General features: G+C 35.7%; 52 protein-coding genes and 1 pseudogene (1 of these 53 running past the window's edge). 24 read left to right on the top strand and 29 right to left on the bottom strand.

Going from position 1 to position 57,671, the window contains the following annotated elements; translation table 11 throughout:
- From B9T31_RS10705 to B9T31_RS10690, 4 genes are all read left to right on the top strand, one after another.
- On the top strand, positions 1-845 hold the 3' portion of the coding sequence (locus B9T31_RS10705) for an RluA family pseudouridine synthase (protein ID WP_086181958.1). Its footprint begins 94 nt before the window's first position; the window shows 845 of its 939 coding nt (coding positions 95-939); its start codon lies off the left edge, out of view; its stop codon occupies positions 843-845.
- Positions 846-925: 80 nt separating this feature from the next.
- Positions 926-1,570 carry an HAD-IA family hydrolase gene (locus B9T31_RS10700; protein WP_086181957.1) on the top strand — a complete coding sequence of 215 codons (645 nt, stop codon included), beginning with the start codon at positions 926-928 and terminating at the stop codon, positions 1,568-1,570.
- A 33-nt stretch (positions 1,571-1,603) separates the two neighbouring features.
- On the top strand, positions 1,604-2,338 hold the full coding sequence (locus tag B9T31_RS10695) for a helix-turn-helix transcriptional regulator (RefSeq protein WP_086181956.1): 735 nt from the start codon (positions 1,604-1,606) through the stop codon (positions 2,336-2,338).
- Positions 2,339-2,367: 29 nt separating this feature from the next.
- Positions 2,368-2,973, top strand: coding sequence for a glutathione S-transferase family protein (locus B9T31_RS10690; RefSeq protein WP_086181955.1), 606 nt, complete (start codon positions 2,368-2,370; stop codon positions 2,971-2,973).
- 138 nt (positions 2,974-3,111) lie between these two features.
- On the opposite strand, the gene hcaR is transcribed toward B9T31_RS10690, so the two are convergent.
- Positions 3,112-4,008, bottom strand: a complete 897-nt coding sequence (gene hcaR / locus B9T31_RS10685) for a DNA-binding transcriptional regulator HcaR (protein WP_086181954.1) — start codon at positions 4,006-4,008, stop codon at positions 3,112-3,114.
- Positions 4,009-4,618: 610 nt separating this feature from the next.
- Between hcaR and B9T31_RS10680 the strand changes: the two genes are divergently transcribed.
- The 4 genes from B9T31_RS10680 to B9T31_RS10665 all read left to right on the top strand — a co-directional run bounded on the left by B9T31_RS10680 (position 4,619) and on the right by B9T31_RS10665 (position 9,363).
- The gene (locus B9T31_RS10680; protein WP_086181953.1) at positions 4,619-5,674 is read left to right on the top strand and encodes an MBL fold metallo-hydrolase; all 1,056 of its coding nucleotides are present in this window, start codon (positions 4,619-4,621) and stop codon (positions 5,672-5,674) included.
- Positions 5,675-6,064: 390 nt separating this feature from the next.
- Entirely contained in the window at positions 6,065-8,257 is a 2,193-nt protein-coding gene (gene katG / locus B9T31_RS10675) for a catalase/peroxidase HPI (protein WP_086181952.1), read from the top strand.
- A gap of 212 nt (positions 8,258-8,469) precedes the next feature.
- Positions 8,470-8,895, top strand: coding sequence for an Rrf2 family transcriptional regulator (locus B9T31_RS10670; RefSeq protein WP_086181951.1), 426 nt, complete (start codon positions 8,470-8,472; stop codon positions 8,893-8,895).
- Positions 8,896-8,979: 84 nt separating this feature from the next.
- The gene (locus B9T31_RS10665; RefSeq protein WP_228146026.1) at positions 8,980-9,363 is read left to right on the top strand and encodes a hypothetical protein; all 384 of its coding nucleotides are present in this window, start codon (positions 8,980-8,982) and stop codon (positions 9,361-9,363) included.
- 126 nt (positions 9,364-9,489) lie between these two features.
- Here the strand turns inward: B9T31_RS10665 and B9T31_RS10660 are convergent, their stop codons facing one another.
- Positions 9,490-10,101 carry a TetR/AcrR family transcriptional regulator gene (locus B9T31_RS10660; RefSeq protein WP_086181950.1) on the bottom strand — a complete coding sequence of 204 codons (612 nt, stop codon included), beginning with the start codon at positions 10,099-10,101 and terminating at the stop codon, positions 9,490-9,492.
- 80 nt (positions 10,102-10,181) lie between these two features.
- Here B9T31_RS10660 and B9T31_RS10655 point away from each other — a divergent pair, with 80 nt between their 5' ends.
- From B9T31_RS10655 to B9T31_RS10645, 3 genes are all read left to right on the top strand, one after another.
- Positions 10,182-11,837 (top strand): acyl-CoA dehydrogenase family protein, encoded by a 1,656-nt coding sequence (locus B9T31_RS10655; protein WP_086181949.1) that lies wholly within the window; start codon positions 10,182-10,184, stop codon positions 11,835-11,837.
- 432 nt (positions 11,838-12,269) lie between these two features.
- Positions 12,270-13,571: an alpha/beta hydrolase family protein gene (locus tag B9T31_RS10650; protein WP_228146025.1), complete on the top strand. Its 1,302-nt coding sequence runs from the start codon at positions 12,270-12,272 to the stop codon at positions 13,569-13,571.
- 186 nt (positions 13,572-13,757) lie between these two features.
- Positions 13,758-13,961, top strand: coding sequence for a hypothetical protein (locus B9T31_RS10645; protein WP_086182066.1), 204 nt, complete (start codon positions 13,758-13,760; stop codon positions 13,959-13,961).
- On the opposite strand, the gene ptsP is transcribed toward B9T31_RS10645, so the two are convergent.
- Both ptsP and B9T31_RS10635 read right to left on the bottom strand, forming a co-directional pair.
- Positions 13,951-16,248 carry a phosphoenolpyruvate--protein phosphotransferase gene (gene ptsP, locus B9T31_RS10640; protein ID WP_086181947.1) on the bottom strand — a complete coding sequence of 766 codons (2,298 nt, stop codon included), beginning with the start codon at positions 16,246-16,248 and terminating at the stop codon, positions 13,951-13,953. The genes B9T31_RS10645 and ptsP overlap by 11 nt on opposite strands.
- An 88-nt stretch (positions 16,249-16,336) precedes the next feature.
- On the bottom strand, positions 16,337-16,807 hold the full coding sequence (locus tag B9T31_RS10635) for an RNA pyrophosphohydrolase (RefSeq protein WP_086181946.1): 471 nt from the start codon (positions 16,805-16,807) through the stop codon (positions 16,337-16,339).
- Between the two features lie 183 nt (positions 16,808-16,990).
- Here B9T31_RS10635 and B9T31_RS10630 point away from each other — a divergent pair, with 183 nt between their 5' ends.
- The 4 genes from B9T31_RS10630 to B9T31_RS10615 all read left to right on the top strand — a co-directional run bounded on the left by B9T31_RS10630 (position 16,991) and on the right by B9T31_RS10615 (position 19,361).
- Positions 16,991-17,647 (top strand): HAD family hydrolase, encoded by a 657-nt coding sequence (locus tag B9T31_RS10630; protein WP_086181945.1) that lies wholly within the window; start codon positions 16,991-16,993, stop codon positions 17,645-17,647.
- A gap of 190 nt (positions 17,648-17,837) precedes the next feature.
- Entirely contained in the window at positions 17,838-18,080 is a 243-nt protein-coding gene (locus B9T31_RS10625; protein WP_086181944.1) for a DUF2789 family protein, read from the top strand.
- A gap of 88 nt (positions 18,081-18,168) precedes the next feature.
- Positions 18,169-18,699 carry a DUF2628 domain-containing protein gene (locus B9T31_RS10620; RefSeq protein WP_086181943.1) on the top strand — a complete coding sequence of 177 codons (531 nt, stop codon included), beginning with the start codon at positions 18,169-18,171 and terminating at the stop codon, positions 18,697-18,699.
- Positions 18,700-18,830: 131 nt separating this feature from the next.
- A complete protein-coding gene (locus B9T31_RS10615; RefSeq protein WP_086181942.1) occupies positions 18,831-19,361 on the top strand; it encodes a dihydrofolate reductase family protein in 531 nt (176 codons plus the stop codon).
- Between the two features lie 66 nt (positions 19,362-19,427).
- Here the strand turns inward: B9T31_RS10615 and B9T31_RS10610 are convergent, their stop codons facing one another.
- Together B9T31_RS10610 and B9T31_RS10605 are read right to left on the bottom strand one after the other, a co-directional pair.
- Positions 19,428-20,285, bottom strand: a complete 858-nt coding sequence (locus B9T31_RS10610) for a LysR family transcriptional regulator (protein WP_086181941.1) — start codon at positions 20,283-20,285, stop codon at positions 19,428-19,430.
- 172 nt (positions 20,286-20,457) lie between these two features.
- On the bottom strand, positions 20,458-20,685 hold the full coding sequence (locus B9T31_RS10605) for a DUF2061 domain-containing protein (RefSeq protein WP_086181940.1): 228 nt from the start codon (positions 20,683-20,685) through the stop codon (positions 20,458-20,460).
- Between the two features lie 382 nt (positions 20,686-21,067).
- Here B9T31_RS10605 and B9T31_RS10600 point away from each other — a divergent pair, with 382 nt between their 5' ends.
- The gene (locus B9T31_RS10600; RefSeq protein ID WP_086181939.1) at positions 21,068-21,601 is read left to right on the top strand and encodes a peptidoglycan amidohydrolase family protein; all 534 of its coding nucleotides are present in this window, start codon (positions 21,068-21,070) and stop codon (positions 21,599-21,601) included.
- Positions 21,602-21,974: 373 nt separating this feature from the next.
- On the opposite strand, the gene B9T31_RS10595 is transcribed toward B9T31_RS10600, so the two are convergent.
- Both B9T31_RS10595 and lgt read right to left on the bottom strand, forming a co-directional pair.
- On the bottom strand, positions 21,975-22,361 hold the full coding sequence (locus tag B9T31_RS10595) for a hypothetical protein (RefSeq protein ID WP_086181938.1): 387 nt from the start codon (positions 22,359-22,361) through the stop codon (positions 21,975-21,977).
- A gap of 105 nt (positions 22,362-22,466) precedes the next feature.
- A complete protein-coding gene (gene lgt / locus B9T31_RS10590) occupies positions 22,467-23,279 on the bottom strand; it encodes a prolipoprotein diacylglyceryl transferase (protein WP_086181937.1) in 813 nt (270 codons plus the stop codon).
- A 94-nt stretch (positions 23,280-23,373) separates the two neighbouring features.
- On the opposite strand from lgt, the gene B9T31_RS10585 reads away from it, so the two are divergent.
- Entirely contained in the window at positions 23,374-24,153 is a 780-nt protein-coding gene (locus tag B9T31_RS10585) for an NRDE family protein (RefSeq protein ID WP_086181936.1), read from the top strand.
- A 37-nt stretch (positions 24,154-24,190) separates the two neighbouring features.
- Here the strand turns inward: B9T31_RS10585 and B9T31_RS10580 are convergent, their stop codons facing one another.
- Together B9T31_RS10580 and B9T31_RS10575 are read right to left on the bottom strand one after the other, a co-directional pair.
- Positions 24,191-26,368: a PhoX family protein gene (locus B9T31_RS10580; protein WP_086181935.1), complete on the bottom strand. Its 2,178-nt coding sequence runs from the start codon at positions 26,366-26,368 to the stop codon at positions 24,191-24,193.
- 273 nt (positions 26,369-26,641) lie between these two features.
- The gene (locus tag B9T31_RS10575; protein ID WP_086181934.1) at positions 26,642-27,082 is read right to left on the bottom strand and encodes an Rrf2 family transcriptional regulator; all 441 of its coding nucleotides are present in this window, start codon (positions 27,080-27,082) and stop codon (positions 26,642-26,644) included.
- A gap of 75 nt (positions 27,083-27,157) precedes the next feature.
- On the opposite strand from B9T31_RS10575, the gene B9T31_RS10570 reads away from it, so the two are divergent.
- Complete coding sequence (locus B9T31_RS10570; RefSeq protein WP_086181933.1) at positions 27,158-28,150, top strand: alpha/beta fold hydrolase; 993 nt, start codon at positions 27,158-27,160, stop codon at positions 28,148-28,150.
- A gap of 207 nt (positions 28,151-28,357) precedes the next feature.
- Here the strand turns inward: B9T31_RS10570 and B9T31_RS10565 are convergent, their stop codons facing one another.
- From B9T31_RS10565 to tatA, 4 genes are all read right to left on the bottom strand, one after another.
- Positions 28,358-30,556 (bottom strand): TonB-dependent siderophore receptor, encoded by a 2,199-nt coding sequence (locus B9T31_RS10565; protein WP_086181932.1) that lies wholly within the window; start codon positions 30,554-30,556, stop codon positions 28,358-28,360.
- Positions 30,557-30,969: 413 nt separating this feature from the next.
- Positions 30,970-31,755: a twin-arginine translocase subunit TatC gene (gene tatC, locus B9T31_RS10560; RefSeq protein ID WP_086181931.1), complete on the bottom strand. Its 786-nt coding sequence runs from the start codon at positions 31,753-31,755 to the stop codon at positions 30,970-30,972.
- 43 nt (positions 31,756-31,798) lie between these two features.
- The gene (gene tatB / locus B9T31_RS10555; protein ID WP_086181930.1) at positions 31,799-32,203 is read right to left on the bottom strand and encodes a Sec-independent protein translocase protein TatB; all 405 of its coding nucleotides are present in this window, start codon (positions 32,201-32,203) and stop codon (positions 31,799-31,801) included.
- A 12-nt stretch (positions 32,204-32,215) separates the two neighbouring features.
- Positions 32,216-32,437 (bottom strand): twin-arginine translocase TatA/TatE family subunit, encoded by a 222-nt coding sequence (gene tatA / locus B9T31_RS10550; protein WP_086181929.1) that lies wholly within the window; start codon positions 32,435-32,437, stop codon positions 32,216-32,218.
- A gap of 144 nt (positions 32,438-32,581) precedes the next feature.
- On the opposite strand from tatA, the gene B9T31_RS10545 reads away from it, so the two are divergent.
- Entirely contained in the window at positions 32,582-33,463 is an 882-nt protein-coding gene (locus tag B9T31_RS10545) for a permease (RefSeq protein ID WP_086181928.1), read from the top strand.
- A gap of 82 nt (positions 33,464-33,545) precedes the next feature.
- On the opposite strand, the gene rdgB is transcribed toward B9T31_RS10545, so the two are convergent.
- The 10 genes from rdgB to B9T31_RS10495 all read right to left on the bottom strand — a co-directional run bounded on the left by rdgB (position 33,546) and on the right by B9T31_RS10495 (position 46,044).
- Positions 33,546-34,172, bottom strand: coding sequence for an RdgB/HAM1 family non-canonical purine NTP pyrophosphatase (rdgB, locus tag B9T31_RS10540; RefSeq protein WP_086181927.1), 627 nt, complete (start codon positions 34,170-34,172; stop codon positions 33,546-33,548).
- Between the two features lie 121 nt (positions 34,173-34,293).
- Positions 34,294-34,668 (bottom strand): DUF4180 domain-containing protein, encoded by a 375-nt coding sequence (locus tag B9T31_RS10535; RefSeq protein WP_086181926.1) that lies wholly within the window; start codon positions 34,666-34,668, stop codon positions 34,294-34,296.
- A 57-nt stretch (positions 34,669-34,725) separates the two neighbouring features.
- Complete coding sequence (locus B9T31_RS10530; RefSeq protein ID WP_086181925.1) at positions 34,726-35,313, bottom strand: tetratricopeptide repeat protein; 588 nt, start codon at positions 35,311-35,313, stop codon at positions 34,726-34,728.
- The gene (gene metW, locus B9T31_RS10525; RefSeq protein WP_086181924.1) at positions 35,310-35,903 is read right to left on the bottom strand and encodes a methionine biosynthesis protein MetW; all 594 of its coding nucleotides are present in this window, start codon (positions 35,901-35,903) and stop codon (positions 35,310-35,312) included. The genes B9T31_RS10530 and metW overlap by 4 nt, the downstream gene beginning before the upstream one ends.
- Positions 35,903-37,063, bottom strand: a complete 1,161-nt coding sequence (gene metX, locus B9T31_RS10520) for a homoserine O-succinyltransferase MetX (RefSeq protein WP_086181923.1) — start codon at positions 37,061-37,063, stop codon at positions 35,903-35,905. Before metX ends, metW begins: the two co-directional genes overlap by 1 nt.
- 103 nt (positions 37,064-37,166) lie before the next feature.
- On the bottom strand, positions 37,167-38,864 hold the full coding sequence (leuA, locus tag B9T31_RS10515) for a 2-isopropylmalate synthase (protein WP_086181922.1): 1,698 nt from the start codon (positions 38,862-38,864) through the stop codon (positions 37,167-37,169).
- 265 nt (positions 38,865-39,129) lie between these two features.
- Positions 39,130-40,233 (bottom strand): alpha-hydroxy acid oxidase, encoded by a 1,104-nt coding sequence (locus B9T31_RS10510; RefSeq protein WP_086181921.1) that lies wholly within the window; start codon positions 40,231-40,233, stop codon positions 39,130-39,132.
- Between the two features lie 46 nt (positions 40,234-40,279).
- Positions 40,280-40,963 carry a Fe2+-dependent dioxygenase gene (locus tag B9T31_RS10505; protein WP_086181920.1) on the bottom strand — a complete coding sequence of 228 codons (684 nt, stop codon included), beginning with the start codon at positions 40,961-40,963 and terminating at the stop codon, positions 40,280-40,282.
- A 129-nt stretch (positions 40,964-41,092) separates the two neighbouring features.
- The gene (locus B9T31_RS10500; RefSeq protein WP_086181919.1) at positions 41,093-43,294 is read right to left on the bottom strand and encodes a TonB-dependent receptor; all 2,202 of its coding nucleotides are present in this window, start codon (positions 43,292-43,294) and stop codon (positions 41,093-41,095) included.
- 554 nt (positions 43,295-43,848) lie between these two features.
- Positions 43,849-46,044, bottom strand: coding sequence for a TonB-dependent receptor domain-containing protein (locus B9T31_RS10495; RefSeq protein ID WP_086181918.1), 2,196 nt, complete (start codon positions 46,042-46,044; stop codon positions 43,849-43,851).
- A gap of 542 nt (positions 46,045-46,586) precedes the next feature.
- Here B9T31_RS10495 and tig point away from each other — a divergent pair.
- From tig to clpX, 3 genes are all read left to right on the top strand, one after another.
- Complete coding sequence (tig, locus tag B9T31_RS10490) at positions 46,587-47,918, top strand: trigger factor (protein ID WP_086181917.1); 1,332 nt, start codon at positions 46,587-46,589, stop codon at positions 47,916-47,918.
- 193 nt (positions 47,919-48,111) lie between these two features.
- On the top strand, positions 48,112-48,723 hold the full coding sequence (clpP, locus tag B9T31_RS10485) for an ATP-dependent Clp endopeptidase proteolytic subunit ClpP (protein WP_086181916.1): 612 nt from the start codon (positions 48,112-48,114) through the stop codon (positions 48,721-48,723).
- A gap of 21 nt (positions 48,724-48,744) precedes the next feature.
- Positions 48,745-50,055: an ATP-dependent Clp protease ATP-binding subunit ClpX gene (gene clpX, locus B9T31_RS10480; protein ID WP_086181915.1), complete on the top strand. Its 1,311-nt coding sequence runs from the start codon at positions 48,745-48,747 to the stop codon at positions 50,053-50,055.
- A 70-nt stretch (positions 50,056-50,125) separates the two neighbouring features.
- On the opposite strand, the gene B9T31_RS10475 is transcribed toward clpX, so the two are convergent.
- From B9T31_RS10475 to B9T31_RS10465, 3 genes are all read right to left on the bottom strand, one after another.
- Positions 50,126-50,647: a DUF2059 domain-containing protein gene (locus B9T31_RS10475; protein WP_171264739.1), complete on the bottom strand. Its 522-nt coding sequence runs from the start codon at positions 50,645-50,647 to the stop codon at positions 50,126-50,128.
- A gap of 69 nt (positions 50,648-50,716) precedes the next feature.
- Positions 50,717-52,240: a fumarate hydratase gene (locus B9T31_RS10470; protein WP_086181913.1), complete on the bottom strand. Its 1,524-nt coding sequence runs from the start codon at positions 52,238-52,240 to the stop codon at positions 50,717-50,719.
- Between the two features lie 573 nt (positions 52,241-52,813).
- Entirely contained in the window at positions 52,814-54,340 is a 1,527-nt protein-coding gene (locus B9T31_RS10465; protein WP_086181912.1) for an HAL/PAL/TAL family ammonia-lyase, read from the bottom strand.
- A gap of 350 nt (positions 54,341-54,690) precedes the next feature.
- On the opposite strand from B9T31_RS10465, the gene B9T31_RS10460 reads away from it, so the two are divergent.
- On the top strand, positions 54,691-55,323 hold the full coding sequence (locus B9T31_RS10460) for a LysE family translocator (RefSeq protein ID WP_086181911.1): 633 nt from the start codon (positions 54,691-54,693) through the stop codon (positions 55,321-55,323).
- A 38-nt stretch (positions 55,324-55,361) separates the two neighbouring features.
- The gene (locus B9T31_RS10455) at positions 55,362-55,982 is read left to right on the top strand and encodes a class I SAM-dependent methyltransferase (RefSeq protein ID WP_086181910.1); all 621 of its coding nucleotides are present in this window, start codon (positions 55,362-55,364) and stop codon (positions 55,980-55,982) included.
- 215 nt (positions 55,983-56,197) lie between these two features.
- On the opposite strand, the gene B9T31_RS10450 is transcribed toward B9T31_RS10455, so the two are convergent.
- Positions 56,198-57,046, bottom strand: coding sequence for an OmpA family protein (locus B9T31_RS10450; RefSeq protein ID WP_086181909.1), 849 nt, complete (start codon positions 57,044-57,046; stop codon positions 56,198-56,200).
- A 39-nt stretch (positions 57,047-57,085) separates the two neighbouring features.
- Positions 57,086-57,671 (bottom strand): annotated as a pseudogene (locus tag B9T31_RS10445) (YadA-like family protein); the annotation flags it as partial.

Here is a 57,671-nt window from a genome sequence, read left to right as displayed (position 1 = left end):
TCAAAGGAGTGCCGAAAAGTCGAATTTATCGTTTAATTCGTGAAGGACAAGTTCGCGTAAATAAAAAACGAATCAAAGCTGAAACGAAGTTATCAATTGGGGATCAAATTCGAGTTGCTCCTATACGTTATGAGCAGAAAGATGAATCTGCGGTACCTGTATCAGATAAAGTTGCTCAAAGTCTTTTAAGCCGTGTGATTTATGAAGATGAAGGATTGCTGGTAATTAATAAACCGTCGGGAATTGCTGTGCATGGCGGCAGTGGTGTGGCATATGGTTTGATTGAAGGTTTACGTGCTGCTACTGGGAAGAAATATTTAGAACTGATTCATCGTATAGACCGAGATACTTCTGGTTTGGTGATGGTTAGTAAAAAGCGCAGTACATTAAAAACCTTACAAGATATGTTACGTGAACATAAGATTAAGAAAACATATGCAGCTGTTGTTAAAGGGCAAGTTAGTTTAGATAAACAATTGATTGATGCACCTTTACATCGCTATGAATTGGCAAATGGTGAGCGACGCGTGTGTGTATCTAAAGAAGGAAAAGAATCTAAGACGCAATGGAATGTTGCAGAACGGTTTATGCATGCTACATTGATATATGCTTCACCGCTTTCTGGACGAACACATCAAATTCGTGTGCATGGTTTAAGCATTGGACACCCATTGGTGGGAGATGAGAAGTATGGACATGAAACTGCCTATAATGGACCAAAACCACGTCGTTTATGTTTACATGCAATGCGTTTAGACATTCCAGGTTACCCAACAATTGAAGCCCCTTTGCCAGAAGATATGCAAAGTTTGGTGGCACAGTTGAGAGCACAAAAGAAAGATTGATTAAAAAGTATTCCTTTTCAAAAAAGGAAAGGAATACCGATGAATGACATACCAAGAGCAAGCCAATCTTAGGATTTATTATGAAAAAGCCTGTAGAACTCATCATTTTTGATTGGGATGGAACTTTATTTGATTCAGTAGGACAAATTGTAGACAGCCTTCTATACGCTGCAAAAGAGTTTGGTCAACCATTAACACATGATGCTGCAAAAAGCATTATTGGATTAGGTTTGCCAGAAGTCGCTCAAGTCTTATTTCCAACTGTTCCAGAATTACATACAGGTATTTTAAAAAGCTATGGTGATCATTATGTCGAACATTCGAAAGATGATCAGTGGTTTACTGGGGTTTCAGAAATGCTACATGATTTGAAAAACCAAAATATCAAACTTGCAGTTGCGACTGGGAAAAGTCGTCGTGGTTTAGATCGAGTTTTAGCTCAGACGAATAGCGTACATTTATTTGAAATTACGCGTGCTGCGAGTGAAACGAAATCAAAACCAGATCCTTTAATGCTGAGTGAAATTTTATCTCAAACTGGTGTAAACGCTGAAAATGCAATTATGGTTGGGGATACATCTTATGATTTAGAAATGGCACACAAGATTCAAATGCCGCGTGTGGGGGTGAGCTATGGTGTACATTCAATTGATACTTTACAGCGATTCAACCCATTGATGATTGCGGACAATGTTCAAGGCTTGCATCAATTTTTGAGTCAATAAATTGAAATATTTAAATGATCAGAATTTTTTGATATGAGTCGTTCAATTCGATTACTAAATTTACTGCAATACCTGCGAGAGCAACGCTATCCTGTAACTGCACAATGCCTAGCACATTATTTTGAAATTAGTGTGCGTAGTGTTTATCGGGATATTGATAGTTTACGTGATCAAGGTGTAAATATAGAAGGAAGTACAGGCTTAGGATTTCAGTTAAAAGAAAACTTTTTATTACCGCCAATGAGCTTAAACGAAACAGAAGTTGAGGCAATATATTTGGCGCTACAATGGGCTAAATCTATTCCTGATCAAGCATTGCAGCAATCTTCACATTCAGTGTTGGCTAAATTAAAAGCAGTATTGCCACATAGAAAGCAAGTATTTTTAAATGATACATATCTAAAATCTATTCATTCATGGATAGAGGTTGATCCAAACGTTGTTGAACAAGTTCGAATGGCGATACGCTTACAAGTTAAAATTAAAATTGAATATCAGGATGAACAACAGCAATGTTCACAAAGACAATTGTGGCCATTTGCTATGGGATATTTTAACGACAAAATGTTATTAGCTGCATGGTGTGAACTCCGTGAAGATTTTCGAAATTTTCGGTTAGATCGAGTACAGACCTTAACTTTGACAGAGCAATTATACCCTCAATTTAAACACCACTTATTTCAAGCATGGTGTCAAAAAGAATTTCCGCATTTAGATGCCGTAAAAACACTACTGACAAAAACTGACATTCTCACACACTACGCTTAAAGAATAATGAATAAACAGAGTAGAAAACGATGGCTTTAACTTTATATACAAATTCACAATCGCGTGGTGTTGTGGTTGATTGGCTTCTTTTAGATTTAGGTATTGAATGTGAAAGAAAAGAAATTGCTTTTGAGACAGAGATGAAATCATCTGAATTTTTAGCAATGAATCCCTTTGGTAAAGTGCCAGTTTTGGTGGATGGTGACATTGTTGTTTATGAATTAAATGCAATTTGTGCTTATTTAGCGGACAAATATTTTGAAAGAGGACTTGCTCCTGCATTGAATGATCCGCAACGAGGTATGTATTATCGTTGGTTATTTTTTGGAGCGGGTCCGTTTGCGGCAGCAATTGATAATTTGCATTTAAATGTAGTGATTCAACCTAATCAAAAAATGTTTATGGGTTATGGGGATTATGATGACACTTATCAAGCTTTAGTTCAGGGCTTAGAATACGCAAGTCCATATTTATGCGGAACACAATTTACAGCGGCAGATATTTGTTTAGGTGCGATGATTATGTGGCAGTTAAAAATGAATATATTACAGCCACATCCCGTGATTGAGCGTTATATTAATACAATAAAACAACGTGAGAGTTTAAGTAAAATATCTGCATTGTTTGCAGCATAAACGGTGTAGTGTGATGATCGTTGAAAAATAATCATTATCGGGTAGCAATAAGCTCAATTAAGTTTTCTACTCAAACGATATCAGACACATTAGTACGGTCATTTAAGCAAAATGATCGTACTTTAATGAAGTAAAAAATTAATGATTAAAATCTAAATAAAATACTTTGGTGAGCAGCTCAATAAATTTTTGAACAGCAATTGATTTTTTGTCTTTACGATAACTCACATATAAATCGACTTGAGGCATTTCAATACTGAGCGGGCGAATCGTGGAATTATTCGTAGACATCGGTGCAATATAGCCTGGTAATATGGTACAGCCCAATCCCATACCGATTGCATTAATATTAAAGAAAACATTATCTGCTTTATGTACAATGTTGAATTCAATATGATTTTTTTTCGCAAACTCTAAGATTGTATGATGTAAAATTGGCGATTGCTCAATTGCAGGAATAATGAAATCAATACCATTTAAGGCTTGAACTGGAATTTTTTCATATTTTGCTAACGGATGATCTTTTGGTAAAATAAAGATCAAAGGTTCTCTAAGTACAAATTGACTATTCACTTCATCACTTTGTAGATTTTGACGTGTGAAGGTAAGATCTAATTCATTGCGTTTTAATGCTTTGATCTGCTCACTATCATTCATACTCAGCAGTTCAATTTTAAGATCAGGACTTTGAACACGTATATTGGGCAATACGTAAGGGAAAACTTTCATTTCCGCAACGGGAACAAAACCAATACGTAACATTTGTTGTTTAGACAATAAAACCTGTCGAGCCATAGTGACAGCTTTATCTGCTTGTGCAAGAGTTAAACGCGCTTGTTCTAAAAATACAGCACCTTCTTCAGTCAATTCTACTTTACGTTTGGTACGATACAATAGTTGTACACCGACATCCTCTTCTAAGTCTTTAATTTGTTGACTAAGGGAGGGTTGAGCCGTGTAAAGTTTTAACGCTGCTTTACTGAAGTTAAGCTCTTCAGCAACGGTAATGAAGTATCTTAAATGCCGTAATTCCATATTGCTATGTCCAAAGATCTATTCGCAAAAAGTCATAGAAAAGGGGGAGCTGAGTATAATCTATAATCAACTAATAAGTGGGGATTATTCTCATATTTAGAGACGAAATGAATGGTTGCAAAACATAGAGAAGAAATCTGAGTTCGATTCATAAAATCATCATTAAATGATATTAGATCTTTATTTTATGCAAAATGTATCACATTTTTAATTGTAAATGATAATTTAATTGTAAAAAAATAATTTAGGCAATGACGTTTATTATGTGTATGTTCCAATTTGGATATTACACATTTTGTATCATCAGCGTCTATATAAGTGATATGACGAGTGATTTCTATATTATGCACTTTTCAGAGGTTCACAGAATATCTGAACCGAATGATTTGGAGTAATTTCATTTGAGTAATATGAAAATTATATTATTTTGTATCATTTGTTTTGCGATTAATACAACTTCTAATTCCTTTTTTAAGTCGAAAGATTATATAAAAACAAATACATAAATTATCTTGAGATCTGATTTTAGCTATGATCAATTAGAACGTAGATCTGTTGTACGTTCACCTAAAAGATAAGACTATTTGAATCTAAGTTATTTGGAAGATTTATGAAAGATGTTGTAGAGAAGACCTCTCTTTTTTTACCCACACAGAAAAGTCTGTCACATATCTGGAAAAAACCTAAATTTAAATTTGGAGATTCACTACATTTTAAAGGGACAAAATTTATTAATGTTGAACCCTCATATGATAATCGTACACGGACAGATTTATTGAAATGGCTGCTCACCAGAAAGTCCTTTACTTGGAATACCAACATAGAAAAAGAATATGAGGCGTTTCTAAAACAGCCTAGAAAGCAACCAGAAGCTCGACCTCATGCAGATTTAAATGATTGGCAAATCTGGTTTGTGGGTCATGCTACAGTGTTGATTCAGATTGGACCTTATAATTTTTTAACCGATCCTGTTTGGTGTGATTATGTAAGTCCTCTGCGTGGCTTAGGGCCTAGAAGGGTTTGCCCTGCTGGCATTCGTTTAGAGGATTTACCCCCTATTGATGCAGTTTTGCTGAGTCATAATCATTATGATCACATGGATTTGGTGACCTTAAATTGGTTGCATGATCAATTTGGAATGATGATTTATACGGGCTTAGGAAATGCATGGTATTTACCGAAACATTTTCATGTTACAGAAATGGATTGGTGGCAATCTATTGATTTCCATCAGCTTAAAATTTTTTATACACCTGCACAGCATGGTTCTGGTCGGGGCTTAAGAGATCAAAATTGTGCATTATGGGGAGGTTTCTCGATTCTTCACCATCATGATCATTGCTTCTTTGCAGGCGATACGGGCTATTCGACACATTTTAAAGAAATTAAAAACCGCCTTGGAAAACCTCGTATTGCATTATTGCCGATAGGAGCCTATGAGCCTCGTCAATTAATGCGTTATATGCATATGAATCCTGAGGATGCTTTTCAAGCTCATAAAGACTTAGAGAGTCGTTCATCGCTTGCTATTCATTATAGAACGTTTCAATTAACAGACGAAGGGCGTGATGACCCTGAGAGAGAGTTACATTATGTTATGCAACATTCATCTAAATTAGTGAATCCATTTTATTGCATCCGAGAGGGTCAAAAAATTATCGTTTGAGAAGAGCATCTGCGATAAAGTTAATCTAACGTAGTAAATCAGGAGAGTTTAGTTGGATATAGCACTTGATCATTCGATAAATTTTGAGATGTTGCATAATAAATGTCATAAATAAATGGTAAATATTGAAAGGTATTAGGCTTAAATAATTAGTGCATAGATAAAATAAAATGTGAGCGTAATTTACATCTTGTATACGAATTTTATTTTATGTAGTTTTTTTGAAAAAATATTTATAATTTATTGAGTTAAAGTTAAAAACCGATCGTTCTTATTCATAAAATCTGCTTTCTTTTTTATCAAAAGCCCTTATATTCATTATGAAGATAATTAAAAGTTGTTGATGTAATTTTAGTGATTTCATCGTTATAAAATAATATGGAGAGTCTCATGTCTACGAATACGCAAGCTACATCAGGTAAATGTCCATTCCATCAGGAAGGTGCAGTCACCAATGCTGCCAGCTCAAATACAGATTGGTGGCCAAATGCTCTAAACTTAGATATCTTATCTCAACACGATAAAAAAACCGATCCAATGGATCCTCATTTTGATTATGCGAAAGCATTTAACTCTTTAGATTTAGAGGCTGTAAAAAAAGATATCCGAACATTAATTAATACTAGTCAAGATTGGTGGCCAGCAGATTGGGGAAGTTATATTGGTATGTTTGTACGTACCGCATGGCATTTAGCAGGGTCTTACCGAAAACAAGATGGTCGTGGTGGCGCCAATACAGGTAACCAACGTTTTGCACCTTTAAATAGCTGGCCAGATAATGTGAACACGGATAAAGGTCGTCGTTTGCTTTGGCCAATTAAGAAAAAATATGGCAATAAGTTATCTTGGGGAGATTTAATTGTTCTAGCAGGCACTGTAGCTTACGATGTCGCAGGATTAAAAACGTTCGGTTTTGCTGGTGGGCGATTAGATATCTGGGCACCTGAAAAAGATATCTATTGGGGAGAGGAACGCCAATGGTTAGCACCCACTGAAAACCGCTATGGCAATGATAGTGATCGTCAATCGTTAGAGAATCCACTTGCTGCGGTACAAATGGGTTTAATCTACGTCAATCCAGAAGGGGTTGATGGTCAACCCAATCCACTAAGAACAGCCCAAGATATGCGTGTAACTTTTGATCGCATGGGAATGGATGATGAAGAAACGGTGGCTTTAACTGCTGGTGGTCATACTGTAGGAAAGGCCCATGGAAATGGTAAAGCTGAGCTTTTAGGAAAAGATGTTGAAGGTGCAGATGTTGAATTCCAAGGGTTAGGGTGGCATAACCCGGAAGGGACTGGTAATGGTACAAATACCATGGTCAGTGGGCTTGAAGGCGCTTGGACGACGCATCCAACAGAATGGGATAATGAGTTTTTCTATTTATTATTCACTTATGATTGGGCTTTAACAAAGAGTCCGGCAGGGGCGAATCAGTGGGAACCTACGAATATTAAAGAAGAGGATATGCCAGTTGATGCGCACAATCCAAATATTCGCCGTAAACCGATGATGACTGATGCTGATATGGCATTAAAAATTGACCCAGAATATCGGAAAATTTCTGAACATTTTTATAAAGATCCTGCGCATTTTGCAGATGTTTTTGCACGAGCATGGTTTAAGTTAACGCATCGTGATATGGGACCAAAATCGCGTTATTTAGGTACTGATGTTCCTGCTGAGGATTTAATCTGGCAAGATCCGATACCAACCGTTGATTACACACTGTCTGAAACTGAAATTGATGAATTAAAAACTACACTTTTAAATAGTGGACTCAGCTCAGCTGAACTTATTTCAACTGCATGGGATAGTGCACGTACATACCGTGGTTCAGACTTCCGAGGTGGGGCAAATGGTGCACGTATCCGTTTAGCTCCGCAAAATAGTTGGGAAGGGAATGAGCCTGTACGCTTAGCAAAAGTACTTGAAAAATTAATTGAAATTCAAGCAGGCCTTACAAAAAAAGTCAGTATTGCAGATTTAATTGTACTGGGAGGCACAGCAGCAGTTGAACGAGCAGCACAAGCAGCGGGTGTGAATGTTAAAGTTCCATTTATTTCAGGGCGAGGAGATGCGATCCAGGCACAGACAGATGTATATTCATTTGAAGACTTAGAGCCTAAGCATGATGGTTTTCGCAATTGGGTTAAGGCTGACTATGTTGTCCAACCTGAGGAAATGTTATTGGATCGGGCACAATTATTAGGTCTAACAGCACCTGAAATGACGGTTTTAATTGGTGGAATGCGTGTATTAGGAACGAATTATGCAGGTACACCAGAAGGTGTTTTTACCGATCAAGTGGGGGTGCTAAGCAATGACTTTTTTGTCAACTTAACTGATATGAAGTATAGCTGGAAACCTGTTGCGAAAAATCGTTATGAAATTGTGGATCGTACTACAGGAATAACCAAATGGACTGCAACGCGTGTTGATTTAGTTTTTGGGTCAAACTCAATACTTCGGGCATATGCGGAGGTTTATGCGCAAGATGATAATAAAGAAAAATTTGTGAAAGACTTTATTGCGGCATGGACGAAGGTCATGAATGCAGACCGTTTTGATGTAAAGTAGTTATGATTTAAAAATGTTAAAACCGACGTTAATGTCGGTTTTTTCTTTCAGAAAATGAAGATTTTAAAGCTATTTGTTTTATTGATTAAGGTTAGATTTTTTCTTACTGATATTTTATACAGCATCATTTTAAAAATATTTAATGAAGAGTTTCTTGTAATCACCCACTGTTCTGCTTAAGCTTTATTCATATTATAACGTTGCAGGTTGAAATGAGAACGGATAGCCGCCTTTCTAGAATGTTACATGTTATTTTGCATCTTTCTCATGAAAAATCTCCTTTAACATCTGAACAAATTGCCCAGATGTTAGGAACAAATCCAGTGGTGATTAGAAGAACAATGGCAGGATTAAAAAAGCAGGGTTATGTAAGTTCTGAAAAAGGGCATCATGGAGGGTGGATATTAAGTTGTGATTTGACGAAAATAAGCCTTTTTGATATTTATCAATCAGTTGGTGAAGCAAATCTATTTACAATTGGTATAGATGAATCACATCCAAACTGTATTGTAGAACAAGTGGTTAATCATGCGGTTGTTGATATTTTGAAAGATGCTGAAATATTGATGATAAACCGACTTAAAAGCATTAAATTATCAGATCTTGCTGCTCAGTTTAATTCAAAACTTTACTCTTAAACGCTGTAAATTTTAAACAGCAATTGAAGCCGGTTTTAAAATGCCCCATCATGTAACAATGAAAGTTATATGATGAGGCATTTTATGATTTCATCTTTTCTTTATGCATTGATTATTTGCATGATCCTTGCAGTTGCTTCTGCCAGTATTTCAATGACACTGACACAAACAGAACTTTTTGCCCCGTTACGAAATTGGGCGAAGAGTACTGGTCATATGATTGGACATCTATTTCAGTGTTTTTATTGTATGAGTCATTGGGTTGTTATTTTAGGAATATTAATTTATCAATCAATATTGATACATAGTGGATATATATGGGTAGATTTGATTATTTCAGTATTTTTTACCATCACATTAACCACATTTATTTGTGGAATAATGTTTAAAGTCTTTTTAACAGGAATGAACAAGGCAGTGAAAGAACAAGAATTAAAAAAACATCATGTGAATGACACAATGAAGTAATACAAAAATCAGTATGTATCATACTGATTTTTGGTTGAGCTAAATCGGCAAGGTCTGCAATAATTTTGTAAAGTAAGTGGGTTAAGATGGAAGAAAAACACTTAAAAATTATACTGATATTTTATACTATGTGTTCGGAATTGCTTGTAAAATATCAGTTTCTAAAATTTCCCATTGTTGAAAATTTGGATTGATCAGTAAGGTTTGTGAGATAAAACCATAATAAATTCGTTGGATATTTAAACTTATATGTTGGCATTGTATTGAATCGAGGATAAAGGGACTTAATATACTTTCCCACATATGAACCATCATGTTGTAGCTTTTACAGTAGCTTTCAATATTAGAAATTTGGCGTTCTAATAGGAAAACTTGTGCCCATAAAAATTGCTGTATCTGAATTCGCTCTAATTGAAAGTGAATAATCTGTGCTAAATAATCTTTTATGCTGCTTACTGTGGATAAGTTAATCAGACTTTGTGCATAACTTTTTAGTGCCTCAGCATTGTTTTTAATGTGCATATGAATTGTTAAAGCGATTAAGTCTTCTTTTTTAGAAAAGTACTCATAAAAAGTACCTAATCCAACTCCGGCTAAATTTGTAATTTCACGAATGGTAATTTTATCTGCCGAATGTTCATGTAAAAGCCGAACAAAACTTTCTTGTAGTGCTTCTTGTGTGAGTTTTGCTCTGGATTGGTACGGTTTTCTGCGGACATGAACCTTGGGAGTTTTCATAGAATAAAGCCGAACACCTACTTGTGATTTATTGACTATACTGAAGGTATATCGAAAGAAGAACAAGTAGGTGTATTGAAATGGAAAATTCATGGGAAACACATCAAATATTTAATCAATATGATGAGTTGAATAATTATAATTTGTTCGAAAGCGATATGGTTTTAAAAGAAATTTTGCATCGTTATGGTAGTCAAGATCTAGAGACTTTTTCAACAATGGGAGAGGTCGTAGGTTCTAGTGAATATTACTTACATGCTGCTTTAGCAAATCGGCATAGTCCAATTTTACATAACTTTGATGCTAGAGGTCGTCGCATTGATTTTGTGGAGTTTCATCCATCTTGGCATAAATGGATGGCAATCAATCGTAAATATGCTACGCATGCTCACCCCTATCAAGCTGAAACAACCGCAAAATGGGTTGATTGGGCAACTCGTTTTTATCTTAGTGGACAAATTGAAAGCGGAAATTTATGTCCAAACTCCATGACACTAGGCAGTATTCCTTTAATTCAATGTGAGCCAGAGTTATGGGAGAAAATTGGAACGAAACTGCTATCAACAGAATATGATGAAAGAGATCTTCCGATTTCCCAAAAAAAATCGATATGGATTGGTATGGGAATGACTGAAAAACAGGGAGGTTCAGATGTACGAAGTAATGAAACATTGGCTGTTCCTGTTGCACAAAAGGGAAGAGGAAAAGCTTATTTACTCACTGGGCATAAATGGTTTTTTTCTGCACCGATGTGTGATGCACATTTGGTGGTTGCGAAAACGGAGCAAGATGGCTTAGTGTGTTTTTTTGTGCCACGATGGTTAGAAAATGGAACTAAAAACAATATTCATGTTCAACGTTTAAAAGATAAGGTTGGAAATAGAAGCAATTCCAGTACCGAAGTTGAGTTTAAAAATGCTTGGGGGATCATGATTGGTGAAGAAGGGCGTGGGATTCCAACAATTATTGAAATGGCAAACTATACACGCCTGACATGTTCTGTCGGCAGTACAGCAATGCTTAGGCAAGCATTGGTTCAGTGTTTAGCTTATACCCGACAGAGAAAAGCATTTGGAAAACCTTTAATTGAGCATGTCTTAATGAAATCAGTTTTAGTTGATCTGGCACTAGAAACTGAAGCAGCGATGCAACTGAGTTTCCATTTGGCACATTGTTATGCATTAAGTGATGATTTATCTTCTGTATGGAAGCGACTTTTAACCCCAGCAGCGAAATTTTGGATTTGCAAAAGAACAGTTGAGTTAACAGGTGAGATGATGGAGGTTTTTGGTGGAAATGGCTATGTAGATCAAGGTATTATGGCGCGTATATTTAAAGAGGCTCCAGTTAATACCATTTGGGAGGGCTCTGGTAATGTGATGTGTCTAGATGTACTTCGAGCAATTACACGTAGTCCAGAAACCTTAGAAATATTTTTCCAAGATTTGGCTTTAACCACTCAAAAACATGAAATTTTATATGCAGAAATGAGTGATTTATTGCTTTTATTTCAACAGTCTGCAGAAGATGTCATATTCATGGGGAGAAGCCTTGTTGGGCGTTTGGTTATTTTAACGCAAGCAGTATTATTACAACGTTATGCCCCTAAATTTGTTGCTGATGCATTTATTCAATCACGGTATTCAAAATTTCACGGAGGAGTTGTGGGAATGCTTGACTCGAACATTATGAACATTGATGACATTTTAAATAGAGCTTATCCAGCAAATGTTTAAAATTCATTTGCTGTACATGTTAGAGAAAAGATTCTTTCTTATTTATATTCCATAGATCATGAATTATATTTAATTTTTATACGACATTATATGGGTAATTATTAAGAATAAGTTTAATTAGTATGCGCGTAATTATATTTACGTATGTGATTGAAGGGTAAATTTGCATATATTAATTTTATATGTAATGAATAAACTCATGATGATTTAAATCTTTTAGAGGGGAGATTTACGTGATGAATATCAAATAGATTAGATGAGTTGAGGGATATTTTTGATTGGGCGGTATATTGATTTAAAATGTTTCTTATGGTTATATATTTTGTGCGGTTAGCAATAGTTAAACTATTATTAATCATAAAGTCAATTATTGTTAATATATACTTTATAATATGAAATATAGAATGATTTACGTAATTTCAAGGAATGAAAATGAGCAATTTTTATAAAAAAACAGGTTTAGCATTACTCATAGCATCATCATTACTGTTGAGTGCATGTAATGATGATAATTCAAGTGGCACTAAAACGGGTCAAGTTGAAAATCCAGTTAAATATGCAACTTATATTTCAGAAGCGAAATATGTTGATCAACAAAATAAGCCAAGAGATACCTTAGAAAACGCAGTAGATATTTCTGTAATGCGCTATACCATGCCAAATGTATTGGGTAAAAATAGCGAAGCAACCGCAGTGGTCATGTATCCTAAAACTGTTACACCAAGTGATGGTTGGCGAGTTGTTGTGTGGGAACATGGAACTTTGGGTGTTGGTGATGCTTGTGCCCCAAGTAATACAGAATTAGGTGTACGATTTAAGCCACTGGCTGACGAGCTTTTAGCTTTAGGATATGTAGTGATTGCGGTAGATTATGAAGGACTTGGCACACCAGGGATCCATCCATATTTACATTTAGAAAGTGAAGCAAACTCTGCTATTTATGCGGTGAAAGCATTTAAAGAAAAATATGGCGCTCGAGTCAAAGGTGAATGGATGTCAGTAGGTCAGTCACAAGGTGGACAAGCCTCTTTAGGAACAGCAGAATATGCTTATAATGATCCAACCTATAAAGGTGCTGTTGCAGGTGCGCCAGCATCGAGTCTAGGTCATATCATTACTGAAGTTGCGCCAGGAGCATTAACTAATATTGAAAAAAGTGAAATTTTAGCAAATATACCACTAGAAAAACGAGCTTCTATTCAAGCATATGCCACTTTATTAGGATATGGCGCATTGGCAGGTGCGGGTATTAAAGCATATGAGCCAAACTTTAATTATTTAGCCATGTTTGAACCAGAGTCGCAAGAAACGGCAAAACTGGCAGCAGGCACCAATGGTGAAGATGGGAAATGTTTAGCAGAGATTGTCAGTGCTTATCAGGATGATATTCTTAATTTTATGCGAGCTGATTCAACACGTAAAGTCATGGATTTCCCAGGTATATCTACTAATGAGTTGGCAAAAAATCCAATTATTCAAAATTTTATGAATGTGTTAAGTCAACCTGGTTTAAACCCAGTGAACAAGCCTATTTTAATCATTCAAGGCACTGCTGATACCAGTGTACCATTCCCAGTTACAGAGGGTTTATTTAATAGGTTAAAAGCAGCTAATCCAGCAACCAGTATCACGTTCCTTCCAGTGGTTGGTGCAACACATACTCAAGCGATCGTTCAAAAACAACCAGAATTGGTGAAATTTATTCAAGAACATATGTCAAGTGGTTTGAAATAATCAGAATAAGCCCAAATATGATATTTGGGCTTTTCTTTTATTAAAGTAAGAGCAGTAATTTTAATTGGACTCGATTCATGAGGATTTCCTACATGTATAAATGAAATTAAAATGTGTATTCAAAATAGACAAAGAGGCGTAATATTACAGTTTCAAATATAGATATCTATGGTAAAAGGCAATCCAATGACAAAGAAGAAAAATGTACCCCAAGTGGTCATTCATAATTTTGTAGCAAAACATATGCATGAGATAAACAAAAGCCAAGTTTTTGTAGATCGGAAGAAAAATGAAAAACGTGGCTATAACAAGCACAGAAAAGGGAGATATTCAGATGATTATCTCCCTTTTTCTTTGGGTGGTTTAAGTACTTTTTATATTACGCACTGACAATTCGTGTGCTTGCTTTGACCATATCTTCTAAACCATGGGTTTTAAAATAATATTCCATCATACTTTTTACAATCAGTGGATTGTTCATTGATAAGGCACGCGTTAATAGTGCTTTCGCATCGCTCATTGGAACATGGCAAATTGCTTTTCTCACACGTAAAATATTACTTGAACTCATTGATAGCGTATTAAATCCGATTGCCATTAAAAGAACTGCAGAAAGTGGATCACCTGCCATTTCTCCGCATAAGCTAATAGGTTTGTTGTTTTTATGACATTCTTGTACTAAACGAGATAAAGCACGTAAAACAGCAGGGTGAAAATTAGAATAAACATTGGCGACACGTGGATTATTTCGATCAACTGCTAATAAATACTGAGTTAAGTCATTTGATCCAACCGAAAAGAAATCAACAAGTTCTGAAAATTCATCAATTTGTAAAAGCACACTTGGTACTTCAACCATGATACCAATTTTAGGTTTAATAATTTTCACTTGTTCTTCTTCTTGTACAGCATGCCAATCACGGTCAAGCAAATACAATGCTTCTTCTACTTCACTGACACTGGTAATCATAGGAAGTAAAATATGTAAATTGTTTAGACCAATACTGGCTTTTAACATGGCACGAATTTGTGAAGAGAAAATTTCTGGATGGTCTAAGGTAAAGCGAATTCCCCTCCAACCTAATGCTGAATTTTCTTCTTCAATTGAAAAATAAGGTAAATCTTTATCTGCACCAATATCCAGCGTTCGCATGACAACAGGTTTATTGGCAAAGTGACTGAGTTGTTGGCGATATATAGCGCGTTGTTCTTCTTCGCCTGGGAAGCGATCACGTAACATAAATGGAATTTCAGAGCGATATAGACCGACGCCTTTAGCACCACGTTGTACTCCGCGTACTACATCAATCATTAAACCTGTATTTACATATAAATGAACAGACACGCCATCGGGTGTAATGGCATCTTTGGTTTCGTATTGTTTTAAATCTTTGGCAATTTGTTCTTCTTCTTTTTGAATTTCTTTATAACGTGCTCTTAATCGACGTGGAGGATTGATAAAAACACGCCCTTGATGGGCATCTACAATCATCTCTACATCATCAAGTGTATTAATCGGTAATTCGGTTACACCAACAACAGTCGGAATACCTAAAGCGCGAGAGACAATGACCATGTGCGAATTCATTGCACCTTCAGTGGTGACAATGGCTGCAATTTTATCGACAGGCAATTCAACCAATGCCGCAGTTGAAATTTCATCTCCAATTAAAATACTTTCATCGGTTAATTCTCTGTGGCTCGAATCAGCTTCTTGCAAAAACGCTAAAATACGTCGTCCTAAATCTTTTAAATCTGATACACGTTCTCGTAAATAGTCATCTTCCATTTGGGCAAATAGTGCAATATGTTTATCAATCACATTACGCACTGCACCTTGCGCCCAATTACCTTCACGAATTTCTTCTTTGATTTCAGCAGGCAATGCATTTTCATCTAACATACGTAAAAACACACTAAATAAAGCACGTTCTTCGGCCATTAATGCATCTTGCATTTTGTCATCAAGTGATTCAATTTCAGCACGGACTGCTTCGATTGATCGATCAAGAAGTTCAAGTTCTTCGCTAATATCTTCAGCTTCACGATCTGGAACAGATGCTAAGTCTGCAGGCGGATACAGGACGACGGCACGTCCTAGAGCAATGCCGCCTGAACCAGAAAGACCTTGGAAGGTTTTATAAGACGATATGTTATTTGCTTTACGAAATACATCAATATTACTGACCGCATGTGCATGTGCAATCACCCCCGAAAGTTGGGCACAAAGCGTAACTAAAAACGATTCAGCAGCTTCACTAAAGTCTTGGGATTCAGTATTTTGTACAACCAGTACACCCATCACTTTTCGTCGGTACATGACTGGAACACCGAGAAAAGAGTTATAAAGCTCTTCACCTGTTTCTGGAAAGTACATAAAACGTTCGTGTTTTGGGGCATGATCTAAGTTAACGATTTCTTCTCGTTGCCCCACTAAGCCGACTAGACCTTCACTGGTATGTAGTGAAACATGACCAACAGCTTCAGGATTTAAGCCTTTAGACGCCATCAGTAAATAACGTTGATTACGTTCATCGAGTAGATAAATAGAGCAAACATCAACATGCATGGCTTCAGCAACTTGGTTGACCATGATATCTAATGATTCATGCAAACTGGCTGACGCATTGATCTCTTGAACAATACGTCTTAATGTGTCCAGTTGCATATTTGACATAGAATTTGCTCCACCAATTATCATTAACTTATTTATATCAAGAGTAATCTAGAAAATCTGCTTTTAAATGAGATTTTTTTATTTTATCTCATGGTAGCTGATTACATAGTTCTATCATGGCTTTTCTGTATACATCTCGTTTGAAATTCACAACCTGTCCCAATGGGTACCAATAACTTACCCATTGCCATTGATCAAACTCGGGTGGCTCTGACAAATCGAGTTGAATATGTTGTACGGAAGCTTTCAACCGAAGTAAAAACCACTTTTGTTTTTGACCAATACATACAGGATCGGAATCCGTGCGTATATACCGATGTGGCAAACGATAACGCAACCAACCTTTGGTCTGCGCTATAATTTCGACATGTTCGGGCAATAAGCCAACCTCTTCTCTCAGCTCACGGTAAAGTGCCTGTTCAGGGGTTTCTCCATATTGGATACCTCCTTGTGGAAATTGCCATGCATTGTGACCAATGCGTTTTGCCCATAGAACCTGTCCAAATTCATTTGCCAAAATGATCCCGACATTGGGTCGGAAACCTTCAGAATCGATCATTTGGCTACCTAAAATATCTGTAATTAAAATCTTTACCTTCGGGGATTGTTTATTTCTTTATCCAACTCGAAAAAAGCAAAGTTTAAAAATGTTAAAATTGCTATGATCTTAACGAATTTCTATCGACTAGCGGAGATAGATTTACATTTTTTTTCTTAAATTGTAGCTTTGACGAGTATTTTAATGAAATTAGCGCTATTTGACCTTGATCATACCTTGTTAAATATAGATTCAGATCACTCTTGGGGTGAATTTTTAATCAATGAAGGTTTGGTTGATCCAGTTCATCATCGTGCTATGAACGATAAATTTTATGAAGATTATAAAGCAGGGCAATTAGACCCGATTGCTTATAATGAATTTGTATTTGAATTTCTCACACAGCATGACAATGAATATTTAACCCAATTGCACTCACTCTTTATGGAGAAAATTATTCGACCACAAATGCGTCCAGATGGTTTTGACGCTATTCAACGACATAAAGATGCAGGTCATCAATTAGTCGGCATTACTGCAACTTCAGACTTTATCACTGTACCTATTTTTCAGGAATTTGGAATTTCTGAAATTATTGCAACCAATGCAGAAGTGATTGATGGGAAATATTCAGGAAAAGTCATTAATGTGCCAAGTTTTCAAAAAGGGAAGCTTGTTCGTTTAGATCAGTGGTTACAAGGAAGAGAAGTAACAGAATCTTGGGCTTATTCAGACTCCATTAATGATCGATTTTTATTGGAATATGCAGATCATGCGATCGCCGTAAGCCCTGATGATCGTCTTACAACACTTGCAAAAGAACAGGATTGGGATATACAAGATTGGTCTATTTCATCTTAATTCATTTTAGATAAAAGAGAAGTCAGTCATTAAAATGCTGGCTTCTCAAAAAACTAAAAGATTGATAACAAAGATATTACTTTATGTGAAATTGCATGATTGAAGTGTTATATTTATTAAAAATAAGTAGAGATATTTCTGAATTTATGATTTATTTCAGTCATAAGTATGAATAAAGTAGGAGTGAGAAATGACCGTTCGTCCACGTATGACATATCTTTTTGAACAACTTGGTTTAGATGCTTCTGAAGATGGCATTGCATTATTTATTGTGACGCATCAATTAAGTGCAAATATTCAAATTGCTGATGCAGATTTTTGGACTGCGGCACAAAAACAATTTTTAGAAGAAAAAATAAAATCTGATGGAGAATGGGCAATTATTGTGGATCAATTGAATGAATCATTACATGAGGATTCTGTTCAAAAATAATCATGCTGCATGACAAAATTAGAAGCCAGTTTAAATGGCTTCTAATGATTAAAAGAATAAATAGAACAATAAATTTAGGATAAAAATAATGAATGAGAACCTTTCACCCATATCATCTGAAGCGCAAGATAATTCAGCGAAACCTCTAGATTTTAATTCACTAGAAAACCAATATAGAGCGTGGTTTATTGGTGATAAATTTCAGAAATACTATGCAAAACATTTTTCTCATATTGAGCTGAAAAAAAGCATTTCAGGATTTAATTTTGGTGCATTTTTCTTCGGTCCAATCTGGATGATTTATCGGAAGATGTATGTATATGGTTTGGCTTATTTTATTTTAATCACAGTATTCAATATCGTATTATCTTTCTTGGAGATTTCTGCTGCTTTGGATCGTGGTATTTCAATTGGAATATCTGTAGCATTGGCAATGAGTGGAAATACTTTATATAGGTATTATGTTGATCAAAAAGTTAAGCATCTAATTCAAAGTACAGAACCTTTTAATTTAGAAAATATGTTGAAACAACAGGGCGGTACAGCTTTTTGGGTTGCTCTATGCGTATTGATTATTACACTAGTATTATTAGCTTTAGGTCTTTATTTAGAAGAATAAAAAGCATGGTTGAATAAGCTAAAGATGAGATGGATGCTAAATCAGCATAGACTATTATTTTTAGCGTATCGATAAGAGATGCTAAATGTTTATAATAAGATAGATTGACTTAATTAAGTGATAAAAATCAGATGAGCGTAAAAATTAAAGGTTATATTGCAACAAGTGCAGATGGCTACATTGCAACTCAAGATGGTTCAGTTGATTTTTTAACACCGTTTCAACACATTGATTGTGGTTATGATGATTTTATCGCTGACATCGATATGGTGGTTATGGGGCGTAAAACTTATGAGACAATTTGTTCTTTTGGCGAGAAATGGCCTTATCCTAACCAAAAAGGCATTATTATTACTTCTCAGGAAAATTTACCTTTAATTGATTCATCATTGTCTATTTGGACGCAAGGAGTTGAGGCGTTAGTCACGCACTTAAATCAAAACTATGATGCGAATGTATGGCTTGTGGGTGGGGCACAATTACAACAGTCATTTATTGACGCTCATCTGCTCGATTCATTGGAAAATTATGTAATGCCTGTTTTACTTGGGAGCGGTATTCCATTGTTTCCTCAACGAGCGGCGAATGAATATCCATTAAAATCGATGCATGCTGAAATGATTGAGAATACCGTGATGAAAATTACGTACCAATTTAAATGATGGCAATTTAATCATTTTATATTGTTATTTTTAGTATTAAAAAACCACCTTGAGGGTGGTTTTTATTTATTTCATCATTTGAATGAGTTCTTGTACCGCTCGTGATTGTGTACGACCAGGATGCCAAACCATACCTAATTGTCGATTCATTTCAATTGGGATATCTAATGGTTTTAAATCATGATTCAATAATGTTTTTGGTAAAACAGACCATCCTAAACCAATGGAAGCTAACATCCGAATTGATTCCAGAGGATTATTACTCATTGTCGTTTTTGGTTTTAAGCCTTTCTTTTCAAACTCAGCTAAGGTAATTTGACTGGTAAAGGTTTGTGCCGCTGGTAAAAGACTTGGATACTCAATTAAATCTTCAAGTGTTAAGTTCTTGCGTTGCGCTAAAGGATGAAAAGGGGCTGCAATAAATACCAAAGGGTCATTCCAAATAGTAACATAGCTTAAGCGTTCATCTCCTTGTGGTGGGAGAGTTAAGAAAGCCAATTCTAAATCACCTGCTAATACTTGTTCATGTGCTTGCTCTGAGTCAACAAAATGAACATCAAGTTTTACATTTGGAAAACATTGAACGTAATTTTTTAAGTGATTTGGTAGGTGGTGCAAACCAATATGATGACTGGTTCCTATTTTAAGCCGACCTTGAACCTGATCTTGTTCATGGCTAAGCGTATGATGAATATCACCGAGTTCATTGAGCCAATTCTTTACTTTTGGAAGTAAGGAATGCGCTGCATGTGTTGCTTGAACACCGCGTCCTGCAGATTCAAAAAGTTTCACCCCGAAGTAATCTTCTAAACTATGAATTCGCTTAGTCACAGCAGGTTGGGTAATAAATAACTGATCTGCCGCTAATGAAATAGAACCAGTTTCCATGACCTTTACAAAGGCCTCAAATGCTGCAAGATTCATAATAAAGTTCGAGTTATGAAAATTTAGATTTAGTATAAAATAAAATTATAATAATTGCGATGATTTAAATATATTTGTTGATCAGCCTCATTATTTATTGATTATTAGATTTTAAGTATGAAAAGGTCACTTTTTGTGACCTTTATGGAATATCAATTGAGTCAAATTTTTATCAATGTTTTTGAGGGCTGAACGTTTTACGCTCCCAAATACGCTCGTGAATGAAAAATGCAAATGCTTGAACAGTGGGTTCAAGTAAACTCAGCGTTGCAGCAATCAAAAGATTACCTGTAACTACATAAGCGACAATCATTGCAACCGTAATATGCATAATATAGTAGCTGAGGGTTTTCTTTAACATACGTTGGTTATTGTTAATAAATTTTTGAACATGAGCCATTGCGATATTCCTAATTTAAACTTTAGTTATGTAAATAATAACCATTATCATCTAAATAGTAAAAGTGATTTTTTGTTTCTTCTATATCGGAAATCTCGAATGCTTTAATTTTTTAGTGATTTATAGATAATACACAATAATTTAAAAATAGTTACATTTTAGTTATATTATAACATAACTAAAAATATCTAATATTTTCAATAAGTTATTATTTGGTAGAGTATGATTATTAGTGAATTTATGTGTGATATTTAATCAAAAGCATAACAAATTACATTTTCTTCATAAAAAAATGAACGTAAAGAGTTATTATTTTTTGCCTGAAAAGTAGTAACAGCTCTTCAGTTGAATTTTACATTAGTTTTAAAGGTTGTTGTTTTAAATGGTTGCCGATGCAAATTATGCGAATTATCAAGATGTGAATGCTCCAGCCATTCATTTTGTGATTCGTAGTGATAAAAGTGCAAATACCCCGAATAAGGGTAATACGAGTAATGATCCTTCTGATACGCAGTCTTCTGAAAAAACGAAACCATTTTTTAGTCGAAGTTCAATTGATGTAGGTAAATTTACACAACGTTTAAACAGTATTACGAGTCAAGTAAGTTCACAACGATGCGCACGTAGTATTCGTATAGCGCTTCAGTCTGCTGGCGCTAATGTTGAAAATCATCCTGTTGCTGCCGCTGATTGGGGAAATACATTGTTAAAAATTGGGTACAGAAAAATAGCTCCAGAATTTTCTAATCCTAAACAAGGTGATATTTATATTATTCAGCGTACAGGCAAACATAGCTATGGTCATATCGCGGGTTTTTCTGGTTCTCAATGGGTTTCAGACTTTAAACAGCGCAGTCATGATATTTATCGAGATGCAGCGGTAAAGTATGAATATTACAGATTAGCACAGCGTTAAATTATGTCAGATTTCTTTGATCGATAGGCATAAATTGAGACCAAGAAAAACCCAATGAGTGTAAATCCAACGGTTTGAATCATTAAATACAATCGTCCTATTGAGGGCAGTGAAATGACTAAAGCAATCAAAGCCGCTAGAGGTAGCATAAAAAATAGCATATTCATTCCAGTTTTGTAGGAGTGATTGAGGCTTAATTTTTGTTTCAATTGATATATAAAGTGATAACTGCTACCTAAACAGAGTGCAAATATAATGTGTAAAGAAGATAGATTAAACTCTTTAGAACTTAAAAAAATCATGCTACAGACAACAATACAGACGATGAATTTGATTTGTCTTGTGCAACGCTCAGAATACCAATAATTCATGATCATTTTGAGTGACTTTGGTTTGAATGATTTGGGAATAAGGAAAATGGTGAAAATATACAAATAGCCAGTGCCATAAAGCCAATCCCTTGAGCTCCTGAAATTAAAATTTCACCATTTTGCATCTGCATGAAAATCAGAGCCAGTAAAAGTGCAATAGGAATCCAGGTGAGTAGGCGATAAAGTAAACCCGTTGGATTTTTCATTGCAAACTTGAGTTTACTGTATCTACAAATTAAAAAAAGGATGCCAGTTCCTGCAAACATAAAAATTGTATTAAGAGGCAATGCTTGCTTGAGATAAAGTGCTATAGTGACAACCAAAATTAAGCTCAAAAGCATTAATTTCTTTAATAAAGTAATTTGAGGATTGAACCAAAACTCTAGCATTTTTTCGTAGATCTAAGAAAATGAATAATAGAAACTTTAACATAATTTACGAATAAAAAAGCGAGACATCTATCTCGCTTTAAAATGAATAATCCAGCCTGTGATTTAACTATTCTTCATTGGACCCCAATCATAGATTTTTTTATGATAGGCATACCACATCATCCATAAACCAACCAAAATCATTGGAAGTGAAAGGAATTGTCCTTTACTCATCCATGAAATAAACAACTCACCATTGTCTGGCTCACGGAAGAACTCGACAACAAAACGAGCAAGACCATAGCCAATTAAAAATAATGCAGATACTGCATAACGTGGGCGCGGTTTAGAACTGAACCACCACAAGACAATAAATAGAATTAAACCTTCACCTAATGCTTGGTAAAGTTGAGATGGATGGCGTACAAGCTGTAGTGGATCTGTAGGAAAAATCATCCCTAAAGCAAAATTAGGATCAGTTACAGGACGACCATAAAGTTCGCCACCAATAAAGTTTCCTATTCGACCAAACATGAGTCCTGTGGGAACACATGGCGCAATAAAGTCTAACGTTTGGAACCAAGTTTTCTGATACTTTTTACACCAAAATAACATGGCAACGATAACGCCAAGAAAGCCACCATGAAAACTCATGCCGCCAGTCCAGACTTGGAATAACCAGAGTGGATTTTCAAGAAATTGATCAAATCCATAAAAGAAGACATAGCCAATACGGCCGCCAACAACGACACCTAAAGCACCATAAAAAATTAAGTCAGACACCATTTCTGAGGTCCAACCCTCTCGTTTTTTGGTTCTATAAGTTGCTAAACCCCATGCAAATAAAAAAGCCAATAAGTACATGAGGCCATACCAGTGTACTTGCAATGGCCCTACCGCAAACGCGATAGGATCGATATTGGGATAGTTCAGCATTCCTGTTCCTTCCGATTATGTTTTGCATAGATTTTAGCTGAATATCATGAAAAATGTTGTACATTCGATGTGTAAAGATAAAGAGAGTGTTTTTATGTGCATTGTTGCGATTGCATGGCAGGTTATTGCGGATATGCCATTGTGTTTAATTTCCAACCGTGATGAGTTTTACCATAGGCCAACAAACGCATTACATATTTGGAAAAATAGTCCCATTATTGCGGGGCAAGACTTACAGTCTAGTGGTACATGGATGGGGATTACACCAGCAGGACGTTGGGCGGTAGTGACCAATTTTAGAGATGGAAATGATAAAAAACTATATCAAACATCGCGTGGACATTTAATTCAAGCCTTTTTAGAATCAGATTTAGCTCCTATTCGTTTTGCACATGAATTGGAAAAAACACAGTGTGAATATGCAGGTTTTAATCTTTTTATTGGAGATACTCAGCAAGCAGTTTATATGAGTAATCGAGGTGAAGCCCCTCAAGTTTTAGCAAAGGGTGTATATGTCACTTCAAATGGGCTAATGACTGAACATTGGGAAAAGACACGACATTTACGTAAACGTTTTACTCAAGAATTTTTACCATTATTACAACATCATCATGGTACTGAAATTGATTTAGATAGTGTAGTTTGGGATATTTTAGAAGATGAGCGAAAGGTAATTGTTGAATTATTGCCCAATACTGGAATTTCTCAGGAGATGGAAGCCTTATTATCTTCAACATTTATTCAAAGCCCGAATTATGGCACACGATGTTCAAACTTTTTAAGATTACAAAACCAGCAATGGCTATGGAAAGAAAAAATACAACAGGGTGAGCTGAAAAATCATATTGAATTTATACAATTACCCTTAACTTAAAAATGCCAACATAAGTTGGCACTGATTTATGCAAAGTTTAACTTGCGATGACTCCACCATCTTTACGAGTAATCACCACCGTTGCTGAACGAGGGCGTGCTGTAGACGATGGGTTGGTCTGTGAAGCTGGCCAATGGCTTGTTGGAGCATTATAAGTACGTGAGCCCTCACCAGGATGTTGTACATTAATAAAAATAGCCTTGTAGTCAGGTGTCATGGTGACGCCTGTTATTTCACATTCTTTGGGGCCAGTTAAAAAACGTCTTAAATTTTCATCTGTGACTTTTGCTCCAACTCTTGTTTCTTGATTGGCTGAGGTCATAGCTTTCGCACCATCACCAACTTTGCCTGGTAAGGCGGCAAGCATCATACAGTTTGTGACATCGGTATAGGCACTATCATCTGTCTGAATCCATAAGACGCCACGAGGGTCAAACCACATGCCATCTGGAGAGGAAAGATCATTGTGATCATTCAAACCTGAGAGATTAATATTGCTTGCCATTGCCGCCTCAGCACCGAATAAGTAAATATCCCAATGAAAACTTTCAGCAGTCGTGGTATCACCTGTTTCACGGAAACGAATAATATGACCATTTACATTGCCTTTTTTTCTATTGGTATTTGAATAGTGACGTGGATTTGCAGCATTAACAGGATAAGCTATTCCACGGTTCGAGTTATTGGTTAGAGTGACATAGATTTCTCCATTTTCAGGATTGACGGCAACCCATTCTGGACGATCCATTTTTGTTGCTCCGACACTATCAGCAGCTAAACGAGCAAAGGTCACAACATCTGCTTGTGATTTAAAAGGATATGTTGAGTTGTTGTCGGTGAGTCCATTTTTCCCATGAGTAAGTTCAAGCCATTGACCTGAACCATCATCGTTAAATTTAGCAACATAGAGTTTTCCATGATTCATGTACTTATCACCAGCAGCATAGCCACCATTTAGATCACGTTTATTCCATTTGTAATCTGAAACAAACTTATAGATATATTCACCACGTGAATCATCTCCCATATAAAATGCCAGATGATCATCTTCTTTTACGCGACTTGCGCGACAATCTTCGTGGGCGAAACGACCAAGTGCAGTTCGTTTTACGGGGTTTTGTCGGCGATCAAATGGATCAATTTCAACAATCCAACCAAAGGTATTGGGTCCATTGCGATAATCCTCATTTGGGGTATTCCCAGATGCATTGGCTAACCAGCGATCATATAAGTCTTGTGATTCAATAGCACCAATTACAGTTTCCCAGCCATAACGAGAATGAGCACCATCTTTTAGACCATAACGATTTAATGCCACAATTTCAGCAGCAGTTCTTCTTACGTTATCTCCCCGATGGCGAGCAAAATAACCCATGAAATTTTCTTCAGTGGTTAAGTAAGTTCCCCAAGGTGTATAACCATTTCCACAATTGTTATGTGTACCACGTGTTTGTTGGGCTGAAGGAGAATATTTTGTTGTTAATAAACTAGAACCTGATGCAGGACCTGCTAAATCCATAACCGTTGATGCTGTAATACGTCGATTAAAAATTGAATTTTTAACCACATGAACAGATTGGGTTTTCGAGTCTTTTTTAATTTGAATAATAGAAACACCATGTGCATTCATTTCACGAATAACTTCATCTTCAGGGCGACGAAGATTGACTCTGGTTGGTCCGACAGGATGTAGAAAAGTTGGATTAATATATTCATGATTCATGACCAACAAGCCTTGATCTGAGATTGTTGCATCATAATGATTTGTAGTAGGGTTTAATCCAAAATAACTCATTCCATCATGACAGTCGCCTGCACGAAATTGGAAGCTTGGACCACTTGGAATATTGTGATCATCCCACTCAGTAAAAGTAGGATGAATGGAATCTCCTAAAGCATAAAGGACATGTGCTTGATATCCTTCAGGAACAGTGACCAGATCATTGATATTTTTGGCAACGAGTTTAAATGTGAGCTTTTCTGGCTTTTTGATGGGTTGAGAGGGAGTTTCTGGAATATTCTGATTATTGGAAGAAGGATCATTATGACCACATCCGATTAAGGATGATACAACGGTCAGTGCAACAGCCCCACTTGCAGTTTTACCAATCAGGCTGCGACGGGTGATATGCTGATCTAAAATATCTCGAAAATGAATATTATTTGAGTGGTTATTATCTAATTCTTGATTTTCATTATATGGTGTATTGGTCATATGATTTGTCCTAAAACCTCTAGTAATGTGAAGAGCGCTTGAACAAAATAGTGGGGGAATATGACAATAGTTTTAAAGTCATGTAGTGATATAGTGACATATAGCACACATAAAATAAGTTTTAAACGTTAATGATTTGATCAATTCTCATGCAAAATTGATTTGTAAATCTAAAGTTTAGGTTTGCTATAAAAAGGTGCTATGCATGTTTTGAATACGTTGAATGAATCAGCTTTGTCTGAGCTTAAATGTATTAAAAGTGTTTTTGACTTTTCATTTTTGAGCATTTGTTAAATTTTCACGTGTCTGAATATGGTCAGCTAATGTTGAAAGGTGCACATTTTCTAGCGTTTTAATAAATTCAGTTTCAGCATTTTGCATTGCATTACTTAATAAATGATTAACAGAACGTTCAACAGGGCAATCAGGATGATCATTGGAGAGTCCTAAAGCGAAGAGCCCCTTGTAGTCAAGTGCAATGTAAATATCTTTGGCAGTGACCTCAGATAACTTGCAACAGAGTGTCCATCCACCACCTGGTCCTCGTTCCGATTTAATATATCCAGCTCTTCTCAGGGGTGCCATTGTTCTTCGAACTAATGCGGGATTGGTATGTAGCATTTGTGCAATGGTTTCAGATGTAGTAGATCCACCTCTTAATTGCATATGAATTAAGACATGTAATAGTCTCGAAAATTTAGTATCTAAGTGCATTACGTTGATGTTGTTAAATCGTTACTTATGATGTTACGATATTGTTCACACGAATGCAAATCTCGGAGAAAGGCAATGGTAAATCTGCTTCAATCAGTAGTTGAAACAAATACTATTCGTCTACATGTTACAGAAAAGGGAAGTGGGGCTTCAGTTTTACTTCTACATGGTTTTCCTGAAACGTCATACTCATGGCGTCATCAAATAGAGGCTTTATCTGAAGCGGGTTATCGTGTAATTGCACCTGATTTAAGAGGATATGGCTTAAGTGATCGACCTATAGATGTGGGCCATTATTGTATTTTAGATATTGTAAGTGATTTAGTCGGGCTATTGGATGCACTGAATATCGATCAAACAGTCGTGATTGGTAATGATTGGGGGGCAAATATTGCTTGGCAATGTGCACAAGTTAGACCCGATCGTTTTCATGCTGTCGTTGCTTTAGGTGTTCCATTTATGCGACGTGCACCCATGTTACCTAGCCTGTTATTCCCTCAAAATGATCAAGCATGGTTTTATACAATTTATTTCTCTCAGCCTAAACTTGCCGAACAAGAACTCGAACAAGATGTCGCTGTGAGCCTTCGAAAAATTTATTATTGGGCATCATCAGCGCAAAATCATAATCAAGAAGAATCACACAATCCATTTAGCATGCTTTCGAAAAAAGATGGGTTATTGGGCGCACTGCCTATTCCAGACAATTTACCTCAGTGGTTAACACAAGAAGATTTTAACGTATTTGTTCAGTCATTTAAGCAGTCGGGATTTCGTGGTGGTTTAAATTATTATCGAAATTTAGATCGAAATTGGGAGTTGCAAGGTGCATTTAATGATGTATTGATTAAAGTTCCTGCACTTTATATGGTGGGGGAGCATGACACAGGTTTGTCTATGCCGGGTATGCAACAGATGATTGATGAAATGCCTAAACTCGTTCCGCAATTATATGCGTCACATGTTATTCCTAACGCAGGACATTGGTTACAACAAGAAGCACCTGAACAGATAAATCAAAACATCATTCAATTTTTAGAAACAGTCAATCACTTAAAAAGCGATTAGAGTTATTGCTGTTCGATGGTATTTCAAAAGAGAGACAAGATAAACGAATTGAATGATGTTTTAGAAAATGAACGCTATATATGATGGTTTGACCATCATATATAGGCGATGAAATATAAATACCAAGCATTCTCATGTCAGAGGAAACCTTGCAGGGTTCCCATGTTCTAGATCAATTCAAAACTTAATATGAGCCTGTAAATAATTTTAAAATTTATAATTTAGGGCTAATACAGCAGATCGTCCATCTCCCATATATCCTGTTTTATAACTTGCAATAATTCGAGTATAGTATTTCTCATTAAATAAATTATTGATATTTAGTGAAATACGAGTTTTGTCATTGATATCATAAGCACCATATAAACCTGCTACAACATAATTTTTCTGTTCAGCTTTAAGTAGATTTTGTGTTGTGCGTGTCCCCATATTAATATAATCATAGCTTGAACCATACCAATTAATGCTACCACCAACTCTTAATCCAGAAAGCTGACCATTCAGTTGATAATTAGTATTTAATTTAGCGATCTGTTTTGGATTCGCTGTATTAATTATTTCACCCTTTGCATCTTTGGTTTGATTATATGTATATCCAAAAGTAAGCGTCCAAGCATCAGTCAGTTGACCTAATACTTCAAAATCTATTCCCTTTGTTCTTGCACCGCTTACTGCTCTATAGCGAGCTTCAATACCATTGACTCCAGTACCCGCAACTTGTTCAGCAACATTATTTTTCTTAGTATAAAAAACAGCGATATTTACATCGAAGAGATGATCAAAAAAACTATTTTTTAATCCTAATTCTGTATTACTCCCCGTAACAGGATCTAAAAAATTATTATTAATATCTAAATTAGACTGGGGTTTAAAAATTTCTGTATAACTCGTATAAACGGTACTATTTGGAAGAATATTATAAGTTGCAGCAACATAGGGCACGACAATACTAGTTTGCTGTTGATCCGCTGTAATATTTACAAACTTACCTTGGTTATAGTTCTTGGTTTTGGTTTTCCAATCAGATAAACGTGCACCCGTGAAAAACTTAAAATTATCTGTAATATTCCAACGTGTATTAATAAAAGTACCAAACATTTTTGTATCTGTGGTTTTATCTACCCCAGTACGTTCAGGGTGAAAATCAGGAGAAGCATTGCCATAAAAATGCTCTAAATCCTTAACGACATTTGATGCTGAATAAGCAGGAAAACTTAATCCATATTCATTTGCTTCTCTATCCCAGCCATTAAATCCAAAGACCAACTGATGCTCTCGATTGAATAAATCAAATAGCCCATTGATTGTTAAATCATAGGTATTTTGTTTTAAATCTCCCTCCGATGCCCAATGTGAATAACTTAATCCTGTACCATCTTTATTTAAGTTTCCATTATATGCATATGACGTTTTAGAAAAGGCATCTAAATCTTGTCGATTAAATGAAAGTTTTGCTTTCCATTTTTCATTAAAGTTATGTTCTAAATAAATATAATTATTCTGTAATTTACGTTGCCATCTCACCCAGTTCATTGAACCAAAGTTATCTTTGGGTGAAAAATTAGTTTTACTTCCATCACTATAAAAAATAGGGACCCCGCCACCAAGGCCATGAGGGTTATCATCTTGATAATCTATACCTAATGTTAGGTTAGTTTTATCAGTAAGCGCTGAAGTTAAAGAACCAGAAATTAATTTTGTATTTTTATCATAATAGTCTTTTCCCGTTCCGCCATCAGATTTTGCCACAATGAGACGACCATTGAGTTTATCATTTGCTAAAAGACCTCCTGATATATCACCTGTAAATCTTCGACCATCAAATGTATCGTAACTTGCACCAACTTCTGCTTTGAATTCCTGCGTAGGTCTTTTATGGATCATATTGATTGCTGCTGATGGTTCTCCAAGCCCCGTATTTAAACCATTTACCCCTCTTAATACTTCAATACGATCATAAATATCGGTATCAAATACAGGCATAGCAATGACAGAGCCACTGACACCAGAATAAGAGGATGAAATACCATCAATTTGAATATTATCGACAGAAAAACCTCTAATATTATAATTAGGGCGCGCACTGTCATTATATCCAACGCTAACACCAGGAACTTGTTGCATGACTTCAGCAATCGTGTTTAATCCTTGGTCTTGCATTCTTTGTTGCGTAATCACAGTAACGGTTTGAGGCGTTTCTTGTAAGCTAATATTCATTTTCGTTGCTTGAGATGATTTGTTACTTTTATATTTCTTACTATTTTCAGTGATATCATTGTCATCTTCGGCCTGTACTATAATTGGCGCTAAACTCGTTACAGTGTCAGATGATACCGCATAGCTATATGAACAAAATAAAGGCGTGGAGATCAGAAATAAAGTTTTATTCGAAGGGAAAGATTTCATAAAATATACATTTTAAATGAGAATCATTATATATTGCGTTATTGTTATCATTTGTTCTGAGTTGACATTTTTCTTTATAAAAGCATATTTATTTATCGTTTTGATTAAAAATAATTCAGATCTTATGGAATAATTCTTCTCTTCAAAGCCAAAATTATTTATCGACTAAGACCTAGAATAATCGAAACATTTCATTCCATATCAATTGTAGGTTTGATTTTGGGCTTTTGTATCGATCTTGATCATGTGTTCTCTAAGTTTTTTTGAATCATAGTCTATATTTAAAGATGTATTTTCTATGGTATTTAGATTTAAGGTGTGTTCATTATTAAATTCAACAAGATTGGGTCATTGCACATCATCTAGAGATTAAGATTAGGTGCGGTTGTTCCTAAAAATATGTAACTTTAGCCTTAAGATGATTTGAGTTGTATACGTTTTTCAATGATTTTTGAGAGCAGTAAGCCAAATTCAAAGAGCATCCACATGGGAATAGCGAGCATTATCATCGAGAGGGCATCGGGTGGGGTTACAAACATGGCAATAAAAAAACAACCCACAATAATAAAGCGACGTTTTGCAACCAATTGTTGAGTGGTCACTATTCCAATTAGGACGGATAAAAGGGTAATCATTGGAATTTCAAAGGTAAATCCAAAAACTAGAAAAAGCTTTAAGCAAAAACTTAAATAGCTATTGATATCGGTCATTGGTGCTACGGTTTCAGGTGAAATATGAATAAAAAAATGAAGTATTGAAGGTAGAGCAACACAATAAGCAAAAGCAATACCAATATAAAAAAGTGCAATACTTCCAATGAGCATTGGAAGGGCGAATGCTTTTTCTTTTTGATATAGGGCAGGTTGTACATATGACCATAATTGATAAAGAATAAAAGGCATTGCTAAGAGTAAAGCAACAAAGAAGTTGAGTTTAAAGGGGGCCATAAATGTTGCTGTAACATCTGTGGCGATCATGGTTGAATGGATAGGAAGCTGTGCACGAAGTGGTTCAGATAATAATTGATAGGTCGTATTTGCAAAGGGCAACAAGCAAAAAAATAGCAATAACAAAACCACGACAATTCTGAAAACATGTTTTCTTAAAATAATCAAATGTTGAGTGATAGGCATTTGCGTTAATAATTCTGACTCTTTTTCTATATTTTTGACAGAGTGAGGTGATGTTATTGATTTCATACTACAACCTGATTGTCGAGGAAACTTATTTAGTTAATTGATTTTAAAAGGTTGGTGTTATCTGAGTATAAGGACAACGCGGTATTTCACGATGAGCATTCGTTATGAATTGATATTGAATAGGACATTGTGGGTAGAGGTTAAAATCCATTCGTTTTTTAGTCATTTCTAGGCTAGAAATCGGCTTTGATATTGCTTGATTATTTAGTTGCTTTTGCATTTTGATTTCTAATTCTTGGATTTTTTTCATTTCATCTTGTATTTGTTCACGTAATTCAGAAAGGCGCAATTCACGATCTAAATCATATTGTACATTGTGAATAGTTCTTTTAATGTGATGATACCACTTTGCAATAAAGCGTATAGCTTCGGGTAGTTTTTCAGGCCCTAAAACTAATAAAGCAATAATGCTAAAGACCAAAATTTCGGTCATTCCTATATTGAGCATGAACGATTACTCTTAGCTTTTTATTGATGTATCTATATGATTTACATCTATTTGAGTTGGCTTAGGATGTTCTAATTGATTTTGAGTTGAAACATCATCTTCACGAATTGACTTTTTAAAGTCTTTAACAGCACCACCAATATCTTTTCCTAAATTTTTGAGCTTTGTTGTACCAAAGAGTAAAATGACAACAATTGCAAAAATTACAACATGCCAAACTGATAAACCAGCCATTTGAAAGTCCTTGTTTGAATTGTGAGCACATCTCAACAGGAATTTATGACATTGATGTGACAGTTTTTAGACGGCATAAAGAAATTGATTCTCATGTTGAGAATAAGTGTTAGCATATTCACATGATGTAAAAAGGATAAATTCGTGAGTTTAATACTTCCATTATGTGCATTTTTATGTGGCTTATTGATTGCACAAATCATGGATTTAGCAACAATAACACTTAAAAAAGTTTTATCGAGCGTATTGGCTAAATTTTTTATTCCTGTTGTTATTGTGTATAACTTGGTTTTTTATCAAGCTGGCAGCTTAAGTCTCATTATATTTAGTTTTTTTGTTTCTATTATTTTATTTTATCTCTACAAACTGCTTACTCAAAAACCATTAGAAGCGTTGTGCTTTAGTTATGTCAATATGGCATGGTTAGGTTTTCCATTTGCAATTGCTTTATTTGGTCCATCAGTCAGTGCACCTATTGTTGCAATTTATATTGGAGGGTCGATCTTTGGTAATATTTGGGCAGTTACAGCATTAAGTTCTGAGCAAGAGTCAATATGGAAGCTTTTAAATAAAGTATTGAAATCTCCACCAATTATCGCAATTATCATTGCCTTGAGTTGTCGGATGATTGGATTACAAAATTATCCAAACCATGTTTGGATTGACTTACTTTATAGCTGTGCAAAAGTGGGGATGAGTTTTTCTGGAATGTGTATTTTGGGTATTTGGCTACGCCGTACCAAAGTCTATTTAGATGACTTTATAAATAGTCTTTATATGGCAATTTACAAAATAGGATGTGGTATTGTCATTTGCACATTAACCTATTTTTGGTTACCTATTCCAAATATTGAACATTATATTGGGGTGATGTTCTTATTATTTTGTTTACCGCCTGCTGCGAATATTGTCGCTTTGGAAACGTATTATCATGGAACAGGTGACTCAGCGAAGATGATTGCTTCTGGAACCATTGTAAGCTGTGTCATTGTATTGTTATATGGTGTAATTTTACATTTATTTTAAGTTGTTAATATCATCCTTTTTTACTTAAAAGTAGATAAAAAAGGATGATATATTTATTTTCATGAGGCGTTTTTAAATAAGATTATTTTTGTAAACTTGCTCTGAATAGTTGCATAGCTTGTCCACGATGGCTAATTTTATTTTTTTCATCTTTAGTCATTTCTGCACTAGAAAGTCCAAGTTCTGGTAATAAAAATAGAGGGTCATACCCGAAACCATTTTCACCACGTGCTTGTTCCAAAACCTCACCAACCCAAATCCCTTGGAAAATTTGAGGTAATGGATCATCTGCATGCTGAACTAAAGCAAGAACACAGACAAACATTCCTTCAATGGCTTGCTGGTCTTTGCGAAATGGTTTTAAATTCGTTAATAACTTTTCATTATTTTCAGCATCATTGCCATGTTCACCAGCATAACGAGCCGAATAAATACCTGGTGCACCACCTAATATTGGAACGCAAATGCCAGAATCATCTGCAATGGCTGGGTTTCCTGAAATTCGAGATGCATGTCGCGCCTTAATAATGGCATTTTCAATAAAACTTAAGCCATCTTCAATCGCATCTTCAATATTGAGTTGACCTTGTGGAATGACATCGACTGGTAAATCAAGCTCAGCAAATAATTTTTCAAACTCAGCAATTTTGCCTTTATTATTGCTTGCTAGTACCAATGTTCCTTGAGATAACCAATCTTGTGCAGACATTTCACTCATCCTCAGTTAAATAATGAAAGCTATTTTAGCCGATTTCTGATAAACGATTTTAATTAAATCTGTGTCTAAACAAGGTAAATGGTTTGCTTATACTCTATGAAATAAGCTTGATTTAAGCTTTATACATACTCAGTTTTTGTTTGAGTTCATCTATATTCTGAACAAACCAACAAGATGCTCCTAAGTTTGATTCATATACAAAATCCGTGAAAGCCTTGCTCTGATGCAAGAACTTATCGATATTGCCTAGAAATGCAAGCCTGATTTTATAATTTATAAATTTTTGAATAAACTCCCCAGCAATTTGAGTATTCAATTGAAAAAATGAGTCATCAAAATGTTCAATAGGCAATACCAATAACTCTGCTTGAGTACTAAAAGCGAGGTCCATTAAGTTATGGATATTATGAAGCGAATATTGGCTAGTATTCGACTTCGGCAGAATTAAGACACGAGTGTCGTGTATAAGATGAAGATACTGTATCATTTTGATTCCATAAGATATAAAAAAAGCACCTTAAGGTGCTTTTTAAAAAAACAGCGATTATTGTGCTTGAATCCATTGATCCGCACGGTCACGCGCTTGACGAATCTGATCTTGCGTTAAGTTTGCTGCAAGTGCAGTTTTCTTACCTTCAGACAATGTAATGACCTTATTGTCTAACATGCCATCACGTGTAGAAAGTTCATACCACTGATATGCACCAATGAAGTTATTTTTCTTTTCTTCCATTACGGCAAGATTGAAGCTTGCACGGTTATCACCATGACTTGCTGCTTTTTCAAAGTATTTACGCGCTAGAACTTCATCTTTTTGAGTGCCAATGCCATCTGCAAGCATACGACCTACGTTCAGTTGTGCTGAAGATAATCCTTGATCTGCTGCAGCTTTGTAGAATGCAAAGGCTTTACGTAAATCTTGAGGGACATCTTTGCCTTGCTGATATTTGGTTGCTAAGTAAAATTGTGCACCAGGTTGTCCAGCTTGAGCAGCTTTTGCTAAATTCTGAAGATCCATTACGGCATATTTTGCTGCTTGACTCGAAACAGATGAAGATGGTTGAACCAAATCTGCATGCGCCACACCAAAAAGGCTAAATAATATAGTTGTATTGAGTAGTAATTTTTTCATAGAGCGCTCACTCGATAAATTGCGACTTCACCAAACAGGTTAGGAATATATTTACTCAGTAAACTGTCTTGTTGGTTCCCATTTACGGCAAGTCGATTAATAATCCGAATATTATTTTCAGCACAAAGTGCTTCAAAATCACGGAAAGTACATAAATGAATATTGGGTGTATTGTACCACATATATGGTAATGCTTCGGAAACAGGCATTTTTCCTTTCAATGCTAAGAAAGAGCGTGTCTTCCAATGTGCAAAGTTTGGAAATGTAATAATCGCTTGTTTTCCAACACGAACCATATCACGTAATAATACATCTGGTGCATCAACGGCTTGTAAAGCTTGAGCCATGACAACATAGTCAAAAGACTGATCGGCAAAACGGCTCAAACCTAAATTCAAGTCTTGCTGGATAATATTTAACCCTTTACTGATTGCAATTGCAATCTTGTCTTGATCAATTTCTAATCCATATGCTCGAATATTATGCTTTTTGCTCATGTGAGTCAATAGTGTACCGTCACCACACCCTAAGTCTAGAACGCTGGAATCTGGCTTAATCCATGTTTCAGCAAGTTGATGGTCTATACGCATTAAACTGCCTCCAATGATGTAGATTTAAGATGGTCCTCACCCCCTAAAAATGCACGTAATGATTTAACATATAAAGGAATTGGGAACAGGAAAGAATCATGTCCTTGTTCGGCATCAATATCTAAATAACTGACAGATTTGTGATTTGTAATTAAAACATCAACAATTTCTTGTGATCGAGAAGGAGAAAAACGCCAATCGGTGGTAAAGGAAATCACTAAAAACTGACACTTTGTATGTGCCATTGCTTTCGTTAAAGATAAATCATATTCACGTGAAGGATCAAAATAATCGAGCGCTTTGGTCATAATGAGATAAGTATTGGCATCAAAATTACGACTAAATTGCTCACCTTGATAGCGTAAATAACTTTCTACTTGAAACTCCACATCAAAACCATACATAAACTTACCAGACTTTAGGTCTCGACCAAATTTTTGTTTCATAGCTTCTTCAGATAAATAGGTAATGTGTCCGACCATGCGTGCTAAAATTAATCCACGCTTTGGATAACTATCATTTTCTAAATAGCGACCATTATAAAAGTCAGGGTCAGATAAAATAGATTGACGAGCAACTTCGTTAAAAGCAATATTTTGTGCAGATAATTTTGGGGCACTGGCAATAATGACGCATTTTTGTAATCGATCTGGATAATCGACCGACCATTGTAATGCTTGCATTCCACCTAAAGAACCACCTATTACAGCATACCAAATCTCAATCCCTAAACGATCAGAAAGCATCGCTTGAGTTTTTACCCAATCACGAACAGTGACTAATGGGAAATCTGGGCCATATGGGCGATTTTCATTTTCAGGATTGGGAGAGGTTGGTCCAGTCGAGCCGCTACATCCACCAATATTATTTAGCGCAACAACAAAAAACTTTGAAGTATCAATTGCTTTTCCAGGGCCAATACATGCATCCCACCATCCTGGTTTCTTATCATCTTCGTGATGATAACCAGCAGCATGATGATGTCCAGAGAGTGCGTGACAAATCAATATGGCATTAGATTTATCTGCATTAAGTTGTCCATACGTTTCTACCATAAGTTCAAAACGTGGAAGAATACGATCACATTCAAGTGCTAATGCTTCTTCAAAGATGAACTTTTGTGGGCTAACTAGACCGACAGAATCAGTTGGAAAAGACACGAGAGTTATTCGCCTTAAAAATTTTTAGTATGAATGTGTGAAAGGATACCACTTGGGGTATCCTTTCTAAAGTCATTTTATTGGTAAAGCTAATTACGTTAGCTTATACCGCAGCAGCAACTACTTGACTGGTACTCAGTACGCCTTGGTCAATCAGACGGTTTGTACTTGCAATAATAGCTTCAATTGACGACGTGACAATATTGTCATGTACGCCTGCACCAAATGCAGATTTCCCCGTTCCTTTGACTTGTAATTCAACTAGGGCTAAAGCTTTGGCATGTGCGCCAGAGCTAATACTACGCTCTTCATAGTTCAAGACATCAATTGGTAATTGAAGTGCATTTAAAATTGCAGAAATTGGACCATTTCCTTCACCACGAAGTTGCTGTGTTTCACCGTTAACTTCAATATCTAATTCAATGACTTGATTTCCATTTTCATCAGATAAACGATAGTTTTTAGTGACATAATGCGTATCTTTTGCAGCAACATATGTATCTTTAAATAACGTCCAAATTTGTTGAGCAGAAACTTCTACGCCTTCTTCATCAGCAACGTGTTGAACAATTTGTGAGAATTCAATTTGTAAGCGACGAGGTAACACTACGTTGTAGTTGGATTCTAATAAATACGCAATACCACCTTTACCAGATTGTGAGTTTACACGAATCACAGCGTCATAATCACGACCTAAATCTTTTGGATCAATTGGTAAATATGGCATATCCCAGATATCTTCATTTTTCTGGAATTCAAAGCCTTTTTTAATCGCATCTTGGTGAGAACCTGAAAATGCAGTAAAGACTAAATCACCTGCATATGGATGGCGTGGATGTACGGGTAAACCAGTACATTCTTCAACCGTCGCAATGATCTCGTTAATATTAGAAAAATCTAATTCTGGTGCTACACCTTGAGTGTACATATTTAAGGCAATAGCAGCAACATCCACATTACCTGTACGCTCACCATTACCAAATACACAGCCTTCAACACGATCTGCACCTGCCATTATTGCGAGTTCAGATGCTGCAATGCCACAGCCACGGTCATTGTGACAATGTACGGAAATAATAACACCATCACGACGGGCTAAATTACGATGCATCCATTCGATTTGGTCTGCATAAACATTCGGTGAAGAGACTTCAACCGTTGCGGGTAAGTTTAAAATAACTTTGTTTTCAGGAGATGCTTCCCAAATTTCAGTGACTGCATCGCAGACATCTTTTGCAACATTTAATTCAGTTGCAGTAAAGCATTCTGGGCTGTATTGGAAAATCCAGTCTGTTTCAGGCTGTAATGCAGCTTGTTCTTTAATTTTTTGGGCTGCATGTATTGCAAGTTGTTTAGCACCTGCAACATCGACATTCAATACTTTTTGACGGAAGGTGGGTGAGTTTGAGTTATAAATATGAACAATTGCACGTTTTGCACCTTGCAAAGCTTCAAAAGTACGTGTGATTAAATGATCACGTGCTTGTACCAATACTTCAATATAAACATCATCTGGAATATGGCCGCCTTCAATTAAGAGACGAGTAAAGTCAAAATCCACTTGAGATGCTGAAGGGAACCCGATTTCAATATGTTTAAAACCAATTTTCACCAACATTTGGAACATTTTGAATTTTTTTTCGATGTCCATTGGTTCGAAAATTGCTTGGTTTCCATCACGCAGATCGGTACTCATCCAAATAGGCGCTTTATTGATTTCATTATTTGGCCATTGACGGTCGGGTAAATCGACACGTTGGTACATACGACGATATTTTTTACTTGGATCTGCCAACATCATGTGAAAACTCCTTATGCAGCATTGGTCGCTTTTGCGTGGGTAACGGTAGCATACTACATATATAGATTGTGTCTATTTGCGCAATTTACAAGCGTGTTCATGAAGATTAATAGTATTGAGTGGTAAATCTTCAGAAAGCTTATTTATTTTGCTTTACCAATAATGGTATTTATTCATTGTTAAATATTAATTGATATCTATTGGGAATAATTCTCTATATTTGCATCATAATTCATTTTATGGAAAAAAAATTCCATTATTTAGCTTACTTGTAAAAAATATAGTCTTTATTAATCTCTTTAAGCGTTGCTGTTCCCATTAAAGCCATTGTGATTTCTAATTCTTCTTTTAATATTCGAATAACATGTGCAACACCTAAGGCACCTGCTGTGGCTAGACCATAAATATATGGTCGACCAATTAAGACCGCAGATGCACCCAATGCCAATGCTTTAAATATATCTGAACCACGACGAATCCCACCATCATAAAGGAGTGGGAAGTTTTCAGGGACACATTCTTTAATTAATTGCAAGGCTGTGAGTGGTGAAATACAAGTATCTAAAACACGTCCGCCATGATTGGAAATAATTAACCCATGTACACCATGCTGGATGGCAAGCTGTGCGTCTTGAGGATGAACAATTCCTTTTAAAATGACAGGTAAATGTGTTTGCTGAACAATCCATGCAATATCCTGCCATGTGGGGGCAATTTTCATTAGACCTGCAAAAAGTGGATGTTCATCGGCTTGCCGTTGTGGCAAGGGAATATGTGTAGGGGTATGAGGATGTTGCATACCTTCTGGTAAATGGAAAAAAACTTGCCGTTCACGGTCTCGAATGCCTGTATGCGGTGAATCTACAGTAATGACCAGTGCTTTATAGTCATGAGCTTCTGCCATTTTTACTAAATCAAGTGATTTCTCTCGACTACCTTGCCAATAAAGTTGAAACCATTTATATGGGTTTTCTTGTTTTAATTGACGGAGATCTGTATTGGTAAAGGTGCTGAGAATAATGTTACTTTCTAAAACTTCAGCCGCAAGTGCGGAAGCCATTTCTGCTTCAGGGTGAAACTGTTGTTGATGACCAATTGGTGCTAAAAAAATAGGATGTGGAAATTTTTGACCTAAGATTTCACACGTTGTATTACCATGCGTTAACTCCCGAAGCATGCGAGGTAATAAGTGCAGTTCTTGAAATTGTTGGAGATTATTTTGAACACTTACTTCATTCATTGAGCCACCTTGTAAATAAGCCCAAACCATATCAGAAAGATGTTTTTCTGCTTCTATTTCATAATCGCGAATGGTTTGTAGATATGCTGGAATTTGTTTTAAAGGCGGAACAATCGTTTTTGAAGTCATGAGAATTTCATTTTCTATAATAGATTGAAGAAAATAGGGGGAAGCTTTAAAGCTCAGCCCATTTACGAATTAAATTATGATAAAGGCTGGTTAATTTCACCACTTCAGGATGTGAATCTCCCAATTGCATACGTAAGTTTTGAATTGTTTGGTCAAGATTAAATAAAGTATGTCGATCTGAATCGTCTCGAATCATGCTCTGTAACCAAAAAAATGAACTTATGCGGCAACCCGTTGTCACCGGTGTAACTTCATGAACACTGGTGGAAGGATATAAAATAAGATCACCCGCAGGTAATTTGATTTCATGGTAACCGTAAGTATCTTCTACCACCAATTCACCACCTTCATATTCTTCAGGTTCACTTAAAAATAAAGTACATGAGAGGTCAGTACGAATACGACTATTTGTTTCTCGATCCCATCGAATGGCATTATCAACATGAAATCCAAAGGTCTCACCATTTTCATAGCGATTAAAATAAGGCGATAAAATTTTTAGAGGGAGGGCAGCAGAAATAAATAATGCATTTTGATTAACCGTATCTAAAATAATTTTTCCCAGCTGCTGCGTAACAGGGTGATTTTCAGGGAGCTGTTGATTATTTTTCACAATTGCTGAAAGTGAGCCCGTGGTATTTTTGCCATCAATCCAGTCGATGCTTGCTATTTCTTGATGGAAATATTGAAGTTGTGTTTTGCTTAAAACATTCGGAATATGATGAATCATGGCAATACCTTTTTAAGAAACAGTCACTTTAAACGACATATTGATATAAAAATAGCCTCTAAGAAAGAGGCTATTAAAGATTCATTACGGTAATAATTTACAACATTACTGAATGACTTGATAACTGACTTAATATTTTAAATTTAATGACAAGACTGCATTACGACCATCGGCTTCAGTTGCATAGTGTGACGCATATGCTTTAGTAAAATAACGCTGATCTGTCACGTTATTAACATTCAATTGAAGATTAATATTTTGATTTACATTATAGCGTGCCATTAAATCATAACGGACATAGCCAGGAACAAATTTGGTATTTGCTGCATCACCATAAACTTGATCCATCGCGACAGCACCGCCACCAATCATTAATGCGGGTAATACTTGGTAAGTCGTCCAAAGTGTTGCAGAGTTTTTAGGAACATTAGGGAGTTGTTTACCTTCATTGGCAGTTGCATTGTAGGCTGCTTTATTTAACTTGCTGTCTAAATAGGTATAACCTGCAGAAATAGCCCAGTCTTTAGTAATGTTACCATTCACCCCAATTTCAAAACCATCAACTTTACTTTTACCACCATTAGTATAAGTTGTTGCATCAATTAAGATGCGTGTATTTTGCTTTTCTGTACGGAAAATGGATGTGGTTAAATTTAAACGTTCATTTAAGAAATCCCATTTTGTTCCTAATTCATATGTACGTGCTTTTTCTGGATCAAGATCTTGGTTATTTACATTGACAGCTGTTTCTGAACCGTCCCCAGCATCAATCCCTACAGGGTTGGCAGAGGTGGCATAACTAATATAAATTGCTCCATTTTTAGCAGGTTTATATGTTAATCCAGCATTCCAATTCCAGAAATCTGTATTATTTTTAAGTTTTACGCCTGTAGCGTTAGTTTTGAGTTCAGTATTAAACTTATCCCAACGAACGCCCAAATCTAATAACCATTGCGGTGTGATTTCAATATTATCTAAGAAGTAAAGTGACGTCGTTTTTGCAGTTGTGGTGGTAACAGCTCGATTCTCTGTGCTTGTTCCTAACCATTTATCATAAGGATTTGGATTGGTTAATGAGGTACACCATGCATTATTTTGTGCACAATTACTATTGAAGCCCCCAGTGGTGGTGCCTGCATAACCTGGATAAGTTGTAAGGTAATTACCTTTATCAGATTTTTGATGATTATATTCAGCGCCTGTATTAAAGCTATGTTGAAGTATACCAGTATTAAATTTTCCTCTTAAACTTAACTGATCGGTATAGGTTTCATTATCTGTAATACGAGAGTTGATTCGACGCCATACTTTATCATTTAGAATGTTACCTTTTGAGTCATCGGGCTGTGTCCAAATATAATTGTTTTTAGATTTACTATAAACAGCTGTATTGGCAAGCGTTAAATTTTCAGTGAGATCATGCTCTAATTTAATGGTGCCAATTTGATTTTCTTGTTTCTGGAAATCACGATTTTGTAAACCATAGAAAATTCCTTGTTTCACATTGACAGGTTTACCCGCAGATGCCTTTTTAATTGAATCATATTGATAAGGTACGCCTGAATCAGGCGTATCATCTGTTCTTAGATAATAATAACTTAAGGTTGCACGTGTTGCTGTATCTAGACCAAAGCTAATGCTAGGTGCAATACCAGCACGTTTGTATTCGGCACCATCTTGTTGCCCTGGTTTGTCATTTTTATGACCTAAAATGGCAACACGTGCAGCAATACCATTTCCAAAATCTTTGTTTCCATCAAGTGTAATACGTTGATAGTCATCAGTTCCAGATTCGATTGAGCCTTGTAAAAAGTTTCCTTTTTTTGCTTCTTTGGTAATTAAATTGATACTACCACCCACAGAACCAGCGCCCCCTAATGATGAGCCTGAACCTTTGGTAATTTCGATTTGTTCAATAGCGAACATATCTCGATTTTGTGATGATGCATTACGAATTCCATCAACATAAATTGAGCTTTCAGCGCTGTAGCCACGAATAAATGGGCGATCGCCATTTGGGTTACCACCTTCACCAGCACCTAAAGTGATACCAGGAACTAATCGTAAAGCATCACTGAGTGTTGTAACTTGAGTATCTTCAATAAATTGTTGTGAAATTACAGATACAGATTTTGGCGTATCTAATAATGATGTGACATATTTTTTATTGGCAGATTCATTAACCTTTAAACTTTTTTCAGCCAATGCTTGAGCATGAATAGTATCCAAGTGAGCAATTGATTCTTGGGCAACGGCATTCCCTGCCAGAATACTTAGCGAAGATGCAATCGCTGAAGAGACAATTTTTTTGCGTGTTTTTATAAAACCCATTTTTAATCCACGTATATCTTATTTGATTAATTGCGAATAGTAATGATTCTTGTTTTTCATTCCAAATGGTATTCAATTGCTTTTAGCGATAAGTTTAATTTTAAAAAGTGTAAATATGAATAAAGTAATGTGCAATTTATGAGCTAATACTTTGTTTTTTATTCATAATATTAAAATCGATTATTTTTTAACTTTATATTGGTAATTTTGATGAGAAATTAAATGTCAAGATTTATGCATATTAATAATTAGATTTTATAACTTTGATTAAAAACATGAGTGAGCTAGAAATTCATTATTTGATATATTTAAACCATAATGGATGCTTAAAAAAAATATAATTTCAATCAATTATATTTCATAGTTGGATTTGTTTAATATTTTTATTTCTAGATAAGGTTATGTGATATTTCAATTTTTATAATCGCTCAAATGATAATTTTTAGTTTGGTTATTTAATACATTTAATTTAGATCATGAATAAAACCGTACTTACCTGTATTTAAACAAGGTAGTACGGTTGATTAACTTAGCAGTGTGATAATGAGTTTATATTAGAAGTCATATGAAACAGAAAGCCAGTAATTACGACCTGGTAAATAGGTGCCAGTAACACTTGCGCCAACATCTAAGTATTTATAACCAGTGGCTTGTTGAACTGTTCCGTTATCGAGAAAGTTATAAGTTTGATTACCTTCAGTAAAGTCTTTATCTAATAGGTTATTAATTGCCATATTAAAACGCAGATTATCTGTGACACTATAACTTGCACCTAAATTAAATAAGTTATAACCCGCTAACTTATCGCCAAATAATTTATATTCTTCATAATCACTTGAACCTAAACCAGACGTTGGTGCAGTAGGCTTACTTAAGAAACGAGCACGACTTGATTTATATTCATGCTGTAACCAAATATCTAGTGCGCTGTTAATATGCCATGTAGAGGTGAGGTTAAATGCATTACGTGGGACGTTATTATAAAAACCGCCTTTATTTACCCCTTTGGTAATTTCCGTTTTCATATAGGTATAAGCTGCTTTAATATCCCATTCTGGAATAATGGTATATTGAAGAGATGTTTCTACACCTTGAACTTTGGCTTTATCCGCATTAAAACTTTGGCTATACGTTGTAGTTGTTGTTGAATTAGGGAAGGCTGCTAAACAGTTTGGAGATGATGAACATAGTCCATTTCTGGATACAATGGCATCTTTAATTTGATTGTAAAACGCAGTTGCCGTGAAATTAATTTGATCTGTTGGTTGTAAATTAAAACCAAGTTCATAGTTGGTTGATGTTTCTGGTTTTAAGTCTGAATTGCCAAGAGTTGGCTGCAAACCTTGTCTACCAAAATTAATTAAGCCATCGTAGAGTGCTTTTGGTGAAGGTGCTTTATAACCCGTACTGACACCACCTTTAATGGTTAAAATATCATTGGTATTCCACACTAAATATGCACGTGGGCTAAATTTCCCACCAAAACCATCGTGATTTTCATAGCGTGTGCCATAAGTAAAGGTTAAGTTTTCAATTAAATTCCATTCATCTTCTGCATAAAGTGCCCAAGAATTTTTACTGAATTTATGCGTGCCATTTTCAACAATATTGTCTTTAACGGTTAATTTTTTATATTCTGCACCTGTCGTGACTTTATGGCTTCCTAAAGTAGAGATGAGGGTTGTATCAGCAACTAAATCTGTATTTTTTAAAGTACGATCAGCCCCTGCTAATGGATTTTTATTACCACCAATCAGTGCAGCGCCTGGAATGGTTCGTCCTTTGGTTTCTGTATCTGTTTGGCTGACATAAGTACGCCATGTCCCAAAATCATAATCACCATCATGACCAATGGCATATTGAGATCGATTAAATTCCATTTTATCTTTATAGCCACTCGCAGCTGTTGGAGTATCTATTGTGCCCAAACGGCTGTCTTCATTTCTATAGTTTTGGCTTGAGTGAAAGCTATCTAACCAAACCGCATTTTTCTCATCAACTTTAAAGGTCAGTTTACCGCCAACATCATAATTATGTGCTTTGGTTGGACGTGGATCTCGACCTGTAGAACCTTCGATACGATCTGAATGACCACGATCGTAATAGCTTCCTCGAATTTGTAAACCTAGTTTGTCATGAATTAATGGACCATTCATTAAAAAACTCGTTTTCCATGAGTCTGCTTCTGAGCTATGTTCCATTGCATTACCACTGACAGTGATATTACCGCTCCATTCATTACTTATTTTTTTAGTAATAATATTAATGACACCACCCATGGCATCTGAACCATAAAGTGTTGACATTGGACCGCGAATGACTTCGATACGTTCAATAGAAGAAAGTGGGGGAATAAATCCTGTTGAAGTTTCACCAAAACCATTTGGTGTTACATCTGTTGAGGTGGTTTGTCTACGACCATCAATTAAAATAAGTGTATCAGATGCGTTCATGCCGCGAATGCTTACATTCAAGCCAGAAGTTTTACCTACGCCATTACGTACATCTACACCTGGAATATCAACGAGTAAATCTGCAATCGATGTTGCATTTTTCTTTTCTATATCTTCTTGAGTGACAACGCTAATACTTGCTGGTGCATTTTTTAGAGATTGTTCAAACCCACTTGCAGAGACAACGATTGTTGCGAGCTGTTGAACATTGGTACTTGGGTCGGAATTTGCAAAAGCTGCTGTGGTTAAAGGTGCCAATAGGGCTAAAGATAAAGGATGTAAGTTAAAACGACTCATATATAGAATTCCAAACGGACGAGAAAAATATAAATAATAAGACTTATCATTCGTATTAATAATACACAAATGATGCTAGAAAGTATCGACAAATTTACTTAAAAGTAATGTGGTGATAGAATTTTACTATTGGCTATAAACGTCGCGATTTTTCATATGATGATTATTGGGTAATAGTGTTGAACGAAGCCTCGTTTAATTTATCGATAGAAATTCAGAAAATCGAGATTAAATTTTTATTAAAATTGTGTGTTTTTTATCATGCAATGTTAAGTCTTGGTTAATCGCATGAATATATAAGAACTTAATACAATTTTTTGATTCAAGCTGTTTAATTTAAGATAGGATATTTCACCGGAATAAGAAGCCATTTTATTTCGGACAGGATGTCGTTGAAATATTTCGTATAAAAAATATACAATAGATGTATCTTTACAACAATTTTAACCTAGATGATGAGGTTATTTTGTATATCTTTAAATGTTGTCATATAATGTGGCACTTTTTATAAAACTGTATTTACTAAATATATAGAGGAAGCCATGCAAGTAACTTCTGAAGCGGTTTCGGGCATTGCCCGTCGTTTAAATGTTTCTGTACCGACGAGCCGTATTAATGAGCAATTTGAAGCTCGTTTAAAACGCACTGCCAAAACTGTGAAGATTAACGGCTTCCGTCAAGGTAAAGTGCCAGTAAACGTTGTGCGCCGTGAATATGGTGCGGGTATTTATCAAGAAGTTGTGAATGATATTATCCGTGACACAGTATTTGAAGCTATTCAGCAAGAGAAAATTAATGCTGTTGGTATGCCAAATATTGAAAAAACTGAAATGAAAGATGATGCTTTAGTTTATGAAGCAACTGTTGAAGTTTACCCAGAAGTAGAGGTTAAATTCGAAGGTCTGGATGTTGAACGTAAAACAACTGAAGTAAATGATAAAGATGTTGATCAAATGATCGAAAATCTTCAAAAACAACGTGCATCATGGACTGAAACAAAAGGTATGTCTAAAAAAGATATGCAAGTTACTTTTGATTTTGAAGGTTCAATTGATGGCGAAAAGTTTGAAGGTGGCGCAGCACAAGACTTTAAATTAGTGTTGGGTTCTGGTCGCATGATTCCTGGCTTTGAAGATGGCATCATTGGTTTGAAGAAAGGTGAAGAGAAAGTTATTGATGTTACTTTCCCTGAAGATTATCAAGCTGAGAACCTTGCTGGTAAAACTGCTCAATTTAACATTAATGTTAAATTGGTTGAAAAACAAAAGCTTCCTGAAATTGATGCAGAATTTTTGAAAATCTTTGGTTTAACTGAAGAAGAAGGCCTTGAGAAGTTAAAAGCAGACGTTCGTAAAAATATGGAACGTGAAGTGAAAAATGGTCTTCGTAACCAAGTTAAAGGTGCAGCTTTTGATGCGCTTGTTGCTGCAAATGAAGTCGAACTTCCATCTGCAATGGTTGCTCAAGAAGTTGATCGTCAACGTCAACAAATGATTCAACAATTCACTCAGCAATTTGGTGAACAAGGTGCGAAAGCATTTGATTCAAGCATGCTTCCAGATGATTTGTTTAAAGAGCAAGCTGAAAAATCAGTTAAATTAGGTGTGTTAGTTAGTAAAATCTTAGCTGATGCTAAAATTGAAGTTGATACTGCACTTGTTAATACTTATATTGAAGAAATGGCTTCATCATATGAAGATCCAACTGAAGTGATTGAGTATTTCAAAAATGATAAACAACAACGCGCTCAAATTGAAGGTGTTGTTTTAGAAGATCAAGTTGTAGATTATATCTTGAATTCTGCAAAAGTAACTGAAAAATTAGTAAGTTATGAAGAATTGTTGAAAGAGCAACAAGCTCGTCAACAAGGCTAATCGCAAGAAAAAATAAAAATGGCGCATTGAGCGCCATTTTTATTACTAACTCGTGAATAAAATTGCACTCAAGTTCACAAAGTTTATGCAAAAAATATCAAATATTTACTGGGGAAACTTTTGCAATTTTCATGATTATCCCTCATATTGTAATGATGAGTGAACTCACAAAAAATTAGGAATAGATAAGCATATGTATGTTCCAACAATTGACAACGCTTTAGTACCAGTAGTCGTAGAACAGTCTTCTCGTGGCGAACGCTCTTTTGATATTTATTCACGCTTATTAAGAGAACGTGTCATTTTTTTAACAGGTGAAGTCGAAGACAACATGGCGAACTTAATTGTTGCACAAATGTTGTTTTTAGAAGCAGAAAATCCTGAAAAAGATATTCATTTATATATTAATTCTCCTGGTGGCTCTGTCACTGCGGGGATGGCAATTTACGATACAATGCAATTTATTAAGCCCGATGTTGTTACCTATTGTATGGGACAGGCTGCATCTATGGGAGCATTCTTATTAAATGCGGGTGCTAAGGGTAAACGCTATTGTCTTGAAAATGCACGTGTCATGATTCATCAACCTTTAGGTGGTTTTCGCGGTCAAGCATCTGATATTGAAATTCATGCACGTGAAATTCTCTTTATTAAAGAGCGCCTAAATCGTTTGATGGCTGAACATAGTGGTCAAGAATATGAGCAAGTTGCTAAAGATACCGATCGTGATAACTTTATGACTGCTCAGCAAGCGAAAGAATATGGTTTAGTCGATGAAGTTTTAACAAAACGTCCATCAATTTAAAATTAATTTATTGGAGTAAGTATGTCCGAGCATCCTCAAGGACAAAAGCATTGTTCATTTTGCGGTAAGACGCAGTCTGAAGTCGGGAAACTGATTGCGGGCGAGGACGCATATATCTGCAATGAGTGTGTGGACGTATGCTTAGATTTAGTCCAAACCAGTCAACAAGTAGAAACAGGCGATTGGGCGACTAAACCATTACCAAAGCCACATGAAATTCGTGCTGCGCTAGATCAATATGTTATTGGTCAAGATGTTGCAAAGAAAACATTATCTGTCGCTGTTTATAACCATTATAAGCGCTTAAAAGTAAGCCAAGATGGTCATAAAAAGAAAGATGAGATTGAACTTGCAAAAAGTAATATTTTATTGGTTGGACCTACGGGCTCTGGTAAAACATTATTGGCACAGACTTTAGCACGCTTATTGGATGTTCCATTTGCAATGGCAGATGCGACAACATTAACAGAAGCAGGTTATGTGGGAGAAGATGTTGAGAATATTGTTCAAAAGCTTCTTCAAAAAGCAGATTATGATGTAGATAAGGCTCAGAAAGGTATTATTTATATCGATGAGATTGATAAAATCACGCGTAAATCTGAAAACCCTTCTATTACACGCGATGTATCGGGTGAAGGTGTCCAACAAGCATTATTAAAAATGATTGAAGGTACTGTTGCATCTATTCCACCTCAAGGTGGACGTAAGCATCCTCAACAAGAATTTATTCAAATTGATACTTCAAATATTCTCTTTATTTGTGGTGGTGCATTCTCTGGCCTAGAGAAAATTGTGCAGCAGCGTCAGGAAAAGGGCGGTATTGGTTTTACAGCAGATGTCCGAAATAAAGATGAAACTAAAAAGCTTTCAGAATTATTTAGACAAGTTGAAGCGACAGATTTAGTTAAATTTGGATTAATTCCTGAATTTATTGGTCGTTTACCTGTAATTGCGACCTTGGAAGAGTTAGATGAAGCTGCTTTAATGCAGATTCTAACGGAACCAAAAAATGCATTGACCCGTCAATATGAATATTTATTTGAGATGGAAAATGTAGATCTTGTATTTGAAGATAGTGCTTTACGTGCAGTAGCGAAAAAAGCATTAGAACGTAATACAGGTGCACGTGGCTTACGTTCTATTTTAGAAAATGTATTGCTTGAAACGATGTATGATTTACCAAGTCGTACAGATGTTGGTACCGTCATTGTGAATGAAGCGGTTATTAATGATCAAGCAAAACCAGAGTTTAAAGTTGAGCGTCAAGAAAAAGCTGAACAACCCAAAGAAGAAAAAGTAGATTTAAAAGTTTTAAACTCTAAATCTGCATAATCTTGCGATACTAAAAATGCGTAAAATTTATTTTTACGCATTTTTTATATCAAGTAAAAATAATAATATTTTATTGATGTTTTAGAGCTTCTAATTTTTTATTAATACTGGAAAACTCAGATTCAGCAGTTTGCATAGATTGCATCAATTGGCTATTGGTCAGCTCCATTGTTTTTTGTGCTAGCAAAGGCGTTTTTTTCAAAATAGATTGCCCTTCAGTCGATGAATAGAAGTTAATTTGTGCTTGAATTTCTTGTGAATTAAAAACTTCCGCATAAATTTTTTCTAATTGTGGTTGTAATTTTTTCCAATCAATTGATTTTAAAGAATAATCATAAAGTTTATCTGTAATTTCATTGGCAACATTTTGTTGTTCAGTGTTGAGTTGATCTTTTTGTAAATAATTTTTAACAATCGCATCTGCTTGTTGTTGAAAAACTGGTCGTAATTGTTTAAGTGTTTCTTGGCTAATTTGATCTACATGAGTGACTTTCATCAGTTGGCTAATTTGCTCATGAGTTGCTTGTGCTGCATGGACGGATATTGTTGGTAGAAATAAGCCACAAATGACTAAGTTTTTCAATATATTCATTTTCAGAATCCAAATAAAAAGCACCCTAATCATAGAGTGCTTTTAGTCTAAAAGGCGAGTGAATAAATGTTAATTTGCTGCATCCGTTACTGGAATTTTACCAATTTTTGCTTGCCAAATTTTTGGAGCGGTTGCATGCACTGAAGTACCATTGACATCTACTGCCACAGAGACTGGCATATCTTCAACAATAAATTTATAAATTGCTTCCATGCCTAAGTCCGCGAATGCAACAACTTCAGCTTCACGAATTGCCTTAGATACGAGATAAGCAGCACCGCCAACAGCCATTAAGTAAGTAGCTTGGTTGTCTTTGATTGCTTCAATGGCAGTAGGACCACGGTCTGCTTTACCAATCATGCCATATAAGCCAGTGGCTTCAAGTACTTGACGAGTAAACTTATCCATACGTGTTGCTGTTGTTGGACCCGCAGGGCCGACAACCTCATCACCAACTGGATCTACTGGACCAACGTAATAAATGAACTTTCCTTTAAGGTCTACAGGAAGCTCTTCACCGTTATTCAGCATATCGACCATACGTTTATGCGCTGCATCACGACCTGTATAGATGGTACCGTTAAGCAGTAATGTATCGCCTGGTTTCCAAGAGTTCATTTCTTCTTGGGTTAATGTATCTAAATTAACACGCTTAGATTTTGAAGAATCCCAAGTAACTGAAGGATAATCATCAAGTTTAGGTGCTTGAATATGCGCTGGACCCGTACCATCTAGTTGGAAATGTGCATGGCGAGTTGCTGCGCAGTTTGGAATCATACCAACAGGTTTTCCAGCAGCATGACATGGGTAATCTTTAATTTTAATATCAAGAACGGTTGTTAATCCACCAAGGCCTTGAGCACCAATTCCTAATGCATTTACTTTTTCGAAGATCTCAATACGTAGTTCTTCAAGCTTATTTTGTGGACCACGACGAAGAAGCTGATCCATGTCTAGCTCTTCCATTAATGCTTCTTTAGCAAGCATCATTGCTTTTTCAGCAGTACCACCAATCCCAATGCCAAGCATTCCAGGAGGACACCAACCAGCACCCATTGTTGGAACTGTTTTAAGAACCCAATCTACAATTGAATCGGATGGGTTTAACATTGCAAGTTTAGATTTATTTTCAGAACCACCGCCTTTCGCAGCGACAGTAATATCAACTTTATTGCCTGGCACTAATTTGTGATAAATGACCGCAGGTGTATTGTCTTTCGTATTTTTACGACCAAACGCTGGATCTGCAAGCACTGATGCACGAAGTACATTGGTATTTTCTAAATAACCTTGACGTACACCTTCGTTAATCGCATCGTCTAAGCCCATGGTTAAATCAAATTTAACATCCATGCCCACTTCAACGAATACGTTTACAATGCCAGTATCTTGGCAGATTGGGCGATGACCTTCTGCACACATACGAGAGTTAATTAAAATTTGTGCAATTGCATCCTTTGCGGCTTGATTTTCTTCACGGTCATACGCACGGCTCATTGCTTGAATGAAATCCTGCGGGTGATAGTAAGAAATGAACTGAAGCGCATCTTTTACTGATGTGATCAAGTCATCTTGCTTGATAATAGTTGTCATATCAAAAAATCTCTTGAGCGGGCTGTTAGCTAGCGGGCTAAATTATAAGACAAAAAGGGTAAGTTGTGGGTGTTTTGAGCGACTTTGTTCAAAAGTTTCATTTCATTAATGAAGCTGGAAATATATTCTGAAATGTATATTTGTCTTAATTCACGATAGAAGATGACAGATGCTATGATTTATTTTTGATATTTTTAGTAAGTTGTTGAAATTAAATATAAAATTATGAATTAATAAAAGTGTCACAATTGTCATAAATTTGTCATATTTATTTTGCATAATGGCGCTAACACAGTCTAAGTCTATATCTATGATTACGCCCATTCTTTCAGTTGTTGTTTTTTCTTTGTTTATTGCAATAACTTGGTTCTATGGTCAGCAAGAAGATTAAATCTTTCTTCGTTTTCATTTTTGTAATTAATACAATAAAAATACCTTAGTTTTTCATTCTTTTAAGATGGCTAGATTATCGTCCTTGTCTATGTATTCTGATAGATGTGATAATTGAAACTCGTATATATCAAAAATAATGCTATGACAACACATCAAGTATTGCCATAGTCATCATGTATGTTAAGCTAGTTTTCCAATTTTAGCTTCGACAGCATCAAGTATGACACCGTGATGAATTAGATCTTTAATGGTCATAATATGTGGATATAAATACATGTCATTGTCCATGACTGGAACCGTTTTTTGTATCTCGTTCAATACCACTTGAGTGGCACTGCCTGCGGTATATTCTTTTTCCATAAACTGATGTGCTTGATATACCGATAACAATTCAATAGCAAGAATATATTCTAATTTACTGACAATACTTGCAGCTTTTTTTGCAGCATTGTAGCCCATAGAAACATAATCTTCTTGTCCACCACAGGTTGAAATATTATCGACAACGGCTGGCATTGATAACATTTTCATTTCATTTAATAAGCCAGCCTGAGTATATTGTGGAATCATCAGACCAGAATTTAATCCTGGTTTTTTGACTAAAAACCATGGGTAACCCGATAAATTTCCATCAATAAGGCGAACATTTCGACGTTCTGACATTTTTGCCAGCATGGTGGTTGCAATGGATGCACTATCAATTTCTAAACCTACATAAGCTGCATCACAATTACAACTACTCATCGCATAACCATCATCACCATCTGGCATAATCACGGGATTATCTGAGCAAGAATTCATTTCATTTTCAATGGTCAGCTTAGCATCCGCTAAAGTTTTTTTCACAGCGCCATGTAGTTGTGCAATTGCACGTAGTGAGAGAGCATCTTGTAGGCGATGATCAATATGTGATTGGGCAATATTGGAGTCTGCTAATATTTTGCGAATATTGGCAGCAGTTTCACTTTGCTGCGTATGACGTTTTAGATTCATGACTTTTTCATCAAAAGCACGAAGTGTTCCTTTGAGAACTTCTAATGACATTGATGCAATAATATCGGCTGATTTTACAGCACGTAACATATCATATAATGATAATGCTGCTAAGGCAGTTGGGCTGGTTGCACCATTGAGAAGAGCTAAACCTTCTTTTGTGGCTAAAATAAGTGGTTGTAGTCCTGCTTGTTCTAAAGCGACTCTAGCATCTAACCATTCACCTTGGAATTTAATTTTTTCTTCACCAATTAAACTCACCGCAATGTGCCCTTCAACAGACAGATAGCCGACAGAGCCATCTCGAGGTACAAAGGGGGTTAATCCTAAATTTAAACATTGTCTGATTAATTCTAACGTTTCTAATCGAACGCCACTATAACCTAAACCTGTATTTTGAAGAATCATCAGCATAATTGCGCGGACTTCTTCTTCAGGCATGGGTTCACCCACAGATGTTGCATGTGTCAGAACAATATTGCGTTGTAACTCGACGGTATCCTCTTTGGATATCGCTTCTGTGCATAATACGCCAAAGCCTGTGGTGATACCGTACATTACACGTTCTTCTTCACTCCATTTTTCCACAAGTTTTCTAGAGGCTTGTACGCGATTGATATAGTTTTCTGAAAAAATTACTGGTGATGAATGTCGTGCAACAGCAACAAGATCATCGAGTGTAAGATGACTATTTTTTCCTAATTCAACGATCATACAAATTTTCCTTAACCTATGTATTTGATGAAATTCAAACTTGTCATGTAATGTATATACAAGTGTTGTGTTCTGTCAAATATCTTCGCATAGAAATTCAGGAGTTTTAATATTCCAATATGTAAACCTAAATTGAAATAGAACATGATTAACAGCTGAAACAATTAGAATGAGTATCTAGGGAGGTGAATGGGGGAGGTTGTAAAGTGAAATAACATGAGATTTTTTATAAAAAAGAGTAAACACTATTGCATCTAAATATAGAACGGACGTATTTTAAGAAAGCACAGATTTCGATGGCATAAAAAAATATAACATCATTATTATCATGGTTTAAAGTGAGAGACCGTATGATTGAAAGTACACAATTATTTGGCTTTATGGCAATTGCATTGTTGCTTGTACTGACACCAGGTCCCAATATGATTTATTTGATTTCCAGATCTATTTGTCAGGGGAAAAAAGCAGGACTTATTTCATTGGGGGGAGTTGTACTTGGCTTTGTATTTTATATGCTTGCTGCGGCATTAGGCATTACAGCGTTATTATTTGCAGTTCCTTATGCTTATGACGTAATTCGTATTTTAGGTGCTGTATATTTATTGTGGTTGGCATGGGGTGCAATTAAACCTAACGCAAAAACTTTGTTTGAACCACAATTATTACAACAAGATAGCGCTAAACGATTATTTTTAATGGGCTTTGCGACAAATCTATTGAATCCAAAAATTGCAATTATGTATTTGTCTTTATTGCCACAATTTATTCGTCCTGAACAAGGTCATGTTTTTGCTCAAACATTATTTTTAGGATTTAGCCAGATTCTCGTGAGTATAATTATTAATACTGCGATTGTCTTTACTGCGGGTTGGGTTGCAGTTTTATTGAGTCGAAAGCCACAGTGGGTGCAATTACAAAAGTGGATAATGGGAACAGTCTTAACAGGTTTGGCATTTAAACTACTTTTAGAAGGTAAGCGCTAAGATTGAATTAATCCTTTTATCAATCATGAATTGTCATTATGGAAAAAAATCACGTACATTTAGCCGATAATATTATTGAACTCTACCAAAAACATGCCAAAGCTTGGACTGCGCTTCGGGGAAAATATTTATATGAAAAAAAGTGGTTAGATTTGTTTTTGGCTCATTTGATTCCACAGTCTAATCTTCTTGATTTGGGCTGTGGTTCTGCACAGCCTATTGCTGAATATTTAATTCAGCACCACCATTCTGTTGTGGGCATTGATAGTGCTGATCAAATGATTCAAGATGCTCAAATAAATTTTCCACAACACATTTGGTTAAAAGCAGATATGCGTGAATTACAACTGAATGAGCAATTTGATGGGATTTTAGCATGGGATAGTTTTTTTCATTTAAAACCGAATGATCAAAGAGCGATGTTTAATCAGTTTGAAAAATTTTCAAAACAGGGTGGTTTGTTGATGTTTACTACTGGCCCATCTTATGGTGAAGCCATTGGAGAACTGTTTGGTGATGCTTTATATCACGCAAGCTTATCTCTAGAAGAATACCGATATCTACTTGCGAATTCTGGATTTGAAGTCATCACAATGATTGCAGAGGATCCTGAATGTACAAAACATACGGTATGGTTAGCACAAAAAATAGCGAATTAAAAAGCATGCTGAGTAGGTACTATTGTTTATATGAAAAGATTAAGCGTACGGCTGTATGATTTTAAATTTTTGTCGTCATTCTCATTCCGCCTACTCTTTGATATTGTCTTTAACCATGAGTTGATTTTTTCATACAATAATTTTTTATGTGCTACACATGAATAGATGATGTTTTAAGCACTGATGACTTTATTATTAATTAGTATATTTATGAGTTATCGTCGTATACCTGAGATTTCTAATTCAATGCGACGGTCAGGCTGTAAACATAATTTTTGTTTTGATAAGTTTTTAATATTCTGACAATCTTGTGTAACAGGCTGTGTCTTTCCAAAGCTTTGCACGGCAAGAATCTCATCGGGAACGCCTTGGCTGACTAAATATTGCTTCACGGTTTGTGCGCGTGCTAATCCCAATTTATAGTTATATTGCTCACTGCCCAGACGGTCGGTAAACCCAGTTATTGCAATTGAACTAATATGACTATAATTTTGTTCCAGGGTAGAAATGAGCTGCTGTAGATTTTGTTCACCTGTTGGTAATAAGCTACTTAAACTTGAACCATTGAATTTAAATAAGATATCACCGTTCAATAAAACTTTTTCTGTGTTTACTGTCGGTTGTGGTATTGGTTGCTCAGCTTCTACGATGTTATGCACGGTAGGTGGTTGAGCGACAATAAAAGTCTCACAGTCATTTCCTTTCCACGAAAGTCGTTCAGCGAGATATTGTTTATTAAAATCAATACGAAGTTGGCAACGCTTATATGTTTGTGTATTGGGAATACGAATATCTAAAACATAATTCCATGTTCTTTCAAACAGGAGTCCTTCATTAAAATGAGGATTTCCTAAGAGTTGACGAAATTGATCTTTGGTTAATCCCGTATCAAGTCGAGCGACATCATCATATTCATAGCGATGAACTTGTTTTAAGTAGCTTTTTTGAATGTCTGGAAAACGTGAATTATGGTCATTTGTTTTTGCCTCAGCGGCAAATATATTTCCCGACAAGGTGATGGCATAGCTAAATATTAAACTTGGAATCAAGATTCTTTTTTTCATAATAAATATCCCCAATAGAATTAAATTATTTTTATTGTATTAATTGATTATTGCATTAATTCCGAAACGGACACTCAGGTCGCCCTCAGTTGCTCCTGCAACGCCAAAGGTCGCAGACCAGCGTCCATTATCTGAGGTTTTTCTTAAGGTTGCACCGAAAGCAACTTCCGAAGCATGATATGCCGTTCCTAAAGCATAGGTCCATTTACCTGGAATATAAGGTGCAGTTTCTAAAGCCATTGCCGCCGCAATTCCTGCATTTGCACGTTTTGCTGTTTTATTGATGGCTTGTTGTAATCGTTTATCTTCGTTGTCTAAGGCAAGAATTGCATCACCTACGGTATAGTATGAATTTCCTGCGACATTGAATGTTGGACCTTTACCTGATTCGAAGTCTGAGCCTGCACCGATAATATTGTAAATAGTATCGCCTAAATGGTGGAGCTGAGAACCATTGACAGCATCTTGAGAGCTTGATGAAATTATTGCATTTGCAACATGAGTAATTTTATTGCCACCCATATTAATTCCATCTTGGTTAATGATGGTGTTACCCACATGAACCGAAGTAAACGTAATATCTTTACTGGTCGCAATTGCATAAGTGGTACTGCCATCGGCATTT

The sequence above is a fragment of the Acinetobacter sp. ANC 4558 genome (assembly GCF_002135375.1).
Lineage (GTDB): Bacteria > Pseudomonadota > Gammaproteobacteria > Pseudomonadales > Moraxellaceae > Acinetobacter.
Note: the sequence above shows the minus strand (reverse complement) of the source record. Positions and strands in the feature narration are given on the sequence as shown.

Excerpts from the sequence above, each read along its gene's own strand:
- B9T31_RS10700 (WP_086181957.1), top strand. The coding sequence starts at position 926 with ATGAAAAAGCCTGTAGAACTCATCATTTTTGATTGGGATGGAACTTTA.
- B9T31_RS10695 (WP_086181956.1), top strand. The coding sequence starts at position 1,604 with ATGAGTCGTTCAATTCGATTACTAAATTTACTGCAATACCTGCGAGAG.
- B9T31_RS10690 (WP_086181955.1), top strand. The coding sequence starts at position 2,368 with ATGGCTTTAACTTTATATACAAATTCACAATCGCGTGGTGTTGTGGTT.
- hcaR (WP_086181954.1), bottom strand. The coding sequence starts at position 4,008 with ATGGAATTACGGCATTTAAGATACTTCATTACCGTTGCTGAAGAGCTT.
- B9T31_RS10680 (WP_086181953.1), top strand. The coding sequence starts at position 4,619 with ATGAAAGATGTTGTAGAGAAGACCTCTCTTTTTTTACCCACACAGAAA.
- katG (WP_086181952.1), top strand. The coding sequence starts at position 6,065 with ATGTCTACGAATACGCAAGCTACATCAGGTAAATGTCCATTCCATCAG.
- B9T31_RS10670 (WP_086181951.1), top strand. The coding sequence starts at position 8,470 with ATGAGAACGGATAGCCGCCTTTCTAGAATGTTACATGTTATTTTGCAT.
- B9T31_RS10665 (WP_228146026.1), top strand. The coding sequence starts at position 8,980 with ATGATTTCATCTTTTCTTTATGCATTGATTATTTGCATGATCCTTGCA.
- B9T31_RS10660 (WP_086181950.1), bottom strand. The coding sequence starts at position 10,101 with ATGAAAACTCCCAAGGTTCATGTCCGCAGAAAACCGTACCAATCCAGA.
- B9T31_RS10655 (WP_086181949.1), top strand. The coding sequence starts at position 10,182 with ATGGAAAATTCATGGGAAACACATCAAATATTTAATCAATATGATGAG.
- B9T31_RS10650 (WP_228146025.1), top strand. The coding sequence starts at position 12,270 with ATGAGCAATTTTTATAAAAAAACAGGTTTAGCATTACTCATAGCATCA.
- B9T31_RS10645 (WP_086182066.1), top strand. The coding sequence starts at position 13,758 with ATGACAAAGAAGAAAAATGTACCCCAAGTGGTCATTCATAATTTTGTA.
- ptsP (WP_086181947.1), bottom strand. The coding sequence starts at position 16,248 with ATGTCAAATATGCAACTGGACACATTAAGACGTATTGTTCAAGAGATC.
- B9T31_RS10635 (WP_086181946.1), bottom strand. The coding sequence starts at position 16,807 with ATGATCGATTCTGAAGGTTTCCGACCCAATGTCGGGATCATTTTGGCA.
- B9T31_RS10630 (WP_086181945.1), top strand. The coding sequence starts at position 16,991 with ATGAAATTAGCGCTATTTGACCTTGATCATACCTTGTTAAATATAGAT.
- B9T31_RS10625 (WP_086181944.1), top strand. The coding sequence starts at position 17,838 with ATGACCGTTCGTCCACGTATGACATATCTTTTTGAACAACTTGGTTTA.
- B9T31_RS10620 (WP_086181943.1), top strand. The coding sequence starts at position 18,169 with ATGAATGAGAACCTTTCACCCATATCATCTGAAGCGCAAGATAATTCA.
- B9T31_RS10615 (WP_086181942.1), top strand. The coding sequence starts at position 18,831 with ATGAGCGTAAAAATTAAAGGTTATATTGCAACAAGTGCAGATGGCTAC.
- B9T31_RS10610 (WP_086181941.1), bottom strand. The coding sequence starts at position 20,285 with ATGAATCTTGCAGCATTTGAGGCCTTTGTAAAGGTCATGGAAACTGGT.
- B9T31_RS10605 (WP_086181940.1), bottom strand. The coding sequence starts at position 20,685 with ATGGCTCATGTTCAAAAATTTATTAACAATAACCAACGTATGTTAAAG.
- B9T31_RS10600 (WP_086181939.1), top strand. The coding sequence starts at position 21,068 with ATGGTTGCCGATGCAAATTATGCGAATTATCAAGATGTGAATGCTCCA.
- B9T31_RS10595 (WP_086181938.1), bottom strand. The coding sequence starts at position 22,361 with ATGCTAGAGTTTTGGTTCAATCCTCAAATTACTTTATTAAAGAAATTA.
- lgt (WP_086181937.1), bottom strand. The coding sequence starts at position 23,279 with ATGCTGAACTATCCCAATATCGATCCTATCGCGTTTGCGGTAGGGCCA.
- B9T31_RS10585 (WP_086181936.1), top strand. The coding sequence starts at position 23,374 with ATGTGCATTGTTGCGATTGCATGGCAGGTTATTGCGGATATGCCATTG.
- B9T31_RS10580 (WP_086181935.1), bottom strand. The coding sequence starts at position 26,368 with ATGACCAATACACCATATAATGAAAATCAAGAATTAGATAATAACCAC.
- B9T31_RS10575 (WP_086181934.1), bottom strand. The coding sequence starts at position 27,082 with ATGCACTTAGATACTAAATTTTCGAGACTATTACATGTCTTAATTCAT.
- B9T31_RS10570 (WP_086181933.1), top strand. The coding sequence starts at position 27,158 with ATGGTAAATCTGCTTCAATCAGTAGTTGAAACAAATACTATTCGTCTA.
- B9T31_RS10565 (WP_086181932.1), bottom strand. The coding sequence starts at position 30,556 with ATGAAATCTTTCCCTTCGAATAAAACTTTATTTCTGATCTCCACGCCT.
- tatC (WP_086181931.1), bottom strand. The coding sequence starts at position 31,755 with ATGAAATCAATAACATCACCTCACTCTGTCAAAAATATAGAAAAAGAG.
- tatB (WP_086181930.1), bottom strand. The coding sequence starts at position 32,203 with ATGCTCAATATAGGAATGACCGAAATTTTGGTCTTTAGCATTATTGCT.
- tatA (WP_086181929.1), bottom strand. The coding sequence starts at position 32,437 with ATGGCTGGTTTATCAGTTTGGCATGTTGTAATTTTTGCAATTGTTGTC.
- rdgB (WP_086181927.1), bottom strand. The coding sequence starts at position 34,172 with ATGTCTGCACAAGATTGGTTATCTCAAGGAACATTGGTACTAGCAAGC.
- B9T31_RS10535 (WP_086181926.1), bottom strand. The coding sequence starts at position 34,668 with ATGATACAGTATCTTCATCTTATACACGACACTCGTGTCTTAATTCTG.
- B9T31_RS10530 (WP_086181925.1), bottom strand. The coding sequence starts at position 35,313 with ATGAAAAAATTACTACTCAATACAACTATATTATTTAGCCTTTTTGGT.
- metW (WP_086181924.1), bottom strand. The coding sequence starts at position 35,903 with ATGCGTATAGACCATCAACTTGCTGAAACATGGATTAAGCCAGATTCC.
- leuA (WP_086181922.1), bottom strand. The coding sequence starts at position 38,864 with ATGATGTTGGCAGATCCAAGTAAAAAATATCGTCGTATGTACCAACGT.
- B9T31_RS10510 (WP_086181921.1), bottom strand. The coding sequence starts at position 40,233 with ATGACTTCAAAAACGATTGTTCCGCCTTTAAAACAAATTCCAGCATAT.
- B9T31_RS10505 (WP_086181920.1), bottom strand. The coding sequence starts at position 40,963 with ATGATTCATCATATTCCGAATGTTTTAAGCAAAACACAACTTCAATAT.
- B9T31_RS10500 (WP_086181919.1), bottom strand. The coding sequence starts at position 43,294 with ATGGGTTTTATAAAAACACGCAAAAAAATTGTCTCTTCAGCGATTGCA.
- B9T31_RS10495 (WP_086181918.1), bottom strand. The coding sequence starts at position 46,044 with ATGAGTCGTTTTAACTTACATCCTTTATCTTTAGCCCTATTGGCACCT.
- tig (WP_086181917.1), top strand. The coding sequence starts at position 46,587 with ATGCAAGTAACTTCTGAAGCGGTTTCGGGCATTGCCCGTCGTTTAAAT.
- clpP (WP_086181916.1), top strand. The coding sequence starts at position 48,112 with ATGTATGTTCCAACAATTGACAACGCTTTAGTACCAGTAGTCGTAGAA.
- clpX (WP_086181915.1), top strand. The coding sequence starts at position 48,745 with ATGTCCGAGCATCCTCAAGGACAAAAGCATTGTTCATTTTGCGGTAAG.
- B9T31_RS10475 (WP_171264739.1), bottom strand. The coding sequence starts at position 50,647 with ATGAATATATTGAAAAACTTAGTCATTTGTGGCTTATTTCTACCAACA.
- B9T31_RS10470 (WP_086181913.1), bottom strand. The coding sequence starts at position 52,240 with ATGACAACTATTATCAAGCAAGATGACTTGATCACATCAGTAAAAGAT.
- B9T31_RS10465 (WP_086181912.1), bottom strand. The coding sequence starts at position 54,340 with ATGATCGTTGAATTAGGAAAAAATAGTCATCTTACACTCGATGATCTT.
- B9T31_RS10460 (WP_086181911.1), top strand. The coding sequence starts at position 54,691 with ATGATTGAAAGTACACAATTATTTGGCTTTATGGCAATTGCATTGTTG.
- B9T31_RS10455 (WP_086181910.1), top strand. The coding sequence starts at position 55,362 with ATGGAAAAAAATCACGTACATTTAGCCGATAATATTATTGAACTCTAC.
- B9T31_RS10450 (WP_086181909.1), bottom strand. The coding sequence starts at position 57,046 with ATGAAAAAAAGAATCTTGATTCCAAGTTTAATATTTAGCTATGCCATC.